This is a genomic window from Kineothrix alysoides (genome assembly GCF_000732725.1).
Lineage (GTDB): Bacteria > Bacillota > Clostridia > Lachnospirales > Lachnospiraceae > Kineothrix > Kineothrix alysoides.
Genome location: NZ_JPNB01000002.1, coordinates 1,499,460 through 1,557,130, shown reverse-complemented (window position 1 = coordinate 1,557,130; position 57,671 = coordinate 1,499,460). Strand labels below are relative to the sequence as shown.

Sequence of the window (57,671 nt, the reverse complement as noted above, 5' to 3'; positions counted from 1 at the left end):
AATGGCTACCGCATCGTTTTCCTTTACTGCGTCAAAAACTGCCTTTGCCGAAAGTGTTTCCACCGGTCTGTTCCTCAGAATGCTAGGCTCAGAAGTAGACTCCAGGGCTCTCCTTGCCAGCCTTACGATACCGGTAGCGGAAGCATATTCTTCCAGACATCCGGTATTGCCGCAGCCGCATACCTCTGTTTCGCCATCCTGCACGTGGATATGCCCGATTTCGCCGCCCGCTCCGCTGGTACCGGTCAGAATTTCCCCGTTTACGATGATTCCGCCTCCCACGCCCGTTCCGAGGGTTACGGCAACCAGATTCTTACAACCTTTTCCGCCGCCCTTCCACATCTCGCCCAGAGCGGCAACATTGGCGTCATTTCCTGCCTTTACTTTCATGTCGAGAAGTCCCGACAAGGTATCACGGATACTGAAGGTACCCCAGCCAAGGTTCACCGCAACATATACCGTACCCTCCGCATCGATCGGACCGGGAGCTCCCAGCCCTACGCCGATGACCTCGTCCTTCCGTATGCTCTTCTCCTTCATCTTTCGCTGGATACTCGCAGCTACGTCGGGAAGAATTTTTTCCCCTCCGTTTTCCGTCTTTGTGGGCACCTCCCATTTATCCAGAAGCTCTCCGTCTTTGTCAAAAAGTCCTAATTTAACCGTGGTTCCTCCCACATCTACGCCAAACACATATTTACTCATCCCAATTTATCCCTTCTTAATTATTCCTCATCATCTTCGTCTCTGCGCCTTGCCAGAGAGTTCTGCACGCGGGTATAAAGCTCCTGCGCCGCATTATAGCCCATCTTTTTCTGCCTGTGATTAGCTGCTGCCGATTCACAGATAATCGCCAGATTGCGTCCCGGCCTTATCGGAATATTATGGCATACTATCTTATTTCCAAGGTATTCCGTATGTTCCTCTTCCAATCCAAGCCTGTCGTATTCCTTGTCCTTATCCCATTCTTCCAACCGGATTACCAAATCGATGCTCTGAGTATCCTTTACGCTGGATACACCAAACAATGACTTTACATCAACGATTCCTATTCCCCGCAATTCTATAAAATGCTTCGTAATATCAGGGGCAGAACCGATTAACGTATCGTCGCTTACTTTCCTTATCTCTACTACATCATCCGTCACAAGACGATGCCCTCTCTTGATCAGCTCCAACGCTGCCTCCGACTTACCTATACCGCTTTCGCCCGTAATCAGTACTCCCTCGCCGTAAACGTCTACGAGAACACCATGAACGGAAATGCACGGTGCTAATTTCACATTCAGCCACCGGATAATCTCAGCAGTAAAATTAGAGGTCGCCTTCTTCGTCATCAGGATAGGTACCTCTTTTTTCAGAGCCACTTGTAAAAAGAAGGGGTCAGGCTGCAGCTCACGGCAGAAAACAATGACCGGAATATCACAGGAAAGAAGCTTGTTATAAACCTCTTCTTTATATTCCTGCGTCAACCCCTGCATATACGTATATTCTACAAATCCGATAATCTGCAGACGGGTAGCTTCGAAATGTTCAAAATAACCTGCCATCTGCAAAGCCGGTCTGTTGATGTCCGGCTGGGTGATTTTCACCTTCGAAATGTCCAGCTCCGGCGTCAGATTCTCAAGCTTCATTTTGTCTATAATCTCTTTTAAACTTACACTTGCCATAACCTTCTCCTTTTTCATCAATATAGTATTTTATAATATCTTAATACTTAATATTCTATAAATTCTAACATAGAAACTTCACAATATCAATAAACGAACTCGGAAAACGTTACTGTTCACTCCGTTCTCAGCAACGCATGATTTCTGCAATGCAGAATTAATTTCTGCATGTAAATTCGCTCTGCGAAGCAGAAATCATCCCTTGAGTCACGTTCTTACGCAGCTTGACAGCAAGTGTTAAGCCACTGTGTGAACAGTAATCTGCCTATTCCTGATGGAAAAAGTCATAAATACCTTCCGCGATATGGGGCGGTATCTCAGGTACCTGAGAAAGGGTCGCTGCATCGGCAGACTTAATCTCATCAATAGATTTAAAGTGGCGCATCAGTGCTTTCCTGCGGGAAGGCCCCACTCCGGGGATGTCGTCCAACACCGATTTCACCTGAGACTTGCTGCGCAGGGAACGGTGATATTCTATGGCAAAGCGATGAGCCTCGTCCTGCACTCTCGTAATCAGTTTAAACCCTTCGGAGCTTCTGTCAATAGGAATCTCTTCATTATTGTAATACAACCCTCTTGTCCGATGGTTATCATCCTTTACCATACCACAGACCGGAATGGAAATATGCAGCTCCTTAAGCACCTCAAGGGCGATATTCACCTGCCCCTTTCCGCCGTCCATGAGTATCAGGTCGGGGAACTTGGTGAAACTGCCGAATTCCTTTTCCATTTCCTTCATATCTAATTCCTTCTGCTCCTCCATTCCGTGCACAAAACGCCTGGTGAGCACCTCTTTCATGCATGCATAATCGTCGGGACCCGATACCGATTTTATTCGGAATTTGCGGTAGTCGCTCCTTTTAGGCTTTCCCTTTTCGTAGACGATCATAGAGCCTACATTGGCAAATCCGCTGATGTTGGAAATATCGTATGCTTCCATTCGGACGATTCCCTCCATGCCTATCAACGATGCGATTTCTTTTACAGCGCCAATGGTCCTGCCTTCCTCCCTCTTTATCTTTTCCTTATCCTGACTCAAGACGAGGGCTGCATTCTTTCCCGCTAACTCCACCAGCTTCTCCTTGGCGCCTTTTTTTGGTACGCGGATGTAGACACGGCTTCCCTTTCTTGCAGTCAGCCATTTTTCCAGCACCTCTATATCCTCTATTTCCTCCTGGAGCATAAGCTCCTTGGGAATGAAGGGTGTTCCCGCGTAGAACTGCTTCACGAAATCAAGAAGTACCTGAGATTTTTTATTTCCCGACACGTTTGTCATATAAAAATGTTCTCTTCCTATTAATTTCCCGTTTCGGATAAAAAATACTTGCACCACCGCATCGTTTTCATCCAAGGCGAGAGCGATGATGTCCTTATCCTCTCCGTAGCTGTCCGTAATCTTCTGCTTCTGCGCCACCTGCTTCACACTATTGTACAAATCTCTGTATTTTACCGCTTCCTCGAATTCCATGCTGTCGGAAGCCTCCTGCATCTTTCGTTCCAGCTCCTTTAAAATAGGATTATAATTTCCGTTCAGGAAATCCAGCGCCTTATCGACCTGCCCTCTATACTGCTCCTGAGTCATATACCCTTGGCAGGGGGCTGCACACTGTTTGATATGGTAATTCAAGCAAGGCCTCTCCTTCCCGCAGTCCTTCGGAAGATTTCTGTTGCAGGTGCGGAGAAGATAGAGCTTGTTGATCAAATCGATTGTGTCCTTCACTGCTGCCGCACTTGTGTACGGCCCGAAATAACGGGAGCGGTCCTTCTTCATCTCTCTGGAAAAAAGTATGCGGGGGAACGGCTCCCCTACTGTCACTTTTATATAAGGATAGGTCTTGTCATCCTTAAGCATAGTGTTATAGCGGGGACTGTATTCTTTTATTAAATTATTCTCCAGCACCAAGGCTTCCAGCTCAGAATCGGTTATGATATATTCGAATCTGGCTATCTGAGTCACCATCTTATCGATCTGGGGCCCGCGCCCTATGTTCTTGCGGAAATACGATCTGACACGACTGTGCAGGTTGATTGCCTTCCCCACATAGATAATGACGTCCTTCTCATCGTGCATGATATATACGCCCGGCTTCACAGGCAGTTTTTTCAATTCCTCATCAAAATCAAACATCTCTCACCCACAACATAAATAACGCACAAAAAGGTTCTTTTTTATGAGTGCAAACACTCACCTAGAACCTTTTGCGTTTTTTATTTCTGTTCGTCTATTTTATTTTGCAATTCCTCGGCAAAATTACCGTTCTTGATGGAATCGCCATTCTTTACAAATTCTCCGGACGCATTGGAGAAACGTCCTACCGGACCTCCATAAGCAGATACCTCTTTCTCCGGTTCTCTCGCTTTCTCCGGCTTCGCCTCGAATTCCGGCGATAAGATCATACTGTCCTTCTTTATAATGACTTTTCCGTCCTCCGCTTCATAAGCCTTTATTCCCGATTCAGAAACTTTTATTTCCGCTTCAGAAGTCTTTGACTCAGACTCCACTTTTTTCGCTTCAGCCTCAGAACTTTTTGTTTCGGATTCTCCCTCCGCTTTTTCTTCAGGTTCAGGAAGCCCTTTTTCCGCGCGATATATCTTCATGAATTCCTTACCCGTAATAGTTTCTTTTTCTATCAGGTATGCGGCGATCTTATCCATAAGATCCCGGTTCTGGCCAAGAAGCTGCTTCGCTTCCGCATAGCATTCCTTTAACAGCTCCCTTACCTCGGTATCCACATCCGCCGCCGTCACATCGCTGCATGTCAATCTCGCTCCGCCGTCCAGATATTCGCTCTCTACTGTAGCAAGCCCCATAAGCCCGAACTTTTCGCTCATTCCGAATCTGGTCACCATATTTCTGGCGATGTTTGTCGCCTTCTCTATATCGTTAGCCGCTCCGGTGGTTACCGTATCGAATACGATTTCCTCCGCTGCGCGTCCGCCCAGATAGCCCACCAGCATATCGTGCAGCTCCGCCTTCGTATTGAGGAACTTCTCCTCCTCCGGCACCTGCATCACGTAGCCGAGGGCACCCATGGTCCTCGGTACAATCGTAATCTTCTGCACCGGTTCCGAATTCTTCTGCAAAGCACTTAAAAGTGCATGACCCACCTCGTGGTAGGAAACAATCTTGCGCTCTTCCTTGCTCATAATGCGGTCTTTCTTCTCTTTTCCTACGAGCACCTGCTCCACCGCCTCGAACAAGTCATGCTGGCACACATAATTGCGCCCTTTTTGCACTGCGTTAATAGCCCCTTCATTTATCATGTTGGCGAGGTCGGCACCCACCGCTCCGCTGGTAGCAAGCGCTATGGCATCCAGGTCCACACTGTCATCCATCAGAACATCCTTCGCATGTACCTTCAATATTTCAATTCGTCCCTTAAGGTCGGGTTTATCCACAATGATTCTTCTATCGAAACGTCCCGGCCGCAGCAGCGCCTTATCAAGAATCTCCGGCCTATTGGTCGCTCCAAGAATGAGAATACCTTTCGAAGTATCGAAACCGTCCATCTCGGACAATAGCTGGTTCAACGTCTGTTCCCGTTCTTCATTGCCGCCGCCGTATTTGGAATCACGGCTTCTTCCTATCGCATCAATTTCATCTATGAATATAATACAAGGAGCGTTCTTCGTCGCTTCCTTGAATAAGTCTCTTACCCGGGAAGCGCCCACGCCTACGTATAGTTCAATAAAGTCGGAGCCGGCCAATGAAAAGAAGGGCACATGAGCTTCGCCCGCCACCGCCTTGGCCAACAAGGTCTTACCGGTTCCAGGAGGGCCTACCAGAAGTGCTCCCTTAGGAAGCTTAGCTCCTATCTTAGAATATTTTCCCGGATTATGCAGGAAATCTACTACCTCTTGCAGGGATTCTTTCGCTTCGTCCTCTCCCGCCACATCCTTAAAGGTAACTCCTGTCTCCTTCTGCACGTATACCTTGGCATTGCTCTTACCCACTCCCATGGGACCGCCGCCGCCCTTGGACATCCTGCGGAAGATGAAACTGAGAAGCACCCACATAAGAAGAATAGGGAACACATAGGTCAAAAGGATGGAAAGCAGCATCCCGGAACCGTCCGGCACCTTCTTGTTCACATCTACATTATGTTCGATCAGACGGGCCGTCAGGGTATCGTTGTCCTCCATGATTCCCGTATAATAAGTAATCACTGGCATTCCGTATATATTCGTAGAGGTCTCTTCCGTATCCTTGGGGTAAATAGTAATCTGGTCGGTCTCCACCACTACGCTTTCCACTTCGCCGTCTTCTACCATCTTAATGAATTCGTTATAGGTAATCTCCTTCTCCGTGCCGCCGGTCATCGCCTTCATGAAATAACTCATGCACAGCAAAGTGATGAGCGCTGCGATGAGCAACAGGAAAATGCTCTGTTTCTTAGGGTTGTCGCCGTTTCCGCCGGGCCCTCTGTTACCATTATTATTATTTTTATTACCGCCGCGATTGCCGTTGTTAAATCCACCGTCATCGTATTGGTTTAAATTATTATCTTCCATTCCTGCTCCTATTCGTAAATCGTCGTTTCTTCCATTATAGAGACTGATATTCGATAAATCAATAATATAATTATGAAAATATTTTACCATGTATAAAAGATTTCTAAATTTTTTTGATAGAAACAGTAGATTTTTGGTGACTACCCATTGTATAATACAATACTTAGGGAGCTAAACAATGAGCTTCCTAAGTAGTGATTTATGCCATTCGGTAAAATAAAACGATATCTGTTCACTCTTAAACTAACTAATGTCTATATGCATATATGCAATCGCTGAGGAGGTAATAATGCCTGTAAAATACGTATTCGTAACAGGCGGCGTCGTTTCTGGTCTGGGAAAAGGAATTACAGCCGCATCTTTAGGAAGACTTTTAAAAGCGCGTGGTTACAAAGTGACCATGCAGAAGTTTGACCCCTACATCAACATTGACCCCGGAACTATGAATCCCATCCAACACGGGGAGGTCTTCGTTACCGACGACGGAACGGAGACAGACTTAGACCTCGGACATTACGAGAGGTTCATCGACGAAAATCTGGATAAAAACTCCAACGTTACCACCGGCAAGATTTACTGGTCTGTCCTTCAAAAGGAGAGACGAGGCGATTACGGCGGCGGTACGGTTCAAGTAATCCCCCATATAACCAACGAAATCAAAAGCCGCTTTTACCGCAATTTCAGCGACCAGGAAATGAGGATAGCCATCATTGAGGTAGGCGGAACCGTGGGCGATATCGAAAGCCAGCCTTTTTTAGAATCCATCCGGCAGTTTCAGCATGAGGTAGGACGTGAAAACGCCATTCTGATTCATGTTACCCTGATTCCTTATCTGAGAGCTTCACAGGAAATGAAGACCAAGCCCACACAAGCCAGCGTAAAAGAACTTCAGGGAATGGGAATCCGGCCCGACATTATCGTATGCCGCAGCGAGCATCCGCTGGACCAGGGCATCAAAGATAAGATTGCTCTGTTCTGCAACGTGCCCAATAATCGGGTGTTGCAGAATCTGGATGTGGAATACCTCTACGAAGCACCTCTTGCCATGGAGAAAGAGCATTTGGCACAGGTTGCCTGCGAATGCCTGGAGCTCCCCTGTCCCGAACCCGATTTAAGCGATTGGCAAGACATGGTGGAATCCCTGCACACCGCTTCGGGCGAAGTGACCATTGCCCTTGTAGGTAAGTATATCCAGCTTCACGATGCTTATATCAGCGTAGCAGAAGCTTTGAAGCACGGAGGCATCTCCAACCGGGTGAACGTCAGTATCCGGTGGATAGACTCGGAGATCGTAACTCCGGAGAATGCGGGCGAACTGCTCGGCGGTACGGACGGCATCGTCGTTCCGGGCGGCTTCGGCAGCCGCGGTATCGAAGGCAAGATAAATGCCATCACCTATGCGAGGACCCATAACATTCCATTTTTGGGGCTTTGCCTTGGCATGCAGCTTTCCATCGTAGAATATGCCCGTAACGTGCTTGGCTATAACGATGCACACAGTGTGGAGCTGAATCCAAGTACGACTCACCCCGTCATCGCCCTCATGCCCGATCAAAACGACGTGGAAGACATCGGAGGCACCTTGAGGCTTGGCTCCTATCCATGCATTTTGGACAAGGACTCCAAGGCATACAGCTTATATGGTAAAGATACTATTCACGAAAGACACAGACACCGCTATGAAGTAAACAACGATTACCGTGCCGCTCTTACGGAGAACGGAATAAAATTATCCGGCCTTTCTCCTGACGGACGTATCGTAGAAATGTGCGAGATTCCCACCCATCCATTCTTCGTCGCTACGCAGGCTCATCCCGAGCTGAAGTCGAGACCCAACAGACCCCATCCGCTATTCAAGGGTCTTATCGCCGCGGCTGTGGAGCACAGAAAATAAAAGCTTGATTTTAATAAAATGAAATATTAAGGAACCCAAAAATGAAAATAGGATTTGACAACGATAAATATGTAAAAATGCAGTCCGAACACATTCGCGAAAGAATCGCCCAGTTCGGCAATAAATTGTATCTGGAATTCGGAGGCAAGCTCTTCGACGACTTTCACGCTTCCAGAGTCCTTCCCGGCTTCCATCCGGACAGCAAGCTGAAAATGCTGCATGAGCTTAAGGACCAAGCGGAAATTGTTATCGTCATTAGCGCAGATGCCATCGAAAAGAATAAAATCCGGGGCGATCTCGGCATCACCTATGACATGGATGTGCTGCGCCTTCTGGACGCCTTCCGCGCCATGGACTTCATGGTGAGCAGTGTGGTCATTACCCAGTATACCGGCCAGCCTACTGCGGATCATTTCCGGGAAAGACTGTCAAGCCTTGGAATCAAGTCTTATCTTCATTATATTATTGATGGATATCCCGGCAACATCGCCCATATCGTCAGCGATGAGGGCTACGGGAAGAACGATTACATCGAGACCTCCAGACCGCTGGTGGTCATTACTGCTCCCGGTCCGGGCAGCGGCAAGATGGCTACCTGCCTTTCCCAGCTCTATCACGAACACAAGAGAGGCATTACGGCAGGATATGCTAAGTTCGAGACTTTCCCCATATGGAATCTGCCTCTGCGCCATCCGGTGAACGTGGCTTACGAAGCAGCCACTGCCGATTTAAGCGACGTCAACATGATAGACCCCTTCCATCTGGAATCTTACGGAGAGACTACGGTCAACTATAACCGAGACATCGAGGTCTTCCCCGTGCTAAGCGCGATGTTCGAACAGATTCTCGGCTACAGTCCTTATAAATCGCCTACCGACATGGGTGTCAACATGGCTGGCAACTGTATTATAGACGACGAGGTATGCAAGGAAGCTTCCAAGCAGGAAATCATCCGCCGATATTATCAGGCGCTGTGCGATAGAAAAAAAGATATGCTGGGTTCCAAGGAAATTGTTTATAAGCTGGAGCTTCTGATGAAGCAGGCTTCCATCAATACCTCAGAGCGGAAGGTAGTACCCATGGCGCTTATGAGGCAGGAAAACACCGGCCATCCTGCGACAGCCATCGAGCTGCCTGATGGTCAGGTCATTACCGGAAAGACTACCGACTTGCTCGGAGCCTCCGCCGCTGCACTTCTCAATGCGCTGAAGGTTCTTGGCGGAATCGACCACGACGAGCACCTTATATCCCGAACAGCCATTGAACCTATTCAGACCTTGAAGACGGACTATCTGGGCGGGAATAACCCAAGACTACATACGGATGAAATATTAATTGCTCTTTCCATGAGCGCCGCAACTGATACGGACGCGAAACTGGCATTGTCCCAGATCCCGAAGCTGAAGGGATGTCAGGTTCACTCTACAGTTATCCTTTCTTCCGTGGACGAGAAGACCTTTAAGCGATTGGGAATGAATCTCACGAGCGAACCGACTTACGAAACGAATCGGGTTTATCATAAGTAGCCCTATGATAGAACAAAAGTGTGCGCCGCGCGCGCATCTGCGTATCCATAGTTTCTATAAATAATAGGAGCACTTTCCTATTACAGAAAAAGAGATGTCCTTTCAAAACCTGGACATCTCTTTCTCACTATTATAACTTCTTCAGGAAATTCCCGCTTACATTCACACCCTCATTGATTACCACAAAAGCATTCGGATCATATTTGCGTATGATATATTTCAGCCGTCCGATCTCATATTTCGATATTACCATATACAATACTTCCGCGTTGTTGTCCGTGTACGCGCCTAGCGCCTTCCATTTCGTGATTCCCCGTTCCAGTTTCGTGAATATCTCCTGCTCCATTTCTTCGCAGGCGTTCTTCGTGATAATGTTCACTTCCACATTGATATTCTGGGAATATACCTTATCCACCGCGAAGGAGGTTACTGCGGCATAAATCAAGGAATAAATCACGGTCTGTACGTCGAAGAGGAACAGGCATATGAGATACAGTACCACGTTTACGATCAGTGTTACCTTGCCTACACTGAAATCTTTCTTCCAGCGGATCAACAACACGCCCAATATATCCGTTCCGCCGTCGGAACTTCCCATTTTCAGGCAAAGTCCGATGCCAGCCCCGCAGAGAATTCCCCCGATAAGGCCGGATGCCAGCGTATCATCCATGATTGGCACAGAGGGAATATATACAATAAAGAGGAAAAATGACATTGCTGTCACACAGATAATCGTCTTGGCGAAGAATATACGCCCCAGTTTCTTTATTGCCACAACAAAAAGCGGAATGTTGACTACGTAATAAATCAAACCCGCAATATCGAAGTTATGAAACGAAAGCCCCATGTACTCCGCCAACACGGTACGTATTACCTGACAAAGTCCCATGATCCCCCCTGTATACAGCCCTTGGGGGACAATGAACAGATTTACGCCGATGGCATATAGGAGCACGCCGCCGACAGAGCAGAGCAGTCTGTTCGCTTCATAGATTACAAACTTTTTATCGAGACCCCGTATCTTGTTCATAAATGCCTCTTTTCTTAACTAAGTCATAAGTTTTCAAGACAGCAGTTGCAGAAAGTCCTCCTCTGCCATAGGCCTCGCATACAAATATCCCTGCGCATACATACAGCCTATACTTTGTAGGAACTTAGCCTGCTCTTCCCGTTCCACGCCTTCGCATATTATGTCCATATTTAAATCATTTGCAAGCTCCACGACCTTCTGAATTACCTTCTGATACCTCTCGCTCTTGTTCTCGCCGCTTAAGAAATCCTTGTCTATCTTCAATGTATCTATGGAAATCTCCTTAAGCATATTTAACGAGGAATAGCCTGCTCCAAAATCATCTACAGATAAATAGTACCCATTTGCCTTCAGTTTATCCACCATTTCGCTTATATCTTTCATCTGTGCAAAAATGGACTCCGTCAATTCCAGCTCGATCAGCTCCTTCGGAATACAATATTTATCCCGCAGCTCATTCAGCCTCTCAATATAATTCTTCTGCGCGAAATGCAGCCTGGATTGGTTAATCGATACGCGAACCGTCTTTTCTCCGCGTTCCAGACGCCCATGCAGCATCTTGTACACCTGCTCCATCACGTAGAAATCCAACTCCACGATAAAACCGTTATTCTCGAAGATAGGGATGAATTCCACCGGACTCATAAAACCGTAATCCTTATTCTGCCATCTGACAAGCGCCTCCGCGCCCACGATTTCGTTATTCGTCATGCAGTACTTCGGCTGATAATATACATGAAACTCTCCCTGGGTAAGAGCTCTTCCCATGCAGTCTTCAATAGTCTTTTCCCGAAGAAGCTGCAGCTCCATCTCCTCATTGAAATAACATAGATGTGCATTTCTCCGCTTTGCCGCCTTTCTCGCCATTTCCGCATGGTCGATCAAATTCTTGATCGAAGTACTTCTCGTACACTGCACTGTGGTAACGCCAAAATTATAATTGATTGTAATATCATTTTTTCCCATTCCGCCTTCTTCGAATGCGAATATTCCGATTTCCCGCTTGATCGCGTCCATCCATTCGGTAATTTTTCCCACTCTGTCAGCAATTCCAAAAATCAGGAAATTATCCACCTTACTTCTGGCAATGATTCCCTCCTCGCCGTACAGTTCGTTCAGCTTTCTGCCCACATAGCTTATGGTATGATCTCCAATACCCCTCCCGTATGTCTCGTTGATGGTAGCAAAATGGCTGATATCCATGGAAATGATAAAAACTTCTTTTCCTCTGTGCTCAAGCCACCGTTTTTCTATCGTATCCTCAAAGGAATAAATATTTCCAAGCCCGGTAAGCCTATCCTTGTAAGCCAGCTCATAAACATGCCTGTTGTATCTTCTCTTCACCATGATGAAATAGAGCAGGACAAACACTACCGTGCCGAACGCCACGCACAAAATCACGATAGACTGCACCGGATTGGAGTAGATATAGCTGAGCAGGGACACCTGCTCGCCCTCCTGCGTGTGGTCTTCCGCTATATGCATAATTTCACTGGGGCTAAGATTAGAAATTGCTTTATTGAAAATAGAGCAAAGAAGCTTATTATCTTCTGCTACCGCTATCGATATGCCATGATCCGCATCGTAGAGAGCATAGGTTTTTAATTTCAGATTCTTGTTGTCCTTGAACAATATCTTAGCCGTATATTGATTGACAAAGGCAACGTCCGCTTCTCCCTTTCGTACTGCATTAACGCACTCCGTCTCCGTATCATAGTAAATCATGTTCTCATTTGTGTAATACTTGGATATATATGCGGTATTAAAGAAAAAATTCTCACAGGTAGCTACCCTCATCTCACGTTTCGGCATTTCCTTGCCCTTGCGACGCACCTCCATATACCGCTCCTCCATATATGGAGCAGTCAGTATCACTTCGTTCTTCTCTCCCCAGCTATAATTGGTATAGAAATCGCCGACAAGGTCCACCTCGCCCCTATTCAGCAGCTCCAGACTCTCCTTATACGACTTCGTCTCCACATACTCCACATCTACCCCTACTTCCCTTCCGAGGGCTTTGATGCTGTCAATAATAATTCCGGTATACTTGCTGCCATCATAATAGCACATGGCCTTAGAATCGGGGGACGCCGCCATCTTAACTGTCTTATGTTCGTCTACATAAGCCTTTTCTTCACGAGTCAAAGCAACCATATTGGTAACGTTTTCTTCGAAATATTTATCGTATAGCTCCTTCTCAAAGTAAGGATCCGTTAGCATGATTTCTTCCATAGCATTGTCGAACTCAGCCATGATGCTCGTGTTTTTTCTTTGCGTAATCGCATAAAACGGCTCGGCGTTGAAGGTAGCTATTATCTTCTCGTTATCCAGCTTGCGATGGTTGCCCGCTGCGATTGCGTCGATGGTTTGCATGCTGAGCGCCTTCTGAAGCTCCTTCTCCGTATCGAAAAGCTGAAGCGTCATGGATATGCCATACTCTTTAAAAAGCGTTCTTACTTCGCTCACCGAGCCGCCGCCCTTTACAGCGCCTATTTTCATTCCGTCAAAGCTTGCAAAATCATTGTAATAATAAGAACCGGTATCACCCGAGCGAATCGTCAGCACGGAGGAGGTCATTCCCATGGGATATTCGGAAAATTCGAAGCGCGTCCTATCCTCCGGTGAATCCTTGGCGTAGGTTACGAGATCCAGTTCTCCGTTTTCCAGCATCTCCAGACATTCTGTCCATGAGGCTTCCACAAATTTATATTTCCATCCGGTATATTTCGCAATTTCCTGCAGGTAGTCATAACCGAATCCCCAATGGCTGCCACCTACGGTAGACTCCTGATAACCCGGCATAATAAAATACCCTACTCTGACTCTATCTCTATCTTCTTCGGCATGGAGCTGCACCGCCGGAAGCAAAAGCAACACAACCACTGCCAATGTACCTAGCACACCGAAAAATTTTATCTTTTTGTTCCTTATATTCATTTAATCTTTTCCTCTAAAAATACACAGTTATAGGCAAATTATACCACAACCCCAAAGATTAAGATACTGGCAGAACGCTGGAAAAAAGAATGGATGGGCTGACACTTTACAAAATTACCAAGTACAAAGTAAACTACCTCATCTTTAAAAAATGGTAATATATGTAAAAAATAAACAAAACCCAATTACAGGGCAGAAGGATTGATTAAAAGGCTTTACTCCGGTATTTGTATGGTTACTGCAGCACAGCTTTCGCTTGGCGCGTCGCTGCGCATCCGTTTTTATATCATAGACGCTCTTTCCTATTACATAAAAAGAACCGCAAAGAATTAACTTCCCGGCCCTTTAAAGTTCTTTTTTCATGTAAATTCATTTGCAATACCATAGGCGGTTCCGAAAGCTTATGACTTCACCGCCATAGTCATTCCCTTACAGCGCATTGAGCTCATCTACGAAGACCCTGATATCATCCATAGAAATTCCGGCCTCTCCGCCTCCGAAGCTTACCACCCCGCGGAGGGGCATGTACTTCATCATAGCCTCCTGCATTTGGGCCGTAATAGCCTGAGCGGAAGCACTGCCTTCCTCGTCCTTATCGGTGGTCATTATGATATCCATATTGCTGCCCATAATCTTCATAACCCGCTCCTTGGCTTCAGGATTTTTGAAGATATCCTCCATAATAGAATCCGTGGTATAGACTACCGGCAGCGTTACCGTAGACTCCACATGAATTTCCTTCGTCAGCACGATGTCTCTGGAGGATTTTCCAATCATAATATCAAATTCTCCCGTTTCTACATGCCAGTCGTTAATTGCCGTATTGTAATATGCAAAAGAGCGCTTGGAAAGCCGGAAGCTCACCGTCTTCGTTTCCCCCGGTTCCAGAGAAACCTTCGCAAAATCCTTCAGCTCCTTTACCGGACGGATTACACTGCTTTCCTTATCGCTGATATAAAGCTGAACTGCTTCTTTTCCCGCAACCTTGCCCGTATTGGTTATATCCACCGTCACCGTCACGGTATCCGTATCCTCGATGCGGTCTGCACTTACACGCAGATTGGAGTAATCGAACGAAGTGTAGGAAAGTCCATATCCAAAGGGAAAAAGCACTTCCATTTTCTTCTTATCATAATAACGATAGCCCACGAATATCCCTTCTTTGTATTCTACCCGGTCTCCCTCTCCGGGAAAATTCAGATAGGAAGGATTATCCTCCAGCTTCAAGGGGAACGTCTCCGGCAGCTTGCCGCTGGGATTAACCTTTCCAAAAAGGATATCATACTGCGCACTGCCCACAGCCTGACCGCCCAGATACGCTTCCACCACGCCCTTTACCTCATTTATCCAAGGCATCTCCACCGGTGAGCCATTATGCAGGACTACAATTACATTTTTCTGCACCTGCGCCACCTGTTTGATTAATTCATTCTGGCATTCCGGCATTCTCATATGTACCCGGTCGAAGCCTTCCGATTCGAAGGAGTCGGGCAGTCCGGCAAAGATAACCGCCGCTTCCGCACCCTTAGCCAACTCCACCGCTCCCGCCAATAAAGCTTCATCCACTCTATCCTCTTCATCGATAAAACCCTGTGCATAAGAAATATTAGGATTTCCTGCAGCCATATCCAGCGCAGAAGTTATCTTATGGCTGTTGATATGAGAGCTTCCACCTCCCTGATAACGGGGCTTCTTCGCATACTTTCCGATAAATGCCACCTTAGCGCTTTCCTTCAGGGGAAGAACGCCGTCATTTTTCAATAGCACAATAGTCTCTTCCGCCACTGCGCGTGCTGCTTCATGATCCTTATCCAAATCAAAATACGCCGTCTTATCTCTATTTTCCTCAAACCGGAATACAATATTCAAAATTCTCTCCACTGCCGTATCCAGCACACTTTCCTCCAATCTTTCATTCTTTACCGCTTCCTTGATAAGCTTATCATTCTGTCCGCCGGAAGACGGCATCTCAAGATCCATTCCCGCCTTCAGATTCGCCACCCTATTATTTACTGCGCCCCAATCGCTCATCACATAGCCGTCAAATCCCCACTCTCCGCGGAGAATATCCGTCATATACTTCTTGCTTTCTCCCGCATACGTGCCATTCACTCTATTATAAGAATTCATCACAGTCCAAGGCTTCTGCTCCCGCACCGCTCCTTCGAATGCCGCCAGATAAATTTCCCTCATCGTTCGCTCGTCCACCTCTACAGACACCGACATCCTCCTCGTTTCCTGGTTATTCGCCAGAAAATGCTTAATGCTCACGCCCACATTCTTACTCTGCACCCCTTTAATAAACGCCGCCGCAATCTGAGACGCCACTACCGGATCCTCCGAATAATACTCGAAATTTCTGCCGCAAAGCGGAGAACGCTTAATATTCACAGCCGGTCCAAGCAAAACGCTCACACCTTCCGCCTGACACTCATTACCAAGCACCGCTCCCATTTCCGTCAGAAGCTCCCTGTTAAAAGAGGCCGCCGTCCCGCACCCGGCCGGAAAACAAACCGCCTTAATACTCTCATTCACCCCAAGATGATCTGCCTTATCATCCTGCTTCCTAAGTCCGTGAGGTCCATCCGCAACCATAGACTGAGGAATTCCCAACCTCTCCACCGCCTTCGTATGCCAAAAATCCGCCCCCGAACACATCGAACCCTTCTCCTCCAAAGTCATCTGCGCCACCAAATCCCTAATCTTTTCCGCCGTCATACAAATCTCCTTTCCAGTCTACCTATGCCCCAATTCTATCTATTCGTACGTTATTTGTTTTCTTCTTTGCTATTTTCTTCTTTGTTATTTTCTTCCCTATTAATTTTTTTTCACTAATTTCTTCTTTGCTAACTTCTTCACCAACTTCTTCTCTAATTACCTTCACTTTAATTCACTTTTTACGTATCTGCCTACTTCTCTTTCCTTTTTTGACTTTTTATTCATAACAAACTTCCCATTCCTCTTACCCCTGACTCTTACGTTCACTCTCTTACTTACCATTAAATTCCACGAGTCCATCTACCCTCATACTACCACACCCATCTTTTCCGCTCTATTCATTTTCATGACTTATTTATAGGTTAATATTGACTTTTATAATATCTTGTTCCATTATTATCTAAAGACCTCTTTTCACCCCATTTTAAAATAAGTACACCTTCGGCGAGCCACACACAGCAATCCACCCCCAACACCGTACCGCAACGCCGCCCTAACCCTCCCCACCCCTTCCGAATTTTCACATCCCCCTTCACGACCTTGAGCGGGACTATCTTCGGCGGTTTGGGTTCTGCTCCGTTAAGGGCGCGGCCGCGTTTTCTTAATGGAACCCTCGAAACCAAGGGAAAACGCCGCACGGATGCGGCGTTTAGGCAGCACAGCACACGGATGTGCTTTGCTGCCGGCCCGGCCCATTCCAGCTCCTAACCGGTTCCATTTAGAAAACACGAGCCGCCCCCGCAGGAGCAGAACCCAAATCCGCCGAAGATAGTCCCTCATAACCTAAACCAAAGCAAAAAAATCGAAAGGCCCCCACCCCTATGGAAAAATACCTCCACGAAGAAGTCCAAACCCGAGAAGACATCCAAGTTCGCTTTGACACCTACCGCGATTCCAATCACCTCATCACCAACCACTGGCACAACAGCATGGAAATCATCTGTATCTGTGAGGGCTGCATGGACGTCACCATCAACAATTCGAAATTCACCCTGAACGCAGGCGATTTCACAATCATCAACTCCGCAGACATCCACTCCACATACTGCCACGAAAACTGCCTCGTCATCCTGCTGCAGATACCATATCAATTTTTGAAAAAGAGCATTTCCGACTACGACAGCATCCGCTTCGAAGGTATTCCCAATTCTCCGGAGAAAAATGACCGTGTCCGCGCTATCTTAATGGAGATGAAAGACATCAACGATGAAAAAACGGAAGGATATTCCCTCCGTTTCTCCAGTCTTTTATACGATTTTCTTTACTCCATCCTTTGCTATTATAAGGCGGAAATTGACACCGCGGTAAAAATCAGAACAGATAAAAACCTGCGCCGGCTGGAGAACGTCATGGACTTCGTAAAGTCCAACTACGCCTCTCCCATCACCCTGGACGAAGCTGCTGCTTCCGTTGCACTGAACCCCGAATATTTCTGCCGCTTTTTTAAAAAATACATGAGGCTCACTTTTCTCGAATACGTGAACAAGGTCCGCCTCGCTCACGTATATGAAGATTTGATGAATACCGATTTGACTATTACCGGCATCCTGGAGCGCAATGGTTGTACCAATTACAAATTATTTATGAAAAACTTCAAATCAACCTATGGATGTACGCCTATGCAGATGCGGCAAAACAAAAAAAACATCTGACGCATATTATTTCCTATACCGCACAAACTATAAGAAAGCAGCTAAAAGTTTGCATTCACGAGAAAGGTATGGTTATTTTATGACAGATATGGATAAAATTACTCTCGGCGAAGCTCTCGCTATCAATACTCTGGATGATATACCCCAAGCGAAGAGCGACGCCCAAAAAATTGTAGGGCTCGTAAAGAGCAGCGGACGCGTGACCGGCTACCAATTATCCGACGGTTCCACAGTTTCCAAGCAGGAGGGAGTAAATCTTGCCAAGAACGGTGATATCAAAGGCGTAGGAATCGCCCACAGGAAGGATACGGAATATTTGAAGTCTCTGCCTGATGGGGAGGAAGACAATAATTTGAATAACCTCCCTTCGGTTTCAGGTTAAATTAAGAAGGCTTGCCGCACTGAGTATTCCTCGTGCGACAAGCCTTATTCTTGTTTATGTATTTCACCTTTTGCTAAGCTTAAACTGATTAATCAAATCCGTCATGACCATAGCTTGCGCACTCAGCTCCTCACTCGCCGCCGCACTTTCCTCAGATACCGATGCATTCGTCTGGACAACGCCGGAAATCTGATCGATTCCCTTTGCGATTTTATCCGCTTCCAAAGCCTGTGCTCTGGATTCCTGTGCGATTTTGTCTATCATTTCCAAAACAGTCTGGGCATTCTTAGCGACTTCCTCAAATGCCTCACTCGTTGTTCCTGTTAGTACTTTTCCTTTTTCAATATGGGACAGAGATTCCTCTATCAACCCGGTGGTGTTCTTTGCGGCATCTGCGGATTCCTGCGCCAGCTTCCTTATTTGATCGGCTACTACGGCAAAACCTTTTCCGGCTGCTCCTGCACGGGCAGATTCGATCGCCGCATTTAACGCCAGCAAATTCGTCTCGGAGGCTATGGCGTCGATGGTATCGATAATATTCTTAATGCCCTCCGATGCTGCGGCAATGTCGTTTATTGCCGCCACCAGCTGTTCCATCCGTGCTTTGCTGGTAACGACGGTCTCTCCTGTCCGTTCTCCCCACTCATCGGCGCCCTGGGCGTACTCGGCATTATTGCTTATCTGACCCGTAATATTAGAAATAACATCGGACAGTTCCTGTACGCTTCCCGCTTGATTCGTCGCACCCTGCGCGATGTCCTGCGCTCCTGCAGACAGCTCCTGTGCACCTGCACTCACCTGCTCTATTGCCACGCTCATCTCATACAGAGTGTCATTCATTTTTTCTTGAAAGCTCTCGATAGAACGCTGGATATTTGCGAAATCGCCGATAAATTCCACCGGACAGACACAGGTAAAATTGCCGGAGGAGAATTCTTTCATACCAAAGGCGATAGCATCGATATATTTCTTAATTTCCTTTACCGCAAAATCCAAAGATTTTCCAAGACTTCCAATCTCGTTATCCATATTCACTTCAAAGCTTAAGCCTAGATTTCCTTCCGCCAGCTTCTCGCATTCTTGCTGTAAATCTACAATCGGCTCGATGACCTTAGTCTTCACGTATCTATACGTTTTTATGATAAACCACACCGTTAAGGAAACGGCAAAGATAGTAGCCACGAATATGATGCCGAGCATCACGATGACCATTCTTCTTTGATTATCGATCTGCTCCTGCTTCTGTACTATCGTATCGTCCAAAAGGCTTACCAAGGCGTGGATTTTCACCTCTACACTATCCTTTAATAAAGCTTCCGCCTGTGCCTTGTCCGTCCCGTTCACGCTGAGCACTTCGTCTGCAAGCTGATGGATTTCTCTATGCAAGGGTTCTGCCTTCTCATAGAATTCGCTCATTTGCGGATTGCCTTTTACACCCGGCCCATATAAATATATACCGAAATCACATTTCGTCTCATCCCTCTGTCCCGTAAATTCCGTATTATAATAAACGGCTGAACTAAGATTTATCCACCATTTATAATGGGCCATTTCATAACTCAATAAATCGGATTTTTCCGCATTTATCTTTTCGCTCTTGCTAAAAACATAGTCGAAACAGAAAATACTCCCTCCCATCAGCAGCACGAGAAGTCCGGCCATAAATACAATTACAGCAAATCTTGAATAAAATATCTGCCCTATTGATCCTTTTGTTTTGGTAACCTTTAACATAACTTTTTCCTTTCTTAATTTATTTGAAAAAATCGCCATAAAGGTGTACCTTTTTTACGTACATTGTTATCTATTTGATTTACACTATTATACTGTCATTTTTTGTTGTTTTTTACAAAAAAATGTAATACAATTGTCAGTATAATTGTTTGTATATTCAAAAGAAACAAGTTGCTAAAAAGGTACACCTTTATAGCAACTTGTCTCTTTTTTCAGTGCCTTGAAACATATGGATTAAGTTTAGCCTTTCTGGCATACTACGTATAATAGGAGGACTAAAAAATGAAGAACTTTTATGGGTATATGCGGGTATCTACCGCCGATCAAAACATCGATCGGCAAAAAGTGGAATTGCTGAAATGGGGGATTATCGAACAGAACATTTATTGCGATAAATTATCGGGCAAAGATTTTAACAGACCTGAATATCTGAAAATAAAGAAAAGATTGAAGGAAGGCGACGTTCTCGTCGTAAAGAGCATTGACCGCCTCGGCAGAAGTTATCGTGATATACAAGAGGAATGGCGCGTTATCGTTAAAGTAAAAAAAGCAGATATCGTCATCTTGGACATGCCCATTCTCGATACCCGCACTAACAAAGACTTAATCGGTACCCTAATCTCCGATATCGTCTTACAGCTTTTGTCCTATGTCGCACAGGCCGAACGGGAGAATATCAAGCAACGGCAAGCAGAGGGCATTGCCATAGCCAAGGCAAAGGGAAGGCATCTGGGCCGTTTCCCCTCTCCCATCCCTGAAGAATTCTATCCGATATACGAGAAGTGGGAAAGCAAAGAATACACCCTTCGAACCGCCAGTGATGCACTTGGAGTCACCGTCAGTCAGTTCCGTACAATGGTCAAAAAGCATATAAACAATAAAAACGAAAGCCGAAAAAGCCCTTAAGTCTCTCTTCTACCCTTGCACCGTAGTATTTGCCGGCATTTGCTTTCTGCCGCCCGCAAGCTCGCTTACGAGGGTCGAGCCTAATATCAGTACCGCGCCTATTATCTGCTCTGTGCTCATATCTTCATGAAATAAAAGGGCGGAAAGCAGAATTGCTGTTACCGGGTCGATATAGCTGAACAAAGCTGCCGTCTGCCCGCTCAAATCCTTTAAGGAAGAAAAATATAAAAGATAGGCAATTCCTGTATTTACAATACCCAGATACAGCAATAGAAACAGTGTACTCACACCAAATGTTATCCCCGTCTTGTCTTCTGTATAAAGCACATACGGAAGCAGCACCAAAGATGCGATTCCTAACTGCGACACCGTCATATCCACCGCTTCTATTTCTTTCAGGAACTTATTCATGATCACTACGGAAGCATATAGCAGCGCCGCCGTCACTCCGAATGCGATTCCCTTCCATCCGCTTGCCGCTTCCTGACCATTTCCAAGAATATCCGCCACCAACGCCATACCGAACAACGATACCGCAACACATCCGGCCTTTACTGCCGTCAGTTTCTCCTTTAAGAAAAGGGGGGAGACGAGGATGACGAACACCGGTGCCAGATAATAGCATAAGGTAGCCACCGCTATCGTCGTATACCGGTACGCTTCAAAAAGGCAGATCCAGTTCGCTCCGATTGCTGCTCCGGAAAAGACAAGAAATTTAAGATTCTTTCTGATAGACGGCAGTGATAACCTCTTCCCCATCGCCAACCCCGCAAGCAATAAAAATACCGTTCCGATACTCCCTCTTACAATTGCCAATATCCCGGAAGATAAACCAATCGTTCTCACAAAGATCCCTATACTTCCAAATATGAACATCGCAGCAATTAACTTCACTTTCGCTTTCATCGCTTCTTCCCATTTCTAACAAATTTCTTTTATCCTGCCGTTTCCTGACTCTTATCGAAACAATTTCTTTTTCTTAAAATATATGAACTCGGCCAAAATAATGACAATGCCGAGGATAATCACTGCAGGATATCCATATTTCCACCGGAATTCCGGCATACCGGGAAAGTTCATTCCATACCATCCTACAAGGAGCGTCAAAGGCAGGAAAAATGCCGTAATAATCGTTAATATACTCATTACCTTGTTCTGCCTTACATCTATCTGGGATTGATACAATTCCCTTATCTGAATCAGATATTCCCTCAGCGCTTCCACATGATTGTGCAGCCTCTCCGTACGATTGGCATAAATCTGCCACGCAGCACACTCCTCCCGGCTAAACTCCTGATTCACATTCGCCTGCATCTGGTCGCCTATATTGATGAGCTGCTCATAATAGGAATGAAAAATGGTTAGCTTTTTGCGGTACTGTATAATTGTCTCATAAAAATGATCAGGAATCTTCAAAAGAAGCTTCTCCTCCATATCCGACAAATATTCCTCCAGCGTTTGCAGGTAAAGGACATCCTCCTCGATCAGCATCTCGAACAATACCAAAAGAATCTGATTCAGCGTACAGTTAGATATATTTCCCGATATTTTCTCCAGCATGTCCCCAAGCAAGGCTCTCTCTCCAAGGAAAAAGAGCTCGTTTCCTTTTACATAGAAACCGAAGGTAAAAAGTGCAATCTGCTCTCTATCACCCTTGGGAACCTTCATCGTCCCCTGAATGCAATCCTTGAAGGTCTCAATTTTACAGTATTGTATTTGCTTAAGCCCCTGACTCAGATTCTTTTTATGAGGGTAATCTCCTTGAAGCGCGTCGAACTCCTCCTCTTCCATTAGGTATATTTTATAATAATTACTTTCCTGCTCTTTATCCTCATCTACCTGAAACAGGATGCCGGTTTCGATATTCGCTAAATATTTCACCATATTAGTAACCATGCCCTTCCAATACCTGCAGCTTCAGGCCGCAGGCATAAAGTTGCTCGTGCATCTTTTTCCTGCAATTATAGCATATACGGAAGCAACCTTAAAGCGGGAAAACAATAGTGCCCGATAACCAATCCGCTTCCCCTGCATAACCTAATAATAAAAAAGGTGTTTCTATGTATCAGTTTACTCCCCGTCTCACATTCGTAAACATATTGGAAAAAAATAAACCCCGCGCTATGGCGTGGGTTACGGGCAACAGCTCCAACCCGCAGCTTAGCGGGCTGGTTAAATTTTATGATACTCCTTATGGGGGCGTTCTCATAGAAGCGGAAGTCTTCGGCCTCCCCAATGTATACACACAGGATGCCTCCGATTTCTATGCGATGCACATCCACGAATTCGGCGACTGCTCCGATGCTTTCGCCAATACCGGAGGACATTACAATCCGACGAACATGCCCCATCCCCAGCATGCAGGAGACCTGATCCCTCTTCTGGGCAATCAGGGCTACGCCTGGGCTTCTTTTTATGATAAACGTTTTACTGTGGATAATATTGTTGGCAAGTCCGTAATCATTCATGCAAAGCGTGATGATTTCACCACTCAGCCCTCCGGGGATTCCGGTGAAAAAATAGGCTGCGGTGTTATCCGCATAGAGAGCGGAAGGTAAACGCAGCCGTTACTTTTCAGCCTACAGCCTCCCCTTAAAATCTTCGTAGCCGAAGCTTCTTATTTGCTCACATTCGCCGTCTTCCCTCTCCCACACGATGGAGGGAAGCGGCATTCCGTTGAAGGTATTGTTTTTTACCATAGTATAAATGGCCATATCTTCAAAAGTCAGGTGGTCTCCGACCGCTAACGGCTTGTCGAAGGAATAGCTTCCTATCACATCTCCCGCCAGGCAAGTCGGCCCCGCCAGCATATAGGTAAAGGCTTTCTCTCCCTCCTGCCCGGAATCTCTGAGGGGCGGGCGATACGGCATCTCGAGAACGTCGGGCATATGGCAGGCTGCGGAAGAATCTAAAATCGCTATCGTTTCCTCATGCACCAAATCTTCCACTGTAGTCAGCAAATGCCCCGCATTCAAGGCGACCGCTTCTCCCGGCTCCAAATAAACCGTAACCCCGTAAGTGTCAGATATATGGCGAATACAGCTTTCCAGAAGCTCTATGTTATAATCCTCCCGTGTGATATGATGCCCTCCGCCGAAATTGACCCATTTCATCCCGTACAACCATGGGCCGAAGCTTTCTTCCACAGCCTTCAGCGTCACTGCAAGAGCGTCCGCATTCTGCTCACACAGCGTATGGAAATGAATTCCCTCCACCCACTCAGGCAGCCGGTCGGGAAACTCCTTTGCCATAATTCCCAGACGCGAGCCGGGGGCGCAAGGGTCGTATACTCCGTGCCCTTCCTGAGTGGAACATTCAGGATTCACCCGGATTCCTACGCTTCTCCCCGCCTTTGCCGCCCTTTCGCCATACTTCTTAAGCTGGGAAAAGGAATTGAAAACGATATGCCCGCAGCAGGACAATATTTCCTCCATATCCTCTTCCTTGTATGCCGCAGAAAAAATATGAGTTTCCTTTCCCATCTCCTCCGAACCCAGCCGCGCCTCATATAAGCCGCTGGCTGCCGTTCCATCCAAGTATCTGCCGATCAGAGGATAGCAGGAGTACATGGAAAAAGCTTTCTGCGCTAATAATATTTTACAGCCTGTCCGCTGGCTGACACCCTGCAAAATCTCCAGATTCTTTTTCAGGGCACTTTCCATCACGATATAACATGGTGTTTTCAATTCTTCTCTCTTCATAACTGCTCCATATATTTTATGCTATTCCACCATAACCGGATTCTCACTCACCTGCCAGGGAAGACCGAATTCGTTCAGCGCCTCCATGAACGGGTCGGGGTCGAACTCTTCGATGTTATATACGCCTGCCTTATCCCATGCCTTCGTCATCAGCATCGCCGCGCCGATCATCGCAGGAACGCCGGTAGTATAAGCAACTGCCTGAGAGCCCACTTCTTTATAGCATTCCTCATGATCGCATACGTTATAAATGTAAACAGTCCTTTCTTTTCCGTCCTTCTTTCCGGTAAAGATGCAGCCGATGTTAGTCTTACCCTTTGTACGGGGACCTAAGGATGCCGGGTCGGGAAGAACCGCTTTTAAAAACTGCAGAGGAACTATTTCTTTTCCTTCATACACGATTGGCTCTATGGAGGTCATGCCTACGTTTTCAAGGCATTTTAAATGAGTCAGGTAGCTTTGTCCGAAGGTCATGAAGAAACGGATTCTCTTGATTCCCGGCATATTCAGGGCAAGAGATTCCAGCTCCTCATGATGAAGCAGGTACATATCCTTCTCTCCCACCTCCGGGAAATTATAAACCCGCTTGATTTCCATCGGTTCTGTCTCTATCCAATGTCCGTCCTCCCAGTAGGAACCTTTCGCAGATACTTCACGAATATTGATCTCAGGGTTGAAGTTGGTGGCAAAAGGATAACCATGGTCGCCGCCGTTGCAGTCCAGAATATCTATATAATTGATTTCATCGAAGTAATGTTTTAAGGCATATGCGGAAAATACTCCCGTAACTCCGGGGTCGAAACCGCTTCCCAAAAGTGCGGTGATTCCTGCCTTTTCAAAACGTTCCCTGTAAGCCCACTGCCACTTATACTCAAACTTCGCGGTATCCTCCGGCTCATAATTTGCCGTATCCACATAATTTGTTTTTGTAGCAAGACACGCATCCATAATGGTGAGATCCTGATAAGGAAGTGCAAGGTTCAGCACCACATCCGGCTTTTCTTTTTCAATGAGGGCAATCAGTTCCTGCGTGTTGTCCGCATCCACCTGCGCCGTGGTGATTTTTGCCTTTGTCATTCCCTCTAATTTCTTCTTTACTGCCTCACACTTCGACACGGTACGGCTGGCAATACATATTTCCGTAAAAACATCGCTGTTTTGGCAGCATTTGTGAATTGCTACTCCGGCTACACCTCCGCAGCCAATGATCAATACTTTTCCCATGATAATCATCTCCTTTTATTCTTATAATCATTTTATTATTAAACTAATAATTTTTCCTGCTTTTTACACCGGACCGGTATTTTTAGGGGAAGTTTTCCACAATATGTCGGTTTTACCCTATCCTAGGTTTTTTGTTTCAGGAAAGAGCCAATAACAGCTCTCGTACTATTTTTCCTGCCGTCGCTGTAGACACTCCGCTCCCGTCATATGCAGGGCTTAGCTCATTCACATCGCATCCTACGATATGGCAGCCTTTCGCCGTTTTCAGCATCGCTTTCAGAAGTTCAAGGAAGCTTACGCCTCCAGCCTCCGGCGTTCCCGTCCCCGGAAATACCGAAGGGTCTAAGACATCCAGGTCGATGGTAAAATAAACCGGCTTCCCTCTGAGCCTTGTTACTGTCTCCGTCAGGTTATCGAAGTCGAACTTCCGCATCGCCACATGCCCTTCTTTCGCCCACTCGAATTCCTCCCTGTCGCCGGAACGGATGCCGAATTGATGAATTCTCCCGTCTCCCAGCAGTTCCCAACTCCGCCTTAACACGCAGGCGTGAGAGAGCTTTACTCCCAGATAATCTTCCCTCAGATCCGCATGGGCATCGAAATGCACGATATGCAAATCGGGATAATTACGGGCAGCCGCACGCACGCTTCCCAGCGTTACCAAATGTTCGCCGCCTATCATAAAGGGAATCTTTCCGTCTTTTATAATCGTCTCTGTACGCTCCTCGATGGCTGCCAGAACCCGTTCCGTATCTCCGATGGGCAATTCCAAGTCTCCGCTGTCGAATACCTTACAATCCAGCAAATCCTTGTCCTGATAGGGGCTATAGGTCTCCAGACCATAGGACTCGTTTCGCATTGCCTGAGGGCCGAAGCGGGTTCCCGGCCGGTAAGAGGTGGTGGAATCAAAGGGAGATCCGAACAGTACAATTTTCGCTTCCTCATATTCCGCTTCACAGCCGATAAAATTTACAATATTTTTATTCAACATCCTTCACCAACTCCTCCACATATGCCGGAAGCGCAAACATCCCCTGATGCAGCCTCGGCAAATAATATCTCGTAGGTATTCCCTTTAACGTCCAGGTCACTCCGTCCAAATCATTCAGCGGATGGTACTGCTTCGAAGCAAAGCCGAACAGCCAGTGTCCCGAAGGATAGGATGGTATGTGCGCCTGATAAATTTTGCTGATGGGAAAGGACTCTATGATCCGTTTGTGCATCCGCTGGCATTGAAAAGCTTCTTCTTTGTAAAAGGGACTTTCATGCTGGTTGATCATCACTCCGTCGCTATGAAGGGCGTTGTAGCAGTTGCCATAGAATTCCTTTGTAAAAAGCCCCTCGCCCGGCCCGAAGGGGTTGGGCGAATCTATGATAATCAAATCATATACATCCGATTTCGAGCGAACGAACCGCAGGCCGTCCTCGTTGAAAATACTTACCCTCGGGTCATTCATGCTGCACGCCATCTGAGGAAAAAATTTACGGCATACCTCAATCAAGAGAGGATCGGCTTCCACCACATCGATTTTCTCCAGAGCATCGTATTTTACCAGCTCTCTTACGATACCTCCGTCACCGCCGCCGATGACCAGCACTTTTTCCACATGGGGATGAACCGCCATGGGAACATGGGTTATCATCTCATGATAGATGAACTCATCCTTTTCGGTCAGCATCAGATCGCCGTCCGCTACCAGAATTCTTCCGAACTCCTTGGATTCCAGAACATCGATTCTCTGAAATTCACTTTGCGCGCTGAAAAGCTGCTGCTCCACGCGAATCGACAGCTTCACATTATCCGTATGCTCATCCGAAAACCACATTTCCATAATAATCTGCCTCCTTACACATGTTTCAATACATTCAAGTATTCAATGTCCGCATCCTCAGGACCAGTCATGGAACAGCCCTTTTCCTTCGCATACAGTATATATTCTATAATTCCCTTGGTAATCATTTCTCCCGGTGCCAAAATCGGAATTCCCGGAGGATAGCACATCACGAACTCGCTGCATACCCTGCCCTCCGTGGCTTCAAGGGGGAGCGATTCCTTTTCCGCGTAAAAGGATTCCTGGGGCGTAGTTACCACATAGGGATCCATATATTCCTGCGTAAGCATTCCCGCCTTATCCTTCTGATAGCATCGTTTTACCTCCGCCAAGGCGCTTACCAGCCTCTCCACCTCCTGCCTGCGGTCTCCGATAGAAAGATAGGCAAGGATATTTCCGATGTCTCCGAATTCAATCTGAATGTCGTACTCATCCCTCAGTATGTCGTAGACCTCGATTCCCGCCAGGCCGATTTCCAGCGTATGAACAGACAGCTTCGTGCTGTCGAAATCATAAATGCTGTTCCCGTTTATCAACTCTCTGGAAAATGCATAGTACCCGCCGATTGCATTGATTTCCCCTCTGGCGTAGTCCGCAATCTCTATGACCTTGGCGAAAGATTCCCGTCCCCGAAGAGCGAGGTTACGCCTCGATATATCCAGACTCGAAAGCAGCAAATAGGAGCCGCTGGTTGTCTGCGTCAGGTTGATGATCTGACGCACATGGCCCTCGTTCATATTGGAGCCGATTAGAAGCAAAGAGCTCTGTGTCAGGCTCCCCCCTGACTTGTGCATACTCACGGAGGACATATCCGCTCCGGCGTCCATGGCTGAAACCGGCATGTTCTCGCCAAAATACAGATGGGTTCCGTGTGCCTCGTCCGCAAGTACCTTCATACCGTGGTCATGGGCGAGCTTCACGATGGTCCGAAGATCCGAGCATATGCCGTAATAGGTGGGATTGTTCACTAACACTGCTACAGCGTCCGGGTGGCTTATGATTGCCTGTTCCACCTGAGATACCCTCATTCCGAGAGAAATTCCCAGATTCTTATCCACATCGGGATTCACATAGACCGGCTTGGCGCCGCAGAGCACCAGTGCATTGATTACACTTCTATGCACATTTCTGGGCAGAATGATTTTATCTCCCTTTTTGCAGCAGGAAAGCACCATCGCCTGCACTGCGGATGTTGTTCCTCCCACCATGAGAAACGCATGATTTGCATGGAATGCTTCCGCTGCCAGCTCCTCCGCTTCCCTGATAACGGAAACCGGATGGCATAGATTGTCTAGCGGCTTCATGGAATTCACATCGATACCCACGCACTTTTCCCCCAATAGCTCCACCAGCTCAGGATTCCCTCTTCCGTGTTTGTGTCCCGGAACGTCAAAGGGCACTATCCTCATTCTTCGAAAGCGCTTCAATGCTTCATAAATTGGGGCCTCCTCCTGCGACAGCCTTCTTGCAGCGCTGTTTTCATCATCAATGGGTAATTTTTCCATAACAATTCCCTCTCTCTCTTTACTTTAGCCAATACATTCCCGTCTATGCATGCGCCGCCCTCTAGGAGGGCTCTTTATGTAATAGGGTTTTTATTACATAAAAAAGGCAGGAATGCATATACATCATTCCTACCTTGCGTTTTTCTGTTCGCTATCAAAGTCTTCCGCCCTCGCTCTCCTTTTCCGTAAAGTTCTTCCCCGAAACCGCCGATTCTGCCGGAGGGTCATGGAAGTTTCTTTCAGTCGGGATAACCGGATTCGACGCTTTTCGAGGGTGCTTGGATTAACGGGGGCCACTCCCCCTATCCTATGCCCGCGCTTTGACAAACCGCATCGCAATTCGTTTGTTAAGGACAGAAAAATCATTTTATTATTCAGCATTACAGATATTCAGGTTCTCGAGTCTATATAGCAAATATTTCACTTTTAATACTCTTATTGACCGTTTCACAAGTTGATGTGTCGTATACACACTGGTTAACTGGTTATAAGTAACCAACTTATAAAATTTGAGCTCCTAACTCAATCAATAATGCAGCCTTAGCTGCCATAAATATTTGCATGGAAACTCCAACCTTACGTATATCTGCATTCCATACGCGTTTTATTATACTTTTAGTTTTTCATAATTGCAAGCATTTTTTTAGAGAATTTAATCAAGCCTTACTCGACACCTACCAGAAAAGCTTTGTATCAAATAAAAAATTCCTTCTCTAGGCCCCGGGACAGACTTTCGTAGAAATCTGCTATCTGTTTTCCATCTATGAGAGAGTGATGAGCCAATACGCTTACCGGAAGCATAATCCTGTCTTTCTCTGTAAAATATTTTCCCCACGTGATTCTCGGATTGGAGTCAGCGGGAAAGGGCACCGGCTGTATCAACGACGTATAACTTACCCACGGCAGGCAGGAAATGAAAAGGAGGGAATTCGCATCGCTTTCCTCCTCCAAGCCTCCGCTTATGAGTACCTGTTCCTGATTCCTTGCGGTTTCTTCCAAAAATTCCTCAAAGCTAAGAGTCGGGTCGGCCTCGCAGTATGCATAGGTGCCATCCGCTTTCATAACCGTATGGGATGTCTTGCAGAATTCATATTCCACAATTCCATCTCCGTCAATCCGCTGTCGGAATTCTTTTACCGAATTCGCCGCATTTCCCACTGCATAAAGCAGATATAGAAAGGAGGACTGCCCTTTCACCTTAGCCTTGCCCACGGCCTGTGTGATATCCACATTCGACGTCAGGCCCACGTATGGGTAGCCCATAGCGCGAAAATAATCAAAATGTGCTTTCCTCGGATATGTCTCCATATCTACCTTTTGTATATACATAGCTTTCTCCTCGTTCTGATATGATACCATTTGGATTTTACAGCATAAGCCGGTAAATAGCAGCCACGTCCTTCTCTTCCAGTTTGACAAAGCCTCCGATCGTTCCGGTTCGTCCATCGCCATAGCAAGCAGTATGGGCCATTTTCTCTATGTCCTCCTCCTTTGCCCCAAGTCCTGCAAAATCAGAAGGCATTCCTATGGATGTCCAAAAGCTTCTAAGCGCTGCAATTCCTGCCTTCGCCGTATTCTCGGGATTCATAAAGTCCATCTCGCAGCCCCATACCCGAACGGCAAGCTGCGCAAAACGGTTTATGTCGTGTTTCATGTTATACTGCATCCATGCAGGAAATACTACCGCTAATCCCGCTCCATGTGCGCAATCGTAAATGGCGGAAAGCTCATGCTCGATATCGTGGCTCGCCCAGTCTTGTACTCTTCCGACTCCGCAGGAATTATTGTGAGCCATCATTCCTGCCCACATAATATTAGCCTGCGCCTGATAATTATTGGAGTCCTCTGTTACGCGGGGCGCTTCCTTGATTACAGTCAGAAGTAAGCCCTCTATCATCCTATCGGTTACCTCCACCTCGATGGTAGTTGTAAAATAACGCTCGAATAAGTGTGCCATAATGTCCGTGATTCCGCAGGCAATTTGAAAAGGAGGAAGGGTCTGGGTCAGGGCAGGATTTAGAATAGAAAATGCCGGACGGAAAGCCTCTCCCGTAGCCCCCCTCTTATACATTCCGTCCTCGTTGGTAATAACCGAATCCGGCGAACCTTCACTTCCTGCCGCAGATATCGTAAGTATGGTTCCTATGGGAAGCGCTTTTGTCACTGATTTTCCCTGGTAGAAATCCCAGAAATCTCCGTCATAGACAGCACCGGCAGCTATCGCCTTAGAGGAATCTATGGTGCTTCCGCCGCCTACTGCGAGGACAAAGTCCACATTCTCTTTCCTGCACAGCTCAATACCCTCATAAACAAGACCGCTTCTCGGATTCGGCTTAACGCCGCCCAATTCCACGAAGTCTATTCCTTCTGCTTTCAAAGAAAGCTTTACTCTGTCCAAAAGGCCGGAGCGTATTACGGAGCCGCCGCCGTAGTGAATCAGGACTTTTTTACCGCCGAATCGCTTTACATAGTGTCCGGCTCTCGTTTCTTCCTCTTTACCAAAAACAAAATAAGTAGGGCTGTAAAATACAAAATTTTCCATGAGGTTCTCCTTCCATTGATGGGTGATATCCCAGAACATAGGTACACTTTCCTATTACATAACAAATGGCGTATTTCCATGACAGAAAATACGCCTTATACCTTTGCTTTTGATTTCTGTATTCCTGAATGATCCGCCTATTTTTCGGCAGGCTTCAGTAAGATGTCCAGGCAAACGTCTCCTGCAGGGGTGGTGATACAACAGGTGGTGTAATCGTCTCTTCCCTCCGTTTTGCGCAGTACCGGCGGCAATATATCACATTTCACGTCTTTTTGAGCAAACATAGTAAGTACGTTACCGCTGATTATGTTCGCTATTTCAGAAATAGCAGAGATTACGAACTCGTCCACGGTATCCATTTCCAGCCCGCTCATGATATTTACCATGCCAAGAGATGTAGTGCGCGGAAAGCGGTAAACAACATCACCCTGCATTTCTCCTATGATTCCGATAGAAATATCCAAATCATCTTCATTTTCAAATTTTTCCGAGGAAAGCTCGTCGATATCGGTAATATCCAGCATTAGCTGGAATACGTTGCGGGTGGCTTCCAAAAATGGTTTGTAAAGATTATCTGCCATCTCCTGATACCCCCTTTTTTATTGCGTAATCAGCAATATGCTGGTCTTCTGCGGCAACGTGATTAATCAGCCAGGAGAGGAGTTTCCCTCCGAATTGCTGCATCAACTGCTCGTCAAATCCGCTTTTCTCATATTCTTCAGTAACCTTTACCACATAACTCACCATATCATCGTGTATTTTCTTATGCGCTTCGTAACCAGGGTATCCGATTTCTTTCTGGTACTCTTCTTCATCGCGGAAATGCTCTACAACATAGCCGTTCATGAATTCCAGCGTTTCGTTGACCTTTTTCACTTTTTCTTCCCAAGTAACGGAAGATCGAAGAGTCTGCACAAATGCGTCAACACGCCGGAACAGCTCTTTATGCTGCTCATCGATTATCTGAACGCCCAGCTCATACTTGTCCTTCCAGATCATAGTATCTCGTCCTTTCTTATCCTGATATTGCAATGCTTCAATTCTTACAATTATTTGTCACCAATCAGTAAATTTTTAGTACCTGCTGTTATTTCCGATACTAATTAAAATTATACTCCATGTAAGTTGTTAATTCAATTCATTTCTGTGACTTTTGTACTATTTTTGGCATTATTTTTTGAGGACTTTTTTACTCTGCGAACAAAAGAGTGCTTCATACACTTTCGCAGTCAAATATTTTGACGGCACAAGCGTTACACTTATCTTACACAGACAGTGCTATACAGATATTCGGTTTTTTAGAAGCTTATAACTTCCGGTTCTTTTGTGAATGAATAAAATGTAGCGGTAGCATCTTTAAAGTAAAGCACTTGCGTGTTCCCGTCATCCGCCGCATACATACTTTTTAAGGACGGATAAGCCTCCAGCATGGATTCTCTGGCCTCCATCCTGTCGTCTTCCACGAGAATACCTGCCAAGCGAAGCCACTCTCCGTCCTTCATTGCACAGATTTCCGCTTTTGCATTCGCAGCAAGCTGTTTCGATACCTTCTTTATTTTCCCAGTCTGTATATATAATTTTCCTTCGAAAATATGGGCCGTGCCAAAGGGCCTTACTCTCGGCTGGTCTCCTTCTGCTGTGGCCAAATAATAGGTCTGTGCGTCGTTTAAAAATTGACATACTTTTTCTATTTCCATGCTCTTTTCCTCCTGAACCTATGGTTTTCCTATATGTTTACTAGATATTATAGTTCTTTTTTATTCTATCGTCAATCTTCCACATATACTATTTCACCATAGCGTGAGGATACCTTGTTTCATCGAATCCAAAGAAAAATCAGAGCATAAGGCATAAAATCGCCTCGTATATTTATTCTTCATCCAAAATAATCTTATTGACCGCATTGATAAATGCCAGCGCACTCGCCTCCATCACGTCTTGCTCGATCGCTTTACCCTGATATAATTTATCGTTGTGTTTAATCTGAACGGTAACCTTTCCAAGGCTTCCTTTTCCCCGACTCAGATTATTGATCCTGTACTCAATTAACTCCACGGGTTCCTGCACCGCTTCCATGATACAGCTATAAAGAGCGTCGATCACTCCCGATCCGCTGCTGCTCGTTACTACTTGTTTTTCCCCACGAATCAGCTTGACTGTAGCTGTGGGCAAGGTACTGGTCGCGGTCATCTGGTATTCCTCCAACTGCCACAGTTCCTTATCGAAAACAGATTTTACGTTGGGACAGCACTTAAACAACGTCAGTATATCGTTATCATAGACTTCTTTTTTCCGGTCCGCTAATTGCAGGAACTTCTCGAAGACCTCAGGAAAATGCTCTTCCGGTATTTCGAACCCTAATCTTTTCGTTACGTACAAAAAGGCATGCTTGCCGGATCTTGCCGTCAATACCAGTTCCATAGGGGGTGCTCCTACCGTTTCAGGATCCATGATTTCATATACATCCTTCGATTTCAGCAAGCCATCCTGATGGATACCCGAGGAATGGGCAAAGGCATTTTCTCCCGTAATCGCTTTATTGACCTGAACGTCCAGCCCCATCGTAGCGCTGACCATGCGGGAGGTCTCATAAATTTTTGCCGTATCGATGGTCGTATAGCCTCCGTAATAGTCTTCGTGCAGTTTGATTCCCATGACTACCTCCTCCAAAGAGGTATTTCCCGCCCGTTCTCCGATTCCGTTGACGGTACATTCCACCTTATCCGCCCCGTTTCTCACAGCAGCCAAGGTATTTGCGGTGGCCAATCCGGTATCGTTATGGCAATGGACACTCAAAATCACATTAGGGTCTAAGTTCTTCAGCCTATCATTGATCCGGTATATCAAATTGCCGAATTGCTCGGGCACTGCATAGCCTACGGTATCCGGAATATTGATAATAGTAGCACCTGCCTTTACGACCGCCTCTATCGTTTTCCACATATATTCGAAATCCGAACGGCTGGCATCCTCTAAGGAGTACTGTACCTTGGGAAGGAACTGCTTGGCATATTTCACAGAAGCAGCACCAATCTCTATAATTTGCTCAGGCGTTTTCTGCAACTTCTTCGATACATGTAATTCCGAGGAGCCTAATACGATATGGATCAAAGGGTCCTGCGCCTTGCGGATGCTCTGGTATATAGCGTCTATGTCCGCTTCTACAGCTCTGCCTAAGGCCGCAATACATACCTCCTGACCTATCTTCTCGCTGATTGCTTTTACCGCTTCAAAATCTCCCTGAGAAGAGGATGGAAATCCTACTTCCATCATATCTACCTTCATCTTGGCAATCTGTACTGCCACATCCAGTTTCTCCTCCAGATTCAGCTTTGCACCGGGAACCTGCTCTCCGTCTCTAAGTGTTGTGTCAAATACGTAAATTTTTCTTTTCATAACTGCATCTCCTTTTTTGTGGTATTTACACCAAGCAACTCATTTCATAAATTGCTCGTTGTCGACAAAAGTGTGCTCCATCCACTCCTATAGCCAAAGGCCTCGGCAGCACAGCTTTTGTCCTGTGTACAACTGCGATTGTTTTTTACAATATAATAGCTCCCTTCATCTCTTGCCGATGTCAAGAGACGAAAAGGGAGCTTTCCGCGGTACCACTCTAATTCATACAATTATGTATGCACTTTTTCGATACTCCTTGCTGTGAATGTTTGAAATTGCTTCTTATGAAATAGAAATCAAGGTACAAAAAAACTTCCGTCTCGCTAAGAGACAGAAGTTATATTATCTGCGAACCACTCTATTCCGGCCAATTTCAATACAAGTACAATAAGACTAATATCTATCCCCTGTAACGGTGGGCATCCGGCACGACCTACTTAATTTCAGCGGGCAACTCAAAGGCGAGTTCACCATTTTCTAATTCCTGCCTCGCACCATCCAGCAGGTCTCTGAAAATTATCAAACAGCTACTAATCCTTTTCAAAGTCTTTTTCTTTATATTAATTTGTATTATATGCAATCGATTCCTGTTTGTCAACGGATTTCTAAAACATCTAAAAATATTTAGTATTTCTCCCCTATGTGACACCTTTCAGAGCACAGGCATATAATATAACTAGAAAAACATACATTCCAGAGGTTTATATGAACAATACAAGTGCAGCAGACAGCAGAGGCACCATTACCCAGCACGGCAACGTTATGCGCGTGCAGAATGCCCTGGTTGAAGAAGTAGTTACCAACAACAGAACATCTGGCTTTATAGTGATTTCCCATGCAGTGCGGGGAGGCAACAATCTGATCCATATCGAGCTCCTCCGGTTAAATGTAGGACGGGATACCATTATTATAAATCAGTTCGGCGAACGTGCCTGCCTTTGCGACATTAGGAAAGGGATGTTTATAGATGCCGAATTCTCGGCTGCTATGACGAGAAGTATTCCTCCTCAGTCCAACGCATTCCGCATTGTTATACGGCAGAACGAAACTTCCACCAGCGTCACTACAGACCGGGTAGTCAGGGTAGATGTAAATAACAGCTTCCTTATCACCGGCAATCCCACTAACCCGGCACATCAGATGCGATTTGTCATCTCCAACGCAACTGTAATTCTCGACCAGCGCGGCCGGCCAATCCGCTTGGGTTCCATTCGGCCCGGGCAAATGGTAAGAGTGGAGCACGCCAACTTCCAGACTCCCAGCATCCCCCCCCAGACCACCGCTTTTCGCGTTCAGCTTTTGTAATTATAAGCGCAGGCTGCGACACTAAACAACTTAGTGCGCAGCCCGCTTATTAAAAGTATTTATCTTTTATCTTTTCCGAGGTCCTTACTGCCATAGCCTGCGTAGTGAGAGTCGGGTTAGGGCCTCCCAAGGAATTAAAGAGCACGCTGTTATCGGCTATGAACAGCCTTTTTACCTGCTTTGCCTCACAGTCGGTATCCGTGACGACTCCCACACGCATGGTAGACTGAATATGTATGTATAAATTAGCCGGCCAGTTGGAGCGAAGAATCGTCCTTGCACCGGCTTTTTTCAGAATATCAGCCGCTATAGTGGCAAGCCTGTCACGCTTTATCCTATCCTTTTCGCCGGGATAATATACTATTTTCGGTATAAAGCCGTGAGCATCCCTGACTTTGTAGTCCAAGCTCACGCCGTTTCTTTGGCTCACTTCATCGTCCGTAAATATGAGCAGGCTCAATGTTCTCTTATAGTCCATCATCATTTCCTTTAACTGGGCGCCGGCTACTGCCCCTTCCATATTCCAAAGTTCACCGGGGCCCACCTTATTCCATTCGGCAAACCCCTTGTCGCTCATGCCGTAGAAACTGGAGGAATACAAGCCGGGGCTAAAGCCCATGGTCTGTATAACTCCAAGGCCCGGGTAATCAAATCTCGCGGCCCCATTCTGTCCTACGAAAGGGCTGATATCAGGACTTCCCAATATTTCCATCAACACTTCTTCATCGAATATTCCCGTAACGCTGTCCATCCAGTGGTTTACCAGGCCTCTTCCGACCCACGGATTATGGGGAAGTCCGGAATTCAGCCAAAGACGCGGTGTTTCAATGGCGCCTCCCGCCATGACCACTACATCCGCACGCTGCTCGAACACCTCTCCGGTCCAAGAGTCTTTATATATTACGCCTACCGCGTGCTGTACCTTCTCACTATCCTCTTCTGTCAAAATCTGCGTTACGAAAGCATTGGGCCTGACCTGTACATTTCCGGAATAAAGAGCCCAAGGAATATAGCTTGCGAAGGTGGACCTTTTCGCTACCGCCTGCACCTTCGGCCCTATATGACAGCCGTTCACACAGTGTCCCCTGAGCGTACAACCGTAATCCCCGTCCCTTTCCTTATCGTAGTCCGGTATATTGGCCTCTTCGCCGTGAAGCAGGATAGCATTTGGCTGCGGCCGGTAGCCAGGCTGCGTAATATTCTGGCCCGTCAGTTCATTCCAATTCGCCTGCTTTGCCCCGTAGTAGAACAGGTTCTCCTTTGCGGTGGGCCTGCTGTCGATTACAGGAAGCGCCGCTTCAACCCTTTCGTAATATGGAACCAGCTCGTTGTAAGATATGGGCCAGATATTGTTTACGGAAGCCGGATACGCCCGCGGGCAGTTTGCTGTATAAATCAGCGTTGTTCCCCCCACTCCTGCGCTTTGCCATACACTTCCGCCATTTGCGACATTTCTGGGCCATGGCCCTCTATTCCTGTCTGCAGGCCCCCAGCGGAATTTGCCGCTTATCGTATCGTTCATATCGTTTTCCAAGTCGGTAAAACTTTCCTTCAACAGCGGAAGATTCAAGTCTTCTATGGAAGAGCTGCTCTCTGCTCCAGGTTCCGCATTGGGCTTAGGCCATTTCTCATTTCCATACCATGGGCCAGCTTCGAGAACCAGAACCTTGATTCCCTTCTCTCCCAGTTCCTTCGCCGCTACAGCGCCGCCTCCTCCTGCACCAATTACAATAACACCTACATCATACTCCATACCTTACACCGGATTTTATTATCCTTTCTATAAAATATTAATCTCTGTCAGGGCCCGGATAGGATACCTGCTGCCATCCGATGGGCATGAATTCAAACACTCTCTGATTCGGCTCATCCAAACGGGTGGAACCATACCCAAACCACTCCGAATAATAACCCATCATCGTCATTTTCAGCAGCATATCGACCACATATTTATCCGTGAACATCGGGCTGTTATAAGAAGCTATTTCCTGCTGTTTCAAGATATTCAGCGCTGCCAGCCTATCGCTGGGCACCAGAGCGGCAAAGTTTATCGCTTTCCCTCCCATAATATCCAGTGAGAATTCATTCCCCCCGCGAATCAACAGCTCCCTTGCTGCCATATCGAGGGTCGCTACCGTGGATTTCAACAAAGCCACGCCTCCCAGCTCATGAAGGGATAAAATCAGATATTCATAAGTGAGCGCGTCAATCGCTCCAGGATATTGTATTTCGCCATATTCTGCCGCCAGTCTCGGAGTCCACGGGATAACCGCTTCTACAAAAGCCATCAAGGTATCTAAAAAATGAGGCATGGAATAATCGTTTATTAAATCATCAATTCCATTTACTGTTTCATACAACATTATGAGGTCACCGTTACACATCTATTCATTTTAAAATATATGATTTGTTTGCCGGGATATTCGCCTTATATTAAAACAAGGAACAATAAGCTGCGCTAATTACTCTTATGTTAAAAGAAGGGACTGGGTAAGACATATCGCCTTACGCAGTCCCTTTTTTTATAAAATGAACCATTAATTTTACTTGTTTATTACTGTAAGATTTTTTAATGAAATATCCAAAATGGAAGCCGAATGAGTCAATGCCCCGCAGGATATGTAATCGACACCAATTTGAGTCAGTTCACTGATACGCTGCGCTGTCACATTTCCCGAACATTCCGTTTCAGCCCTGCCGTCAATTATTTTTACGGCCTGCTTCATCATTTCGGGGCTCATATTATCCAGCATAATAATGTCGGCTCCGGCTTCCAGCGCTTCCTCTACCATTTCCAGATTCTCCGCCTCTATCTCTATTTTTCGCACGAAGGGAGCGTACTCTCTTGCCATTTCTATCGCCTTTTTCACTCCTCCGGCCGCCGCTATATGATTGTCCTTCAGCAAAATGCCGTCGGAAAGATTAAAGCGATGGTTATATCCGCCGCCTGCCTTGACCGCATATTTTTCAAATATTCTCATGTTAGGCGTGGTTTTTCTCGTGTCCAGCAGCTTGGTTCTGCTCCCGCTTAACATATCTGTTACGGAACGTGTATATGTAGCAATTCCGCTCATGCGCTGCAGATAATTAAGCGCTGTTCGCTCTCCGGAAAGAAGTGCCCTCACATCCGCGTATACGACAGCGAGCAAATCTCCCTTTTTCACCCGGTCTCCATCCTTCACATATGACTCTAATCTTGCAGAAGGGTCCAGCAGTTCGAATACCCGGAAAAAGACATTCATCCCGGCTATAACGCCGTCCTGCTTGCACAAAAGCTGGACCTTTCCCTCTTTCTTCTCCCGAATGACCGAATTGGTCGATACGTCCTCGCTGGATATATCTTCGCGCAGCGCCTGCAATATAAGGTTATCCGCATTTAATTTGAATGTGACTTCGTTGTTCATTTTTATTCGCCCTTTCTATCTCCGTTAAAACCATTCTTGTATTTTTTTTCTTAAACTGTTCGTAATCGGCATATACCGTAAGATCTATCGCTTCCATAGGGCTGTTCAGCCTTTGGAATGTGGCGGAAATATGTTTCGCCGCTTCCTTTGCAAAGACCAGACTTTCTAACAGCGAGTTGCTGGCAAGACGGTTCGCTCCGTGTACGCCGTTGCAGCTCGTCTCGCCCACAGCATACAAATGCTCCATGGAAGTCCTGCTTTCAAGGTCCACCGCAATTCCTCCCATAAAATAGTGCTGGGCCGGAGTGACGGGAATGCTGTCCCTGGTAATATCAATTCCTTCCTCCATGCAGCGGGCATAAATGTTAGGAAATCTATCTTTAATAGCCTTGCTGCCCAGATGTGCCACGGACAGCCAGACATGAGCGCTTCTATCCTTTTTCATCTGACGGAGTATTTTTTGGGTCAGCAAATCCCTCGGCAGAAGCTCATCCACGAAACGCTTTTTACTTGCGTTCAGCAAATAGGCACCCTCACCCCTTACGGATTCCGAAATCAAGAAACGTCTTCCCGGTTTTTCGGAATAAAGTGCTGTAGGATGGATTTGTATATAATTAATGTTCTTCAGCGCGACTTTGTGCTCTAACGCTGCCGCCAGGGAGTCTCCAGTCAAATGGGGGTAATTTGTGGAAGCTTCATATAAACCTCCGATGCCTCCGGTAGCCAGTATTGTATAATCGGAGGAAAGCCGCATGATGCCGCCATCCTTCGTGCGGACGATGATACCGAGACAACGGTTTTTATTGGATACCAAATCCATCATTTCGGTATATTCCATAATCGTAATATTTTTTTTCTTTCCGACCTGCTCCAAAAGCTTTTCCGTAATCTCCCGTCCGGTCACGTCCTTATGATACAGAATTCTTGGGGCGGAATGCGCTCCTTCCCTCGTATACAGAAGAACTCCGTCTTTTCGCTCGAATTCTATCCCGCCGCAAATCAAGTCGCCTATAATTTCCGGCGACTTCTTTATCATCTGGCGAACAGCGGCCCGGTCATTCTCGAAGTGCCCGGCTTTTAGAGTATCCGTAAAAAAACTGTTATAATCCTCTTCCGATTTCAGCGTACAGATGCCGCCCTGAGCCAAATAGGAGTCGCTCATTTTCAGAGAGCTTTTGGTAATCATAAGGATTTCTTTGTTCTCGGGCAGATTAAGAGCACAGAATAATCCCGCCACTCCCGTTCCTACTATAATAATATCTGTTCCAGTTTTCATTTCCGGCCACCTTACTTTGACATATCCATCATTTTTTCCAAGGCTTTGTTGGCATTGTTCCTCGTTTCCTCATCCAATATAACGAGGTTGTCCGCATCCTCAAGCTGTTCTAAGACCTGCTCCACCGTTATGCGTTTCATGTGAGGACAGAACTGCCTATGTCCTACCGAGTAGAACTTTTTATTCGGATTCTTCTCTTCCAGTTCATGCAGTATTCCCATTTCAGTGCATATGATAAAGACCTGCGCATCGCTTTTTCCTGCATAATCGATAATTCCTGAGGTACTTCCTATATAATCTGCCATTTCCAGTACATCCTGTGTGCACTCCGGGTGAGCAAGAATTAACGCTTCCGGATAAAGTTCCCTGGCTTTTTGGATATTTTCTTTTTTGATACTCGTATGTACATGGCAGAAACCGTCTCCCAATATAAAATTTTTCTCGGGAATCATGTGCGCGATATATCTGCCCAGATTAGCGTCCGGTATGAAATAAATGTTTTTATTTGGCAGCTTCTTCACTACTTTGAGTGCATTTGCCGATGTGACACATACGTCGGAATGGGCCTTGATTTCAGCTGTGGAATTGACATAGCAGACTACTGCCACATCCTCATATTCCTCCCTTACTGCCTTTATCTCATCGATATCCGCCATGTGTGCCATCGGACAGTCCGCAGTGCTGTCCGGCATAAGGATCGTCTTCTCGGGACTCAGCAGCTTGGCGCTTTCTCCCATGAAGGTCACTCCGCAGAATAAAATGGTCTTCTGGGGAATCTCCGTTGCCGTTTTGCTGAGGTAATAGGAATCTCCGACGCAGTCTGCAAGGTCCTGAATCCTGCTGTCGGTATAATAATGAGCTAATATCGCTACATCCTTTTCCTTTTTCAGCTGCTCTATCCGTTTTATAATTGTGTCCATCTCGTGTTCCTCTCTAAATTATACTGGTGCCTATTTTATCACATGTAATGTCATATGACAAGACAGCACTATTTGGCATTTAGCATAACACTGTGTATAAACTTTTATATAAAATGGGTTAAAATTATAAAATGATATTCGGGGATTAATATTGGGCCGTAACGAAAGATTTGCCGCTTTTATCAAGAAGTGAAGCAGATGAAAAGAATATTGAAACGAATTATCTATATTCGATATAATCCAGAAATCTCCTGACTGCCAGCGACGCACCCTTTTTATTTTTAAGAGCTACTCCTATTTTCCGGTAAGAGGGTATTTCCAGTTCTTTCGCCACGATGCGATAGGGAATACGGCGCAAAATGAGCTCCGGCAGGATGCTGATACCCAGACCGCTTTCTACCATGGACATGATCGCATAATCATCCCATGTGGTGAAATGAATCTCAGGGGATATGCCGCACCGCTCAAATATCTCCGCAGCCTCGGAATTCTCATCTTTTCCAAGAAGCAGGAAGGGGGAATCTTCCAGCGCTTTGACAGGGAAATATTCGCAATCTGCAAGAAAATGCTTCTCAGGCAAAACAACAAGAAGCTTATCCTGCTCCAAAAAAATTGTTTCCAGTTCGGGAAGCGTAGGAAGCCTAAGAAATCCACAGTCTACGCGCCCTTCTAATATCCACCTCTCTATTTCAGCATAATCTCCCAGAAGGAGTTCATAATCGATGTTAGGATAATCTTTTTGAAATTTTTTTATAATGTTAGGAAGCCAGTGGGTCGCCGCGCTTGAAAACGTGCCTATTCGAATGAGTCCTGACTGAAGTCCGTTCAGCTCCTCCACCTGCGTTTGCAGCTTTTGATATTCTCTGCATACATTCTTTGCATACGGCAAAAGCTTCAAGCCGTCTGAGGTCAGGCGTACACCGGAACGCCCGCGTTCCAGAAGCGATATCCCCCATTCTTTTTCCAAGTCATTAATCATACGGCTGATTCCCGACTGGGAATAATTCAGCAGCTTTGCGGCCTTTGTGAAGCTTCCATATTCCACTGTGGAAATAAAGGCCATATATTTTTGAATATTCATGTCCATTTTTATTCACTCTTTCTGCCATAATTCATGCGGTTATCCCGATTGCCGTTACTCATCAATTACTTAATTTTATATATGTTACATTCGCTTATTTTTATATCCGTTTTTGTAATGATATTTATGATAAATATGCGCTTTTGTAATTTATAGATTTATGATACATTATGCCCATGGAGTTTTCAAGAAAAAGAAATAGAATATACTACTTTATCGATTCAAAAGTAACTTACGCGAAAGGAAGGCCCCCCTATGGGATTATATCAAAATAGAATTGTTGTAAAGGTCGGCACCTCCACACTCACAAACGACATCGGTCAAAACGATTTACGTTCCTTCGACCGCCTTGCCTGTGCCTTATCCGACGTCCAGAATATGGGATATGAAATTATACTCGTATCCTCAGGAGCAATTGCCGTAGGCACCAATAAGCTGAAAATGAAAACACGTCCTACCAGCATGCGGCTTAAACAGGCCGCCGCCGCAGTAGGGCAGTGCAGCATTATGTTCTTATATGATAAATTTTTCAACGACTATGATAAAACTATTGCCCAAATCCTCTTAAACGCTGAGGATATGGAAATCGAGGAAAAAAAGGAGAATCTCACTAACACCTTCGATTCCCTGCTGGAAATGGGCATCATACCTATCGTAAATGAAAACGATTCCGTCAGCTACACGGAAATCGAATCGGAGGATCGGCTTTTCGGTGATAATGACATGCTGTCCGCTGTTGTCGCCATATTGTGTAAAGCCCAGAAGCTCGTGATCTTGTCCGACATCGACGGCTTTTATGACAGTGACCCCCGCCTCCATCCTAACGCAAAGCTCATAGAGCGCATCGCCGAAATTGACGAAGAGGTACAGTCCTTAGCCGGAGGCGCAGGCTCACGACGCGGTACGGGTGGCATGAAGACAAAGCTCCAAGCTGCGAAACTAGCCACTGCCCAGGGCATCGACACGGTTATCGCAAACGGGAAAAATCCTGCTGCTCTATACGATATTATTAAAGGCGTAAGCGTAGGCACTCTTTTTTCAGGAAAGGCCTTATAGACATATTATAAATCAGTATCGACATAGAGCAGAGCAAAAGCTGTGCATCTGTTTTTTACGCAGTAGAAGCTCTTTCTTATTACAGAAAACAGGCGCTGACATATCTGTCGCTGTCAGCGCCCTTCCATTTCCGTACTATTCTTTATTCATATCTCAGCGCTTCAATAGGGTCCATCTTGGCTGCTTTGTTCGCCGGATAATATCCGAAGAATACTCCGATTCCTATGGAGAACAACAGCGATATGATGATACTGCTTGCCGATACGGACGCCTCAGAATCCATGAGCTGCGCTCCCAGTATTCCTCCTGCTATTCCCAACGCAATTCCGATAATACCACCTATCATACAAATGATAATTGCCTCTACGATAAATTGCAGCCGGATAGAACCGTTGGTAGCACCCAGTGCCTTTCTCGTACCGATCTCTCTCGTGCGCTCGGTAATGGATACGAGCATGATGTTCATAACTCCTATTCCGCCTACCACCAGAGCGATTCCGGCAATAACAGATATTGCAGTCGTTACCGTACCCATGATATCGGACATAGCGCTCACCAGAGATGCCATACTCGCCGCCGACACTTCGAAGTCACGGTTGTTCCTATAATAGGTGTTAAAATAGCTTTTCGTCGTGCCTGCAAACTGATCCGAATCCACCCCTGCCTGCGTAACTACCGTAAAACTGGTATACCCTGTTTTATGGTTCTTATCGAGCGCAGTCTTCAAAGGAATGTATACGTTGGTGTTAATATCCTTTTCCGATGAGGTAGAAAAAGTGAAGGCAGACTCCTCGTATTCGTATACTCCGACTACCGTATAATTTTCATACGATTCGTTTATATTCGTCTGGATCGTACTTCCTATGGCTTTCTCCACATCCCCCTGAAACATATTGTTCACCGCTTTTTCTGAGATAATGGCAACCTTATCTCCGTCATCCGTCTCTCTGTCGGAGAAAAAGCGTCCTGACAGAATCGTTAAGTCGTTGGCCACGAAATATCCCTGGCTCGCTCCCATTACCGATACGTTGGCATATAAATTCCCATCCTCAATCTGTCCGCTGCCGATGGTTTCGGACGCCGATAAGGCATATATCTCATTCGGATATGTTGCACAATAACTCTCCAGCATCTCCGTCGTGAAATAGTCTTCCTCCTTGGCGGATTTCTGCTGGTTACGTTCGCTGCCGAAGGTCATCCCTGTTTCCGTTTCCTCCTCCTCGTTCTCCCTCTGCTGTAAGCCCACTGTGATGTTGTTAGCTCCCATGGAGGACATAGAACTGGTGATGGAGGAGGTCAGGGAATTACCAACTGTCATAATAGCGATAACGGAAGCAATACCAATGATGATTCCCAGCATTGTAAGGAGCGCCCGCATCTTATTCGCTTTCAAACTGGATAACGCCAGCCGTACATTTTCTATGATAAGCATGCTCTTCCACTCCCCTTCCTTTCTCCGATAATCGAGCCATCCTTAAGCGTGATAATTTTCTCCGTTTCCTCTGCTAATTCCGGAGAATGGGTAATCAGCACGATGGTCTTGCCCTGCTCTTCGTGAAGTTGATGAAATAAGTCCATTACCATACGTCCCGTCTGGGAATCCAGTGCGCCCGTGGGCTCATCCGCCAGAATGATGGCCGGATCGTTGCACATGGCCCTGGCGATGGCAACACGCTGCTTTTGTCCGCCGGATAGCTCCTCCGGCAGATGGTGCATGCGATCTCCCATCCCCACCATGTCTAACAGCTCCCTCGCCCTTTCCACTCTCGCCTTTCTTCCCATACCTGCATAAAGCATGGGCATTTCTACATTTTTAATGGCATTAGTCCTGGCAATCAGATTATAGGTCTGAAATACGAAGCCGATTTTACGGTTTCGTATCTTGGACAGGCTCTCGTCCTTGGCCGCTATGACGTTAACATCGTCGAGAACATAGGAGCCCTCCGTAGGGCGGTCGAGGATACCGATAATATTCATCAGGGTAGATTTCCCCGATCCCGAGGCTCCTACAATGGAGACAAATTCTCCTTCCCGCACTGTCATCGAGATTCCGTTCAATATCTGCAGCTCATTAGGCTGTCCGACATAAAACCGCTTAATGATATCGTTAAGTTCTATGATTGGTCTTTTCTCCATACGTTAAAAACCTCCCATGGGTCCCCGCATGGACATAATACTTTCCAAATCGGTGCTGCTTTCCGGCGCTTTCACAACGACCTGCATCCCTTCGGCCAGCTCATCACTTTCCACTTCTACATAATAATCGCTTTCGATGCCCGTATTTATATAAACGAGTTCCGTATTCGATGTGGTTTTCGCACCCGCTTCACCCGATATGTTCGTGTCAGCGGCTGTTTGGGCAGGCATTGCTTCGCCGGTAACTACTTCCACATATTTTTTGCCTTCATCGTCAATCTGCACCGCATCATAAGGTACTGTCATGATGTTATCCTTACTTTCCAAAATGATACTGAGCTTTGCTGTCATATCCAGACGAAGATCATCGTTAGGAGTATCCACCGATATCTTGATGGTATAGGTAACGTCCGTTCCCGTAGTTTCCGTAGCTTTGGGAGCTATGTCGATGACAGTGCCTTCCAGCTGTGCATCACCCGTACCGTTTGTCTTGATCACGACCTTCTGTCCAAGCTCGATGTTACTGATGTCGTATTCATCAATTTCTGCAGACACCTCATAAGAGCTGGTATCCTCTATCGTCAAGATGGATTCCCCTTTATAGATGTCTCCGGCTTCTACATTGACTGCCGTCACAACTCCCGAAAAAGGAGCCTTCACAATGCAATCCTCGAGCTGCGTTTCATATTGCTTCACCTGCTGCTTATCGGTTAAGGATGACGTAGTTGCAGTCAGCTTGTCGCTCTTTAACCCGTCTTCCTTGACAGCAACCGTACTGGAATTATTTCTTGCGGAGTCCTCCTGGTTTCTTACTTGAGTATTATAAGCATCCAGCTTGCTGTCTGCCGTACTCTTTGCTGTGTCTACCGCTTTTTCATAAGTGGATTCGCCGCTTTGAGCTGTGGAATATTTCGTCTGCCAGCTTGCTGATTCCGAACTGTTTGCGCTATAAGCCGCGCTGGCTGAATTGTATTGCTGCTGCAAGGCAATCAAGCCGACGATTGCCTGCGTTACAGCATCCGTAGCCGCTGTATCTGCGTCCGTCACGAAATCAGAACCGCTTAAGTTGATCAAGTTATTGTTCTCGATGGATAATGCACTGAAATCATATGCTCCATAGGTACTCTTCAATCCGCCTACCGTAGAACCGAACTGCGAAGCGGCAGATTCCATACTGCCTTTTGCAGATTCTGCATTCGCCTGCCTAAGCTCCAGCTCCCCCTTTTTCTCAGAGGTAGTCTGCTTTGCATTGTCGTAATCATCCTCCGCCTCTTCCAGATCTGTCAAGGCCTCCAGATAATCGTTCCAAGCATCCGCAACATCCTGATTTGCGCGCTCCGCGTCGATATCCCTCGCTGTCTGCGCTTCCGCAAGGCTTCGCTGGGAGGAGGAAACCGAAATACCGGATTTGCCGCTGCTTGCGTTCAGAGAAGTCTTCGCATCCGCCAAACTGTCCTCAATGTCTGAGGAATCGAACGCAAGCAAGACATCGCCCTCGGAAACCGTATCTCCAACCTCTATGTTTACATCTTTTATCTCCACTCCTGACAAGTTTACGGTGATGCTCTTGCTTTCGTTACTTATCACTTTTCCTGTTGCAGAAATCGAACTTACAAGAGAGCGTTTTTCAACTAACGCCGTTTCCTGTTTATTCATTGCTGCCTGCACAGCTTCCATCCGCTTATTAAATTGCGCCCTGACTGCCAGTACGCCGATTGCTATCACGATAAGAATGCAAAGCAGTATCAACAACTTCTTGTGCTTTTTCATAAAATCTTTTACCTTTACCATCTTTAGAACTCTACTCCTTCCAAACTCCTGTGATTTTTCAAATGTCTTTTGACACTATACATGAAATGAATAAACCGAAAATAAACTAAATTGACATATAATAAAAATTTTACTTTGTTTATATAGAGTTTATTTTTTATGGTAGAATAGATAACACAAGCGATAAACTCGGAAGTGTTCACTGTGCAAAAAAGAGGAGGATTTTTCATGTTCCACATTATGGTCGTAGAAGATGATAAGCATACGTCAAAATTAATGCGCGCCATATTGACGCACGCAGGTTACGAGGTTTTTTCTGCTGATAACGGTCTGTCCGCTTTAGAATTGATGGACAAACAGCATATCGACTTAATCGTCTTGGATATCATGATGCCGCAAATGGACGGATATGAATTCACCAGGCAGCTTCGGGAAGTGGGGGACATGGTTCCTATTCTTATGCTGACCGCCAAGCAGCTTCCGGATGATAAGGTCAAGGGTTTTATCGTAGGCACTGACGATTATATGGTCAAGCCCGCTAACGAGGAGGAAATGCTCCTTCGTATCAAGGCTCTGCTTCGACGGGCCAAAATCGTAAGCGAGCATAAGCTGACTATAGGCAAAATTTCTCTGGATTACGATTCTTTTACTGTTACGAGGGAAGGGGAATCACAGACTCTCCCTCAAAAAGAATTCTATCTGCTCTATAAACTGTTATCTTATCCTGATAAGATTTTCACGCGTATTCAGTTGATGGATGAAATATGGGGAATGGATTCGGAAACGACAGATGCGACGGTAAATGTGCACGTTAACCGCCTGCGGAAAAAATTTGAGCACTATCCCGAATTTGAAATTGTTTCTATAAGAGGGATTGGCTATAAGGTGGTGAAGAAGTGTGAATAAGGTTATGGAAAAAATCTGTAAAATAAAAAAGGCGCCCCTCGCCCTGCGCTTTACCGTAATGGTTTTTATTATCATGGTCTTTTCTCTTGCAATTGTTTTTTTTATTGCGATGCTTCTCGTTCGCCTCGGGTTGCATCACTTTCGCTCCGCTATGATGCCCTTTCTTCTTCTGGCTTTGCCTTCTATTTTTGTCGGCACTATATTATCTGTTATTTTCAGCCGCATATTCCTTTCTCCCTTCCGCAAAATAATTGTGGCTACCGATAAACTGGCAGCAGGAGACTTTTCAGTGCGCCTTGATTTGAATGAGGACAGCCCGGAGCTGATGAAGTTGAACGAAAGCTTTAATCATATGGCGGCGGAGCTCGGCAATATCGAGATGCTCCGGGCCGATTTTATAAACAATTTTTCTCACGAGTTCAAAACGCCTATCGTTTCCATGAGGGGCTTTGCGAAGATGCTGAAATATGAGAACTTATCACAGGAAGAACGTAACGAATATCTGGATATCATTATTTCGGAGTCCGACCGGTTGTCGGATCTTGCTACCAATGTGCTGAATTTGTCCAAAATAGAAAATCAGACCATTTTATCGGATCAGACCACCTATAATGTGAGCGAGCAGATACGCCGGGTGGTGGCTCTCCTGGAAAATAAATGGAACGCCAAGCACATGGAGATTTATTTGGAGTGTGAGGAAATTAACATCTACGCCTGCGCGGAACTTCTCTGGCAGGTATGGCTGAATTTACTGGATAACTCCATTAAATTTTCCCCGGAATATTCCGTCATAGAAGTATCGATAAAGCAGGAGGCTGCGGAGACAGTATTCCGCTTCGCAGACCAAGGCTGCGGAATCGCGGAGAAATCCCTTGCCCGCATCTTCGACAAGTTCTATCAGAGCGATACCTCCCATACCACGCAGGGAAACGGGCTGGGGCTTACGCTGGTACAAAAAATATTAAGCCTTCACCGGGGCTCTATCTCCGTGCCTGTTACCGGCAGCAGCGGTACTACCTTCGAGATACGGCTTCCTAATATATCGTCCTCAAATTAACCAGTGCAATGGCTAAAAGCAGAGCTTACTCTTTCGCTCCCTCTTCCGGGGAGAACGAAGCAAACAGGTCATACAATTCCGGCAGAACCTTTTTTAGGGAAACCAGACGCTTTTTGTTGGAATCAAAATAGCAGTGCCTGCTTTCTCCCACCGCCCTCAGCTTACCGCTTTCCACATCGGTAATTTGATAGCGAACCGTCATTTGTACCGGCGTTAAGGACGCAAAGGATACCCGTATCTCCACAATATCATTGAAGCGAACCATGGATTTGTACTCGCAGGATACACCAAGCAATGCAAAGTCGATTCCGGAGCTCACGGCGCGGTCATAGCCGAACCCTATCTGCTCCATAAAATCCACCCGGGCTTCCTCAAGCCAGTGAATATAATTTGCATGATGAATAATACCCATCTGATCCGTCTCATAATAATGTGCTTTTCTGGAATATGGCTTAATGTTCATGGAATATGCTTCCTTCTCTTAAATTATAGTCTGTTGGAACTACACAATGGACACTTTGCAAGTTCGCGTCCAAGCCACAAAAAAACTTCTATAGTTATGCCCCAAGGTTGATATATCCCGAATTATATTCAGAACATGTTTGTCATAAATACCAGCAGGTCGGCGTGCTAGGCAGGAAAGACCCTTTCTAAGGCTTCCTCTCTACCCGACACAAAAAATAAATCCTTTCCGTTATTGCATTCATAAATGAAATCGTGCAGGGACTTACTCGTATAAGCAGAAAAATCCCCTATGATTACGAGCTTAACTCCGTAATTGACATATTTCTGCGCGATTTCTCCTGCAAGGCGCGTGCTCAAATCGAAGAACTCTTCCTTAATATTCGCCTTGTCCAACAAAAAGATATCACAGTCCACCTCGTATCTCACTGTAGCCATTAGATCCAGAGCCGATTGCGTGTCGGTAATGACGGGCTCATTGGTATGGATATAAACGGCTGTTTTTTCGCCTTCACTTATTTTTTCTAACTGTATTTCTCCTACCTGTATAAATTCTGTCTGCATCATGCCTATCTCCTCTTCTTCATTATTTACAAGCATAACCAATGTTAAAATTGGTTAAGAACCTAAAACAGCAAGATGTAAATGCATATAATCGCCTAATAACATAAACTCACAGCAACGCGGGCCAGAATTTGTGTTACGCTCCAAAATGTATCACATACTTTTGCCTGTTAATTGCCTCCTGTATTTTATTTGCCAGGGCAATCAGATGTTCATCTTCATTTATTCTCTTATCTGAAATGACAATATCTTGTAACGCGGGTAATGATTCCGGCGGAATCAATGTTACCCCATGTCTTGCCAAACCATAAGCAGGGCAGCTTAGGCTATGAAAGTATGTCTTCATCAATATCAGCCTATCGTACCAATCATCTATATACAAACTATCATCAATTAAGATACAATGATACTTTTCAGGCTCATAATTAGAATAGTCTTTGTTTGATTCAATATTCTCCACTATGCCGAATTCCGTTTTTATCATGCCACACCGCCCTATAAGTTCCGACTAAGCAAACAGCCAACTTAATCGGAATTCCTTTTTTTAATTCCTAAAACCATATATCTGATGATTGGTATCCGCTTAACTATTTCAATCAGCGGAGGCAATATGATAATTACCCCGAGTAATATTATAATATAATTAATCATAAATGGTAAATCCAAATAAGTAACAATGAAATAGCCCAAAAGTAATTCTACTACATAATGTAAAATATAAAAATTAAAATTATTTCTGGTCATATATTGTGTAAACTTATTTTCGAAATTCAAAAGCTTATTTCCAATACCTAAAATTGATACTATACCAATCCATAAATAAATATTAGTGAATAAATCATTCAGCACATTGTTATCTGCGAAATTTTGACCATAATATGTCGCTACATACACAATTCCAATTACTATTGATGCTATAGCGAGAGGTATTGATATTTTTTCCAACTTTATAATTAGTTCCTGATTGGAGAAAACATAATATCCGAGCAACATCATAAACAAATATATACCAAATCTATATACCGTTATTAAAGGAGTGTTTAATATAAATGAGCTTCCCCATACTAAAAATACCATTGCAAATAATACCGGTAAGTTTATTTTTCTGCTCATTTCAGTTAACTTATCTTTCTTATCTATTTTCCTTATTAATACGATCAGTAAAGATCCTATAAATAAAACATGGCAAAACCATAATGGTCCTATTCCCGCCAAACAATAAACGAGATATTTTATGATTCCAGGTATCTTATCTCCATTTCCTGCAAACATATCTACATATTGATTCGTAATCACAGATGAAATCCAACCATAAATAAATATGCCGAGCAAGGAAGGCACTAATATCCTCTGGGCACGGTCTTTTATAAATTCTTTACCGCTCCTTTTTTCCAGAGAATATCTGATTGAAATACCCGACACTACAAACAGCAAACACATAAACCAGGGATACACAAATATTAGAAATGTATCCATAACAGGTATTCCTTTTACATTAATATTTGAGATAACTCCGCTATTATTAAATAAATATATAATATGATAAATAATTACTAGAACAACTGTAATCCATCTAATATTATCTAAATAATTCAATCTCTTATTTTCCATTATCGCCACCCAGGATTTCATCGCTCATGCTTTCAATTACATCTGATTTTACAATCGCTATTCCTTTTTGTTTATCGCATAATACAATAATTGAATCACCTGGCTTTATATTGAACATATCTCTTGCCTCTTTTGGAATGACTATTTGCCCTTTTTCTCCAACTTTACAAATTCCTATATATTTATCTTTTTCCACAATTTACTCCTCCAAGTTTTACTAGTTATACTTTTCATACTTATCATACTTTATATATATCTCCAAGTCAATCGTTATCTGCAAAAGGAACAAAAGTGTGCTTCATACACTCTCGCGACCGAGTACTTAGGCAGCGCAGCTTTTGTTCCGCGCGCGTAGCTGCGCATCCATCAGTTCTGTGATAGGAACTATTTTTCTATTGCATGAAAAATGCCCCGATTAGGTCATAAAGCCATTATCGAGGCGCTTATCTCATCACTTTGTATCGTCTTATGTACTATTTTGTCTTTCCTAAAAATATTTATCGTATTCTCCGACAGGAAAGGGCTTCTCTAACCCCAGCACTCTCGGCCACAGACCGGTATCCGCAATAATAAAACCCATAATCATTCCCATATGGCTGTGCAAGTGCCGAAACTGTGCCAAAATCAAAGTAAATCTATCATATTCGCAATCCTGCGGCTTCGTACTCAGTTCTTCATCCGAAAGCCTTGAAACGTAGGTTTCAATTTTCTTCTCGACAGCCAGAAAATAACTGCTTATCTCTTCCCGCGAAAGGCACCTGCAAGAAAATGCATCCAGATTATTCAAATCTTTCTCATGTATGTCCGGCTCCGTATAGTCTTTGTCTCTCGGGTTGATATACCATAGGTCCAGGGAGTGAAGCATGTGATAGATGTGCTTCCAGCAAGGCATTTCACAGTATGCTTTGTCCCATAGTTCATCCGGCACACAATCAATTACATTCTTTACTTCCCACAGCGCACGGCGCGTTTGATTCGCTATCACTTCTGCCAATGACTTTTTCTCCATATCCTTTTGCCCTCCGAATTTACTTGAACATAAGAAGCCGCTTTATTTTTATTCGTGATTATACTACATCCGTCTAAAAATAAAAAGCAGGAAAATTTTTTATATACCGGAGCAGGTCTGTCCGTTATATTAGCCTGCTGGCCGCTGCCACATCAAGCAGCACTTCACAGTTAGGATGAAGCTGGATGACGGAGGCCGGAATGTCTGTGGTGACAGGGCCGCGCACCGCTTTTTCGATGATTTCCGCCTTGCTCTCGCCCTTGGCTATCAGCACAATTTTTCTCGTTTGCATGATATCCACGATGCCCCTTGTCAGGCCTCCCAGCGGATAGTCGTCAGGGACTTTCGTCTCCCTGCGCACCTTTTCTTCGAAAATAGGGTCCATGGGAGATACCCACGTATGGCGCTCGAAGGGTGTGCCGGGCTGGTTGATACCAATATGACCATTCCAGCCGATGCCAAGCATCTGCAAATCCGCTCCGCCGCGTTCCTGCAAAGCGTTTTCGAACTTCGTGCATTCTACATCGAAATCATCGGAAAAGGTGGGCGGCATGAGGAAGTTCTCATCAGAAATTCCCAGATTCCTGATAATCTGCTCATAAATCATCGTGTAGCAGCTTCCCGGATAGGAACGGTCCAGGTTAGTAAGTTCGTCTACATTGAATATGGTTACCTTCGACGTATCGAAAGGATATTCCTTATAAATGTCACTGACAATCCGGTGCATATTCTTCGTCGTCTGTCCTGTAGACAGGCCGATGACGGCACTGGGTTTTTCCAGCATTTGTCCAATGATGCGCCATGCTGCCGCTATATCGAAATCATGTTCCGTTTTCATAACTGTGATTTTCATTTTAAAAATCCTCCCTATCTTCCGCTGTATAATCTGCCGCCAGCCAGAGCCACCGACCTGCCGATGATGTCCACACCTCGCGGTACGTGGCGTTGTTGCCCTGAGGCCAATAGGGTATATCCCCATTGGCAAAGGTCTCGATTCCAACCGGAAGCTCACCCACGCTTGCGCCCGGAAAAACTGCATACTGAGCCGGATACCGGCTGCCTGCCCCATACATGAGGGACTGTCCGAACGGATTCTTGCCAAATATCCAATAAAGCTGCTCCCTTCCTATCTGAAGAAGCTCCTCATCGCCGAAGTAACGGCCCAGCAAAGATGCCGCCTTGCCCTCCGCCAGCATTACCGCCGTATTTCCCCTGAAGGAAAACCAAACAGGGAAATTGCGCAGTACATAACCCTCCGCCACCGGCGCTGCGTTAAAAAGCTGTTCTTTGCAGTTCTCTCTTTCCTGCTCATAGGAGCACATCAAATGGAGATATGGGAATACTTTTTCATCCTCGTATTCATCCGCTTTATGAATTCCTGCAGGGAGCATTCCGTAAGGAGCGGTATTTCCTGCGATAGCCTTTATATACCTTCCATAACTCTTCATGGCATCTTCCCACAAGGGCCGCTTCGTCGACCTTGGCTGTGAACGGCAGATTTCCGTCAGCGCCTGCATGAACTGCTGCTCTCTGGATTGATGATTGAAATGTACAATCGTCCGGTGGTCTTCCTCCCGATAGAAGAAACCGCCAAAGGGAAGCCCTGCAGCTCCGTTTTCCTGACATTGCAGCAGCTTATCACACCAGCTTTGTGCCGCATTTGCATATTCCTCTTCGCCCGTCGCTTCATATAAATAAGAAGCCGCCCATACGATGACCGCATAATATTGAGAAAGTCCCGAATTATAAGTGTGCTCAAACATCTGCACCGCTTCTACGCCAAAATCTTCAAAGTGCCTCTGCGCAAAGGCGAAGTCCTCCTTCGCTGCCTCCAGGCTGCCAAGAGCCAAAGGGCCGTCCTCTTCCTTAAGCTGTAGATATGCATAGGCTTCAATGGCTGCGAACAAGAAATTTTCATAGGCATGATTGTACACTCTGGCCTCCACATCATCCATATCGCCAGCCAAATTATTGGTCCATCTCGTAGCCCCTGCGCTGGTGGCACGGTAACCGTCCTTAAACCGGGTCCTTAAAATAAAATCCAGTCCCCAACGCGCTTCCTCCACAATTCTTTTATATAAAAGGGGGTTTTTCTCCCGATAGCCTGCTGCCGCTTCCAAAAGGGCATGTACCACCTCTCCGGTCTGTGCACTCTGCTGGGAAACGTCCCCTGCGTCGTGCCAGCCGCCTGAAAAGGACATGGTAAGCCCCTCATGCCTCGCCGCAATATCCTGATGGCAGGTTCCATGCTTTCCCGGAATAGGCATTCCACACCGCTGTCCGTATAGGAAATTCAGCACCCGCCACATATTCTCTTCCATCAAATTGTCCGTAATATCAAAGCTCTGGCTTCGTACTTCACCTGCCTGAAGATAATAAGTACCTTCGCCGCTCACCTCAGAAAAATCAAGTACCTGGAAACGGCCGTTTTTATTTTCTACCGGCCTCACCGTCCCGTGATATACGCTCTCTTCTGTCTTCTCATCAATTACCTCGAAAAAATCCGCCGTCAGGTTAGCCACAGCGCTTTTTTCTCCTGCCGCAAAATAACCGGCACTGGATAATACGATGCTGTCCTTCGCGCACTCCCAGCCAAGCTCCGTTTCAGGATTCTCCACCTGCTCAAAGGCAATGTCCTTATAATAGTAGGTAAGGTCTTCTCCCATAGCCACATCCTGTCCGCACAGTAAAACATAGAACTTTAGCTCCGTCACCTTATCTCTGGGAAGAGAAGGAAATTCCCAAAAGCATTCATTCCATTCCATGTTATTCAAATCGAACGTTGTAAAACCTTCCCTCATGTAGCGGTCCGGTATCTTCTGCTCCCCGTCATTTCTAATTCCCACATTCAGATGGACAACCTCCGCTCCCTGCACCTGCGGATAAACCCAGAAATGCAGTCTGCTGTAACCGGTCAGATTCTCTCCCCGAAACGGAAAATGTACCTCGGCCGTTCCGAAATTGCTGTAATCACCATCTGCCGGCGCTCCCTCAGGCCAACGGTCGCTGCGAAGAGCAGATGTAATGCTCACGCAGATTTCCCCTTCCTTTGCCACGACCCGCAGGCTTCCCTTTTCTCCTGCAGCCGGAGTGCTTGTCCATCCTCCCGCCGCCCATACTTCCTTTCGGTCAAGCACCTTCTTATTCCTAAATTCTGCTTCCAATGACCTTTCTCTATGAAGAGGCAGCATAGAATGAATATATAAACTGCCCTCTACTTCCCTTCGGAATTCTTCTCTCATCGATTGCCTCCTTTTATGAGCAGCATCCCCAGGGTAGCTGCTCCGATCAGTCCCGCATACCGCAGGTCGAAACTGGAAAATATTACGCCGCCAGTCACGCCCCGCATCGTTTCGGGAGAAAGATATCGATTCACCTTCTCCATCAGCCATCCGTCGCTGATAACGCCTCCGCCCAAAATAACCGTATCCGGGTCGCTGGCCCTCACGAGATTCATTATAACACAAGCCAGTGCTTCCGCCGCGTATTCCGTAATTTCAACACATTCTTTCAGCCCTGCGTCCGCACCTTGAAACAAGCGCACCACATCCGCTCTTTTTCCGGCATTCAGAAGCTCCGGCAACCCGTATGATGTAATCTGTCTCGTAAAACCGATGCCGGAAACTACATTTTCCACACAGCCTTCCCTGCCGCACACACAAGACTCTTTTCTGCTTAAATCCACCACCATATGTCCGATTTCTCCCGCGTTGCAGTTAGCTCCGCGCATAATCCTTCCACCGCATACAAAGCCCGCCGCCAATCCTGTACCCACGTTCAAATAGATGAAATCCGACGACGTTCTGCCTTGTCCTAGTATAAGCTCTGCCGCAGTGGCGCTGCGTACATCGTTATCCACCGCACAGGGCACTCCAAGCTTATCGGCTATCATCGCCGCAATGGGAACCGGAGGACCGGTAATCTCGTGGTTCATGGAAACCCATTCTCCTCTTTTA

The 57,671-nt window shown here is 45.8% G+C and carries 51 protein-coding genes and 1 other annotated feature (2 of these 52 cut by a window edge); of the genes, 10 read left to right on the top strand and 41 right to left on the bottom strand.

Translation table 11 applies throughout. The features are described from left to right. The 4 genes from CC90_RS0118180 to ftsH form a co-directional block, all read right to left on the bottom strand. Positions 1-702, bottom strand: the 5' portion of a protein-coding gene (locus CC90_RS0118180) for an ROK family glucokinase (protein ID WP_031392139.1). It extends 243 nt beyond the left edge of the window; only the first 702 of its 945 coding nucleotides appear in the window; its start codon is at positions 700-702; its stop codon lies off the left edge, out of view. A gap of 20 nt (positions 703-722) precedes the next feature. Next, on the bottom strand, positions 723-1,667 hold the full coding sequence (gene hprK, locus CC90_RS0118175; protein ID WP_031392138.1) for an HPr(Ser) kinase/phosphatase: 945 nt from the start codon (positions 1,665-1,667) through the stop codon (positions 723-725). 265 nt (positions 1,668-1,932) lie between these two features. Then, on the bottom strand, positions 1,933-3,795 hold the full coding sequence (gene uvrC, locus CC90_RS0118170; RefSeq protein WP_031392137.1) for an excinuclease ABC subunit UvrC: 1,863 nt from the start codon (positions 3,793-3,795) through the stop codon (positions 1,933-1,935). An 80-nt stretch (positions 3,796-3,875) separates the two neighbouring features. After that, the gene (gene ftsH / locus CC90_RS0118165; RefSeq protein ID WP_242843355.1) at positions 3,876-6,179 is read right to left on the bottom strand and encodes an ATP-dependent zinc metalloprotease FtsH; all 2,304 of its coding nucleotides are present in this window, start codon (positions 6,177-6,179) and stop codon (positions 3,876-3,878) included. Between the two features lie 289 nt (positions 6,180-6,468). Between ftsH and CC90_RS0118160 the strand changes: the two genes are divergently transcribed. Then, positions 6,469-8,073, top strand: a complete 1,605-nt coding sequence (locus CC90_RS0118160; RefSeq protein ID WP_031392135.1) for a CTP synthase — start codon at positions 6,469-6,471, stop codon at positions 8,071-8,073. Positions 8,074-8,114: 41 nt separating this feature from the next. Next, positions 8,115-9,599: a DUF1846 domain-containing protein gene (locus tag CC90_RS0118155; protein ID WP_031392134.1), complete on the top strand. Its 1,485-nt coding sequence runs from the start codon at positions 8,115-8,117 to the stop codon at positions 9,597-9,599. Between the two features lie 130 nt (positions 9,600-9,729). Here CC90_RS0118155 and CC90_RS0118150 read toward each other — a convergent pair whose 3' ends face one another. The 5 genes from CC90_RS0118150 to CC90_RS24260 form a co-directional block, all read right to left on the bottom strand. Beyond that, the gene (locus tag CC90_RS0118150) at positions 9,730-10,629 is read right to left on the bottom strand and encodes a YitT family protein (protein WP_031392133.1); all 900 of its coding nucleotides are present in this window, start codon (positions 10,627-10,629) and stop codon (positions 9,730-9,732) included. A 33-nt stretch (positions 10,630-10,662) separates the two neighbouring features. Further along, on the bottom strand, positions 10,663-13,566 hold the full coding sequence (locus CC90_RS0118145; protein WP_031392132.1) for an EAL domain-containing protein: 2,904 nt from the start codon (positions 13,564-13,566) through the stop codon (positions 10,663-10,665). 429 nt (positions 13,567-13,995) lie between these two features. Then, positions 13,996-16,284: a glycoside hydrolase family 3 C-terminal domain-containing protein gene (locus tag CC90_RS0118140; RefSeq protein WP_031392131.1), complete on the bottom strand. Its 2,289-nt coding sequence runs from the start codon at positions 16,282-16,284 to the stop codon at positions 13,996-13,998. Between the two features lie 22 nt (positions 16,285-16,306). Beyond that, positions 16,307-16,450 (bottom strand): hypothetical protein, encoded by a 144-nt coding sequence (locus CC90_RS24265; RefSeq protein WP_157837564.1) that lies wholly within the window; start codon positions 16,448-16,450, stop codon positions 16,307-16,309. Beyond that, positions 16,447-16,584 (bottom strand): hypothetical protein, encoded by a 138-nt coding sequence (locus CC90_RS24260; RefSeq protein WP_157837563.1) that lies wholly within the window; start codon positions 16,582-16,584, stop codon positions 16,447-16,449. The genes CC90_RS24265 and CC90_RS24260 overlap by 4 nt, the downstream gene beginning before the upstream one ends. 521 nt (positions 16,585-17,105) lie before the next feature. On the opposite strand from CC90_RS24260, the gene CC90_RS22610 reads away from it, so the two are divergent. Next, on the top strand, positions 17,106-17,936 hold the full coding sequence (locus CC90_RS22610; RefSeq protein WP_031392130.1) for an AraC family transcriptional regulator: 831 nt from the start codon (positions 17,106-17,108) through the stop codon (positions 17,934-17,936). A gap of 79 nt (positions 17,937-18,015) precedes the next feature. Next, positions 18,016-18,318 carry a DUF3892 domain-containing protein gene (locus tag CC90_RS0118115; protein ID WP_031392129.1) on the top strand — a complete coding sequence of 101 codons (303 nt, stop codon included), beginning with the start codon at positions 18,016-18,018 and terminating at the stop codon, positions 18,316-18,318. A 63-nt stretch (positions 18,319-18,381) separates the two neighbouring features. Here the strand turns inward: CC90_RS0118115 and CC90_RS23335 are convergent, their stop codons facing one another. After that, positions 18,382-20,091, bottom strand: coding sequence for a methyl-accepting chemotaxis protein (locus CC90_RS23335; protein ID WP_051869766.1), 1,710 nt, complete (start codon positions 20,089-20,091; stop codon positions 18,382-18,384). A gap of 243 nt (positions 20,092-20,334) precedes the next feature. On the opposite strand from CC90_RS23335, the gene CC90_RS0118105 reads away from it, so the two are divergent. Next, positions 20,335-20,958: a recombinase family protein gene (locus tag CC90_RS0118105; protein WP_031392127.1), complete on the top strand. Its 624-nt coding sequence runs from the start codon at positions 20,335-20,337 to the stop codon at positions 20,956-20,958. A gap of 9 nt (positions 20,959-20,967) precedes the next feature. Here the strand turns inward: CC90_RS0118105 and CC90_RS0118100 are convergent, their stop codons facing one another. Both CC90_RS0118100 and CC90_RS0118095 read right to left on the bottom strand, forming a co-directional pair. Next, positions 20,968-21,864, bottom strand: coding sequence for a DMT family transporter (locus CC90_RS0118100; protein WP_031392126.1), 897 nt, complete (start codon positions 21,862-21,864; stop codon positions 20,968-20,970). A 51-nt stretch (positions 21,865-21,915) separates the two neighbouring features. Further along, positions 21,916-22,842, bottom strand: a complete 927-nt coding sequence (locus CC90_RS0118095) for a magnesium transporter CorA family protein (RefSeq protein ID WP_031392125.1) — start codon at positions 22,840-22,842, stop codon at positions 21,916-21,918. Positions 22,843-23,018: 176 nt separating this feature from the next. Between CC90_RS0118095 and CC90_RS0118090 the strand changes: the two genes are divergently transcribed. After that, positions 23,019-23,516, top strand: coding sequence for a superoxide dismutase family protein (locus CC90_RS0118090; RefSeq protein ID WP_031392124.1), 498 nt, complete (start codon positions 23,019-23,021; stop codon positions 23,514-23,516). A 21-nt stretch (positions 23,517-23,537) separates the two neighbouring features. On the opposite strand, the gene nspC is transcribed toward CC90_RS0118090, so the two are convergent. The 11 genes from nspC to CC90_RS0118035 all read right to left on the bottom strand — a co-directional run bounded on the left by nspC (position 23,538) and on the right by CC90_RS0118035 (position 35,158). Then, positions 23,538-24,659, bottom strand: coding sequence for a carboxynorspermidine decarboxylase (nspC, locus tag CC90_RS0118085; protein ID WP_031392123.1), 1,122 nt, complete (start codon positions 24,657-24,659; stop codon positions 23,538-23,540). A gap of 21 nt (positions 24,660-24,680) precedes the next feature. Next, positions 24,681-25,883 carry a saccharopine dehydrogenase family protein gene (locus CC90_RS0118080; protein WP_031392122.1) on the bottom strand — a complete coding sequence of 401 codons (1,203 nt, stop codon included), beginning with the start codon at positions 25,881-25,883 and terminating at the stop codon, positions 24,681-24,683. A 136-nt stretch (positions 25,884-26,019) separates the two neighbouring features. After that, positions 26,020-26,874 carry an agmatinase gene (gene speB / locus CC90_RS0118075; RefSeq protein WP_031392121.1) on the bottom strand — a complete coding sequence of 285 codons (855 nt, stop codon included), beginning with the start codon at positions 26,872-26,874 and terminating at the stop codon, positions 26,020-26,022. Continuing rightward, a complete protein-coding gene (gene speE / locus CC90_RS0118070; RefSeq protein WP_031392120.1) occupies positions 26,864-27,715 on the bottom strand; it encodes a polyamine aminopropyltransferase in 852 nt (283 codons plus the stop codon). Before speE ends, speB begins: the two co-directional genes overlap by 11 nt. A gap of 14 nt (positions 27,716-27,729) precedes the next feature. Further along, entirely contained in the window at positions 27,730-29,220 is a 1,491-nt protein-coding gene (locus CC90_RS0118065) for an aminotransferase class I/II-fold pyridoxal phosphate-dependent enzyme (RefSeq protein ID WP_051869764.1), read from the bottom strand. Positions 29,221-29,913: 693 nt separating this feature from the next. Beyond that, positions 29,914-30,549, bottom strand: a complete 636-nt coding sequence (locus tag CC90_RS0118060; protein WP_031392118.1) for a CatA-like O-acetyltransferase — start codon at positions 30,547-30,549, stop codon at positions 29,914-29,916. A 37-nt stretch (positions 30,550-30,586) separates the two neighbouring features. Beyond that, entirely contained in the window at positions 30,587-31,762 is a 1,176-nt protein-coding gene (locus CC90_RS0118055; protein WP_031392117.1) for an iron-containing alcohol dehydrogenase, read from the bottom strand. A 137-nt stretch (positions 31,763-31,899) separates the two neighbouring features. Beyond that, a complete protein-coding gene (locus CC90_RS0118050; RefSeq protein ID WP_031392116.1) occupies positions 31,900-32,343 on the bottom strand; it encodes a chemotaxis protein CheX in 444 nt (147 codons plus the stop codon). Further along, positions 32,333-32,761 carry a bacteriohemerythrin gene (locus CC90_RS0118045; RefSeq protein ID WP_031392115.1) on the bottom strand — a complete coding sequence of 143 codons (429 nt, stop codon included), beginning with the start codon at positions 32,759-32,761 and terminating at the stop codon, positions 32,333-32,335. Before CC90_RS0118045 ends, CC90_RS0118050 begins: the two co-directional genes overlap by 11 nt. Before the next feature lie 299 nt (positions 32,762-33,060). Next, on the bottom strand, positions 33,061-33,453 hold the full coding sequence (locus CC90_RS0118040) for a pyridoxamine 5'-phosphate oxidase family protein (RefSeq protein WP_031392114.1): 393 nt from the start codon (positions 33,451-33,453) through the stop codon (positions 33,061-33,063). 178 nt (positions 33,454-33,631) lie between these two features. Next, positions 33,632-35,158, bottom strand: coding sequence for a 2-isopropylmalate synthase (locus CC90_RS0118035; protein WP_031392113.1), 1,527 nt, complete (start codon positions 35,156-35,158; stop codon positions 33,632-33,634). A gap of 181 nt (positions 35,159-35,339) precedes the next feature. Then, positions 35,340-35,711 (bottom strand) — a binding site (T-box leader). Positions 35,712-35,863: 152 nt separating this feature from the next. On the opposite strand from CC90_RS0118035, the gene CC90_RS0118030 reads away from it, so the two are divergent. After that, positions 35,864-36,463, top strand: coding sequence for a hypothetical protein (locus CC90_RS0118030; RefSeq protein ID WP_031392112.1), 600 nt, complete (start codon positions 35,864-35,866; stop codon positions 36,461-36,463). Between the two features lie 49 nt (positions 36,464-36,512). On the opposite strand, the gene CC90_RS0118025 is transcribed toward CC90_RS0118030, so the two are convergent. The 6 genes from CC90_RS0118025 to CC90_RS0118000 form a co-directional block, all read right to left on the bottom strand. Beyond that, positions 36,513-38,216: a GMC family oxidoreductase N-terminal domain-containing protein gene (locus CC90_RS0118025; protein ID WP_031392111.1), complete on the bottom strand. Its 1,704-nt coding sequence runs from the start codon at positions 38,214-38,216 to the stop codon at positions 36,513-36,515. 37 nt (positions 38,217-38,253) lie between these two features. Continuing rightward, positions 38,254-38,826, bottom strand: a complete 573-nt coding sequence (locus CC90_RS0118020; protein ID WP_031392110.1) for a gluconate 2-dehydrogenase subunit 3 family protein — start codon at positions 38,824-38,826, stop codon at positions 38,254-38,256. Positions 38,827-39,006: 180 nt separating this feature from the next. Next, positions 39,007-39,867, bottom strand: a complete 861-nt coding sequence (gene nadC / locus CC90_RS0118015; RefSeq protein ID WP_031392109.1) for a carboxylating nicotinate-nucleotide diphosphorylase — start codon at positions 39,865-39,867, stop codon at positions 39,007-39,009. Beyond that, positions 39,830-41,143, bottom strand: a complete 1,314-nt coding sequence (locus CC90_RS0118010) for an L-aspartate oxidase (protein ID WP_031392108.1) — start codon at positions 41,141-41,143, stop codon at positions 39,830-39,832. The genes nadC and CC90_RS0118010 overlap by 38 nt, the downstream gene beginning before the upstream one ends. A gap of 11 nt (positions 41,144-41,154) precedes the next feature. Continuing rightward, positions 41,155-42,063, bottom strand: a complete 909-nt coding sequence (gene nadA / locus CC90_RS0118005) for a quinolinate synthase NadA (RefSeq protein WP_031392107.1) — start codon at positions 42,061-42,063, stop codon at positions 41,155-41,157. Positions 42,064-42,283: 220 nt separating this feature from the next. Next, complete coding sequence (locus CC90_RS0118000; RefSeq protein ID WP_031392106.1) at positions 42,284-43,150, bottom strand: LysR family transcriptional regulator; 867 nt, start codon at positions 43,148-43,150, stop codon at positions 42,284-42,286. A 249-nt stretch (positions 43,151-43,399) separates the two neighbouring features. Here CC90_RS0118000 and proB point away from each other — a divergent pair, with 249 nt between their 5' ends. Then, on the top strand, positions 43,400-44,200 hold the full coding sequence (proB, locus tag CC90_RS0117995) for a glutamate 5-kinase (RefSeq protein ID WP_031392105.1): 801 nt from the start codon (positions 43,400-43,402) through the stop codon (positions 44,198-44,200). A gap of 142 nt (positions 44,201-44,342) precedes the next feature. Here the strand turns inward: proB and CC90_RS0117990 are convergent, their stop codons facing one another. From CC90_RS0117990 to CC90_RS0117980, 3 genes are read right to left on the bottom strand one after another with little or no spacing between them, the layout of a single operon-like run. Then, positions 44,343-45,632 (bottom strand): ABC transporter permease, encoded by a 1,290-nt coding sequence (locus CC90_RS0117990; RefSeq protein WP_031392104.1) that lies wholly within the window; start codon positions 45,630-45,632, stop codon positions 44,343-44,345. Beyond that, positions 45,620-46,336 (bottom strand): ABC transporter ATP-binding protein, encoded by a 717-nt coding sequence (locus CC90_RS0117985; protein WP_031392103.1) that lies wholly within the window; start codon positions 46,334-46,336, stop codon positions 45,620-45,622. The genes CC90_RS0117990 and CC90_RS0117985 overlap by 13 nt, the downstream gene beginning before the upstream one ends. Positions 46,337-46,339: 3 nt before the next feature. Then, on the bottom strand, positions 46,340-48,127 hold the full coding sequence (locus CC90_RS0117980) for an HlyD family efflux transporter periplasmic adaptor subunit (protein ID WP_031392102.1): 1,788 nt from the start codon (positions 48,125-48,127) through the stop codon (positions 46,340-46,342). Between the two features lie 207 nt (positions 48,128-48,334). On the opposite strand from CC90_RS0117980, the gene CC90_RS0117975 reads away from it, so the two are divergent. Beyond that, positions 48,335-49,012 (top strand): response regulator transcription factor, encoded by a 678-nt coding sequence (locus CC90_RS0117975; RefSeq protein WP_031392101.1) that lies wholly within the window; start codon positions 48,335-48,337, stop codon positions 49,010-49,012. Then, positions 49,005-50,069: a sensor histidine kinase gene (locus tag CC90_RS0117970; RefSeq protein WP_242843333.1), complete on the top strand. Its 1,065-nt coding sequence runs from the start codon at positions 49,005-49,007 to the stop codon at positions 50,067-50,069. Before CC90_RS0117975 ends, CC90_RS0117970 begins: the two co-directional genes overlap by 8 nt. 25 nt (positions 50,070-50,094) lie before the next feature. Here CC90_RS0117970 and CC90_RS0117965 read toward each other — a convergent pair whose 3' ends face one another. The 9 genes from CC90_RS0117965 to CC90_RS0117925 form a co-directional block, all read right to left on the bottom strand. Further along, positions 50,095-50,532: an acyl-CoA thioesterase gene (locus tag CC90_RS0117965; protein WP_031392099.1), complete on the bottom strand. Its 438-nt coding sequence runs from the start codon at positions 50,530-50,532 to the stop codon at positions 50,095-50,097. Positions 50,533-50,699: 167 nt separating this feature from the next. Then, positions 50,700-51,098: a DUF4180 domain-containing protein gene (locus CC90_RS0117960; RefSeq protein ID WP_242843332.1), complete on the bottom strand. Its 399-nt coding sequence runs from the start codon at positions 51,096-51,098 to the stop codon at positions 50,700-50,702. A 133-nt stretch (positions 51,099-51,231) separates the two neighbouring features. Then, a complete protein-coding gene (locus CC90_RS0117955; RefSeq protein ID WP_031392097.1) occupies positions 51,232-51,579 on the bottom strand; it encodes a hypothetical protein in 348 nt (115 codons plus the stop codon). 41 nt (positions 51,580-51,620) lie between these two features. Beyond that, positions 51,621-52,706 (bottom strand): acyltransferase family protein, encoded by a 1,086-nt coding sequence (locus tag CC90_RS0117950; protein ID WP_108702653.1) that lies wholly within the window; start codon positions 52,704-52,706, stop codon positions 51,621-51,623. After that, positions 52,696-52,902, bottom strand: coding sequence for an AbrB/MazE/SpoVT family DNA-binding domain-containing protein (locus tag CC90_RS0117945; RefSeq protein ID WP_031392095.1), 207 nt, complete (start codon positions 52,900-52,902; stop codon positions 52,696-52,698). The genes CC90_RS0117950 and CC90_RS0117945 overlap by 11 nt, the downstream gene beginning before the upstream one ends. A gap of 291 nt (positions 52,903-53,193) precedes the next feature. Further along, positions 53,194-53,715 carry a DinB family protein gene (locus CC90_RS0117940; RefSeq protein ID WP_031392094.1) on the bottom strand — a complete coding sequence of 174 codons (522 nt, stop codon included), beginning with the start codon at positions 53,713-53,715 and terminating at the stop codon, positions 53,194-53,196. Positions 53,716-53,839: 124 nt separating this feature from the next. Next, positions 53,840-54,568, bottom strand: coding sequence for a 6-phosphogluconolactonase (locus CC90_RS0117935; RefSeq protein WP_031392093.1), 729 nt, complete (start codon positions 54,566-54,568; stop codon positions 53,840-53,842). A 1-nt stretch (position 54,569) separates the two neighbouring features. Next, positions 54,570-56,957, bottom strand: a complete 2,388-nt coding sequence (locus CC90_RS0117930) for a glycoside hydrolase family 9 protein (RefSeq protein WP_031392092.1) — start codon at positions 56,955-56,957, stop codon at positions 54,570-54,572. Beyond that, positions 56,954-57,671: the 3' portion of an ROK family protein gene (locus CC90_RS0117925; RefSeq protein ID WP_031392091.1), read on the bottom strand. Its footprint extends 224 nt past the window's final position; 718 of the gene's 942 nt are visible here — the last part of the coding sequence; the start codon falls outside the window, past its right edge — the gene reads right to left on this strand; its stop codon occupies positions 56,954-56,956. Before CC90_RS0117925 ends, CC90_RS0117930 begins: the two co-directional genes overlap by 4 nt.

Excerpts from the sequence above, each read along its gene's own strand:
- CC90_RS0118035 (WP_031392113.1), bottom strand. The coding sequence starts at position 35,158 with ATGAAAAGAAAAATTTACGTATTTGACACAACACTTAGAGACGGAGAG.
- CC90_RS0117950 (WP_108702653.1), bottom strand. The coding sequence starts at position 52,706 with ATGGAAAATAAGAGATTGAATTATTTAGATAATATTAGATGGATTACA.
- CC90_RS0117935 (WP_031392093.1), bottom strand. The coding sequence starts at position 54,568 with ATGAAAATCACAGTTATGAAAACGGAACATGATTTCGATATAGCGGCA.
- CC90_RS0118080 (WP_031392122.1), bottom strand. The coding sequence starts at position 25,883 with ATGGGAAAAGTATTGATCATTGGCTGCGGAGGTGTAGCCGGAGTAGCA.
- CC90_RS0117990 (WP_031392104.1), bottom strand. The coding sequence starts at position 45,632 with ATGCTTATCATAGAAAATGTACGGCTGGCGTTATCCAGTTTGAAAGCG.
- CC90_RS0117980 (WP_031392102.1), bottom strand. The coding sequence starts at position 48,127 with ATGGTAAAGGTAAAAGATTTTATGAAAAAGCACAAGAAGTTGTTGATA.
- speE (WP_031392120.1), bottom strand. The coding sequence starts at position 27,715 with ATGGAAATGTGGTTTTCGGATGAGCATACGGATAATGTGAAGCTGTCG.
- CC90_RS23335 (WP_051869766.1), bottom strand. The coding sequence starts at position 20,091 with ATGGCGATTTTTTCAAATAAATTAAGAAAGGAAAAAGTTATGTTAAAG.
- CC90_RS0117960 (WP_242843332.1), bottom strand. The coding sequence starts at position 51,098 with ATGATGCAGACAGAATTTATACAGGTAGGAGAAATACAGTTAGAAAAA.
- nadA (WP_031392107.1), bottom strand. The coding sequence starts at position 42,063 with ATGGACACAATTATAAAACGGATAGAGCAGCTGAAAAAGGAAAAGGAT.
- CC90_RS0118030 (WP_031392112.1), top strand. The coding sequence starts at position 35,864 with ATGAACAATACAAGTGCAGCAGACAGCAGAGGCACCATTACCCAGCAC.
- CC90_RS0118025 (WP_031392111.1), bottom strand. The coding sequence starts at position 38,216 with ATGGAGTATGATGTAGGTGTTATTGTAATTGGTGCAGGAGGAGGCGGC.
- ftsH (WP_242843355.1), bottom strand. The coding sequence starts at position 6,179 with ATGGAAGATAATAATTTAAACCAATACGATGACGGTGGATTTAACAAC.
- CC90_RS0118045 (WP_031392115.1), bottom strand. The coding sequence starts at position 32,761 with ATGATCTGGAAGGACAAGTATGAGCTGGGCGTTCAGATAATCGATGAG.
- CC90_RS0118065 (WP_051869764.1), bottom strand. The coding sequence starts at position 29,220 with ATGGAAAAATTACCCATTGATGATGAAAACAGCGCTGCAAGAAGGCTG.
- nspC (WP_031392123.1), bottom strand. The coding sequence starts at position 24,659 with ATGAAGAGAGAAGAATTGAAAACACCATGTTATATCGTGATGGAAAGT.
- CC90_RS0117965 (WP_031392099.1), bottom strand. The coding sequence starts at position 50,532 with ATGAACATTAAGCCATATTCCAGAAAAGCACATTATTATGAGACGGAT.
- CC90_RS0118150 (WP_031392133.1), bottom strand. The coding sequence starts at position 10,629 with ATGAACAAGATACGGGGTCTCGATAAAAAGTTTGTAATCTATGAAGCG.
- CC90_RS0118090 (WP_031392124.1), top strand. The coding sequence starts at position 23,019 with ATGTATCAGTTTACTCCCCGTCTCACATTCGTAAACATATTGGAAAAA.
- hprK (WP_031392138.1), bottom strand. The coding sequence starts at position 1,667 with ATGGCAAGTGTAAGTTTAAAAGAGATTATAGACAAAATGAAGCTTGAG.
- CC90_RS0117975 (WP_031392101.1), top strand. The coding sequence starts at position 48,335 with ATGTTCCACATTATGGTCGTAGAAGATGATAAGCATACGTCAAAATTA.
- CC90_RS0118140 (WP_031392131.1), bottom strand. The coding sequence starts at position 16,284 with ATGACGGCGGAAAAGATTAGGGATTTGGTGGCGCAGATGACTTTGGAG.
- CC90_RS0118155 (WP_031392134.1), top strand. The coding sequence starts at position 8,115 with ATGAAAATAGGATTTGACAACGATAAATATGTAAAAATGCAGTCCGAA.
- CC90_RS0118060 (WP_031392118.1), bottom strand. The coding sequence starts at position 30,549 with ATGTATATACAAAAGGTAGATATGGAGACATATCCGAGGAAAGCACAT.
- CC90_RS0117930 (WP_031392092.1), bottom strand. The coding sequence starts at position 56,957 with ATGAGAGAAGAATTCCGAAGGGAAGTAGAGGGCAGTTTATATATTCAT.
- CC90_RS0118160 (WP_031392135.1), top strand. The coding sequence starts at position 6,469 with ATGCCTGTAAAATACGTATTCGTAACAGGCGGCGTCGTTTCTGGTCTG.
- CC90_RS0118010 (WP_031392108.1), bottom strand. The coding sequence starts at position 41,143 with ATGAAAACTGGAACAGATATTATTATAGTAGGAACGGGAGTGGCGGGA.
- CC90_RS0118100 (WP_031392126.1), bottom strand. The coding sequence starts at position 21,864 with ATGAAAGCGAAAGTGAAGTTAATTGCTGCGATGTTCATATTTGGAAGT.
- CC90_RS0117955 (WP_031392097.1), bottom strand. The coding sequence starts at position 51,579 with ATGATAAAAACGGAATTCGGCATAGTGGAGAATATTGAATCAAACAAA.
- CC90_RS0118115 (WP_031392129.1), top strand. The coding sequence starts at position 18,016 with ATGACAGATATGGATAAAATTACTCTCGGCGAAGCTCTCGCTATCAAT.
- nadC (WP_031392109.1), bottom strand. The coding sequence starts at position 39,867 with ATGAACAACGAAGTCACATTCAAATTAAATGCGGATAACCTTATATTG.
- CC90_RS22610 (WP_031392130.1), top strand. The coding sequence starts at position 17,106 with ATGGAAAAATACCTCCACGAAGAAGTCCAAACCCGAGAAGACATCCAA.
- CC90_RS24260 (WP_157837563.1), bottom strand. The coding sequence starts at position 16,584 with ATGGACTCGTGGAATTTAATGGTAAGTAAGAGAGTGAACGTAAGAGTC.
- CC90_RS0117985 (WP_031392103.1), bottom strand. The coding sequence starts at position 46,336 with ATGGAGAAAAGACCAATCATAGAACTTAACGATATCATTAAGCGGTTT.
- speB (WP_031392121.1), bottom strand. The coding sequence starts at position 26,874 with ATGTTGAATAAAAATATTGTAAATTTTATCGGCTGTGAAGCGGAATAT.
- CC90_RS0118105 (WP_031392127.1), top strand. The coding sequence starts at position 20,335 with ATGAAGAACTTTTATGGGTATATGCGGGTATCTACCGCCGATCAAAAC.
- CC90_RS0118095 (WP_031392125.1), bottom strand. The coding sequence starts at position 22,842 with ATGGTGAAATATTTAGCGAATATCGAAACCGGCATCCTGTTTCAGGTA.
- proB (WP_031392105.1), top strand. The coding sequence starts at position 43,400 with ATGGGATTATATCAAAATAGAATTGTTGTAAAGGTCGGCACCTCCACA.
- uvrC (WP_031392137.1), bottom strand. The coding sequence starts at position 3,795 with ATGTTTGATTTTGATGAGGAATTGAAAAAACTGCCTGTGAAGCCGGGC.
- CC90_RS0118050 (WP_031392116.1), bottom strand. The coding sequence starts at position 32,343 with ATGGCAGATAATCTTTACAAACCATTTTTGGAAGCCACCCGCAACGTA.
- CC90_RS0117940 (WP_031392094.1), bottom strand. The coding sequence starts at position 53,715 with ATGGAGAAAAAGTCATTGGCAGAAGTGATAGCGAATCAAACGCGCCGT.
- CC90_RS0118000 (WP_031392106.1), bottom strand. The coding sequence starts at position 43,150 with ATGGACATGAATATTCAAAAATATATGGCCTTTATTTCCACAGTGGAA.
- CC90_RS0118055 (WP_031392117.1), bottom strand. The coding sequence starts at position 31,762 with ATGGAAAATTTTGTATTTTACAGCCCTACTTATTTTGTTTTTGGTAAA.
- CC90_RS0118020 (WP_031392110.1), bottom strand. The coding sequence starts at position 38,826 with ATGTTGTATGAAACAGTAAATGGAATTGATGATTTAATAAACGATTAT.
- CC90_RS0118145 (WP_031392132.1), bottom strand. The coding sequence starts at position 13,566 with ATGAATATAAGGAACAAAAAGATAAAATTTTTCGGTGTGCTAGGTACA.